The sequence below is a fragment of the Pelagimonas sp. genome (assembly GCF_050633425.1).
Classification (GTDB): Bacteria; Pseudomonadota; Alphaproteobacteria; order Rhodobacterales; family Rhodobacteraceae; genus Pelagimonas.
The window spans coordinates 170,570-226,254 of the sequence record NZ_JBOEGM010000020.1; the positions used below are offsets into that span (position 1 = coordinate 170,570).

Below are 55,685 nucleotides of genomic sequence, written 5' to 3' on the forward strand. Positions count from 1 at the left end.
GGGTTTGATGGTCCGAAACTCGTAGCTGCCGTCTGGCCCTGTGATGTCATGTCCAAACCCTTGAAATGCCGCATCGAAGGGGATGTCCTGGCGGTCACCGGAATGCAGGTATTTGCCGTTCATGTCACATTGCCAGATCTCAATGCGTTTGCCTTCGAGTGGTGCACCGTTAGCATCCAACACCCGCCCTTTTAGATGAAAGACTTCGCCCCCAGCCTCTTGGACTTTGCCCATGATTTTGACCAAATCGTTGTCCACATCGGCGCGCCGCATCCGCTCTGTCGGATAAAACGGACCTTCAGTCGCTGAGGGGGTCAGGCTCGCGGCAATGGCGGGCCGACCAGTTGCAGACAAGCCAAAGGCGGCAAGCGTCCAAGCGAGGATGCCACGGCGGTTGGGGTTTGAATTGGTCATTTCGGCTCACTTTCATACTGCGTTGCAATGCGTTAAACGGGTTGGGGCAGACGTTCCGTCGCGACTTCACGAAACCGTGACCTTCGCGCCAGCAGCCAAGCCATCATCCGCATGCGTCATCTCTCTGCCATTGACGATTTGATGGCCTCGATCTGACGTTCTGAACCACGACGATTGGGTTTTCAACCGCAATGGCATCGCAAGAGTCAGCCGGGCTCCCCCGCCTTTTTTGCATTCGCTCACTGTTTGGGGGCATTTTTCTTGCGTCGAAAATCCAAACCGCGACGTGGTCCGTTCGGTTGCGGCTCAACACAAATCGCCTAAGGTTTTCTTGACCGAACTTATAAGGTGCCCTCTTGCATTCCAAAATTCGGTCTGCTGGGTCACGGGTGAACGCCCGTTTTTCTTTTGGAAACTGCAGATGACCGTTTTCGTGGACATTTGACTGACTGACGGTTGGTCAGTGGCATGTGAAAATCGAGAATCGACTTGGCTCGGATCGTTAAAGCCCCTGAAGAACGACGCGCGGAGATTGTAGAAACGGCGGACCGGCTGTTTCGCAAACACGGCTACGCCAATTGCTCGGTAGAGATGATCATTCGTGAGATCGGTGTCTCAAAAGGAACGTTCTATTACTATTTCAAGTCAAAACCTGACATCCTTCAGGCCATCGTGGACAAGACGCTCGACGCAATCGTCGCCCTTGCCGAAACCGTCGCCGCGGATAACGCACTGACGGCCATGCAAAAAATGGAAGCGCTCTTGGGCAATAGCCACATTGGCGAAGAGGACAGCTTAGACGTCGCCGAGATGCTTCACCTTCCAGAGAACCGAGAACTTCACGAACTGACAAACATCCAGACGGTCCTAAAGCTGTCGCCGATCCTTGCACGGATTGTGGAAATGGGCATCGTCGAAGGTGTCTTCGACGTCGAAAAGCCGCTTGAGACCATACAATTTCTATTTACAGGGGCTCAGTTTTTGACCGACGGGGGCCTGTTCGGGTTCTCAGCGGCGGAGGTTCGGTCGCGCCGTTTAGTGACACAAACCATCATAGAAAAAGCGCTTGGTGCAACACCGGGGAGCTTTGATTTCATGAACCCCGTCCGGGCCGTGGAATAGTGGAAAGAGGCATGAGCAGGGAAACGCAAAGCGCACAATTTTGGCGACAAAGGCGGCATTCCCGCGCAGATCGGTGGCCGAGGTGGCCCTGGTTTACCCTGTTTTAAAATCATTTTGGGGGGATTAACCCACGGCAGATATTATTGCACCAACCCAGTCCTTTCGAATTCCTTCGCAAGCACTCATATTCTTCATCGCTCTGACCTTCACAATCACATGGGGGCTCGTTGGGGGCTATGTTCTCGCCCCGGATTGGGCCAATGCGACGTTCGGCGAAATCAGTGGTTCGCACCCGTTTTTCTTTCTGGCCACTTGGGCACCGGCGATCTCGGCCTTTGCAGTGCTTCTGTTTTTCGGCGGCGCTCACAGCGTTAAAGGGTTTTTGTCTCGGATCTTGATGTGGCAGGGCTCGCTGTTTTGGGCGCTTTTTGTCCTGATTGGAATTCCTGTTGTTTTCATGATTGGATCACTGATGAAAGGCGGGCCGCTCATGGCACCGCTGCCCCCCGAAGGTCTCGGCGCAGTTGCGACCCTAAGCCTGATGATGCTCTTCCTCGGGCCAATCGAAGAGTTTGGCTGGCGGGGAGTAGCGCAACCCATCCTCCAGCGTCATATGGCACCCTTTTGGGCGGGTGCGATCATCGGCACGATCTGGGGCATCAGGCATCTTCCGGCATTCTTCTTGTCGTCAACAGTCTTCGCGGGGTGGAACTTCTTCCCCTTTCTCGTTGGCAACATAACCCTTGCCATCCTCGTTACCCCCCTCTTCAATGCGTCTCGTGGCAGTCTGCTCTGGCCGATGCTCTTTCATTGGCAACTGATCCTTCCTGTCTGGCCGGATGCACAACCATATGACACTTGGATACTGGTGGCGGTTGCTGCCGTCGTGGTGTGGTGGAACCGTGACACCCTGTTGCGTCATGACGGTGCCCCCCCACATGTTGTGACAGATGTCGTACCCGGCGGCGGTCGGATGGAGCAGTGAGAGGGCTTTTAACATGCTCGGTGGCGCTTCTGTTTCTGCTCTTTGCGGTGTCACAGCCAGTGGAGGCTCAGGACACAGCCCTACGCGGCACTCTCCAAGGTCTGCTCAAAGAGTTTCAACAAACCTACGGGTTCCCCGGCGCGACCGCCGCAGTTGTGCTGGCGGACGGTCACAGCGAGAGCGTCGCCATCGGCTTGGCGGATGTCGAAGCAGCCATCGCAATGACACCCGAAAGCCGAATGCTCGGGGCGAGTATCGGCAAGACAATCTGGGGGGCATTGATTCTCTCGCTCGAAACGGACGGAGCGCTCAGCCGCGCTGATCTTGTGTCAAAGCACCTTGGTGATCTGCCGTGGTTTGCGCGCCTGGCCAATGCCGACAGCATGACGGTCGCGCGGCTTGTGACCCATAGCGCAGGTTTACGAGATCACATCCATATGGAAGGTGTCGCGTCTGCACTGATTGCACGCGGACCCAAAGCCCCGTTCGATCCGTCCATGGCGATCTCGTTCATCCTCGACGAACCCGCGATTTTTGAGCCAGGGTCTTCCTGGGCTTACACCGACACAGGCTATCTTTTGCTTGGCATGGTCATCGAAGCGGCAACGGGCGAAAATGTCTTTGATCTCGCGCGCACCTATTTTCTCACGCCATTGCGGCTCGACAGCACCGGACCGTCGAATACGACCAACCTCGCAGGCTTGGCAGTCGGCTACACAGCAAAGAATAACCCTTTCGACCTTTCGGTGCGCACAATGGATGATCACGGAGGCCTTATATGGAACCCGGCGATCGAATGGACCGGCGGAGGATTTGCAACGACATCAGCAGACCTTGCAAGGTGGGGGCACGCCTTGTTCACAGGGGCCGCTCTGGAACATGCTTATCTCGACAGGCTCCTTGATGGCATTCCGGTCCACCCGGACGCCCCCGACATTTACTACGGCTGCGGTGTCGCCATCTATCGCGATACACCATTGGGGCGGGTCTATGGACATGGCGGCTGGATACCTGGATATGTGTCAAGCCTTCGACATTACGCCGATCACGGTGTCACAATTGCATTTCAAATTAATTCTGACGTAGGCGTTGTCGATAATACCTCAGATCTTGTCCCAAAGCTCGAGGCGGCCCTGGCAAAAGCCTTAATCGGTTCCACCACGTTTTAGGGTCTGTACCCATTCATTCTTCGGCCTCAGCAATGAAAATTGTAGCTCTAGCCCTTAGGCCTAAACACGTCACTCGTGTGAGAGAGATCGGAGAATAGTTTCGACAAAATAGATTTCTAAATCGTCCGTGATTGCCGAGCTTGAAGCCATCCACACACGGCAGTGTGCGTCAAACCTACTCGTCAGGGAGCCGGCTTGGGGACCCGCTAGGCCACCTTCGAACATCTTACTCAGCCTTGAGGATGGAAAACCGAATTAGAGTGTCACAGTGCGTGTCCCCAGAAACGAAAAGCGGCCCTTTCCCGCAACCCCTAGCATATTTCGGAATAACGCCAGTACCCCGTTTCCGTTTTTTTGGCCGGAAAGAAGATACCGTTATCGAACGCACTATAGTCGTGCTTACGTAGCAACCGTCCACAGAATTTTTCGGCAAGTTCTGCAGCCAATTCACGGTCTTGTACTGTCAGGCTTTGTCCGCCGGACTTCTTAACAATAATCTCAGTTTGATAAGTGTCCGTGACGTGGATCAACGTACCGGATTCGATCACGGTCCTGTCTTCCGAGGTTTCCCAGATGTAAACCGACGCATGGTTTGAAAAGCTCAATTCAAACGTCTCTCCATCTCGCTCCATTTTCGTCTCTCGGTCAATCCAAATGCCTGAATAGGGCACGCCGGGAATGTATTGCCGATGAACTGGAGCACAAGCGCTTAATGTCAAAAAAATGAGAACTGGCATTAGTCGACCAAGGCGTGATGAGAAATAAGAGTATTTACGCAAAAAATGCCAAACCTTCCGTATAGCTCCTAAACCCAAATGCTTTGAATCTTTGCTCGCATTTGATGCACCAAGACGCCAAGGACATGCACAAAACGGAACACGCGATTAATGCCCAAGTTTCTTCAGCATTGTCAACGTTCATGATTGACGCGGCACCCGAACGACCTGCTAATGGCGGTCTTTATACTATTAGAGATAAAGAAACAGACCCGTGTACTGAGGATCACACCGCGACTTTGCAATGCCTACGCAAAACCACCCACCAGATGTGCGATAGGTTAACCATCCCCTTCCGGGGATGCCTTAAGGTCAGCTGTTAGCCCAAGGCGGACATGGCTGTTTGGCAGATGGGCGGGAAGCGGAAGTTCGCGGCAGTTGCAAAGGTAGCACTTCGCCCAGGTTAAAGCGGCCATTCAAGCCCTATCGGAGCGGATCCCACTTACTGCGCCGTGCTTCAAGGTCTGCCATGCGCAGGTAGCGTAGTTTGCAAAATAACCATGCTTGCTGGTGTATTAGCTTTTCCACGCTGCATGCGCATCGCATAAAGCGGCCCTTTGATTCAGGAACGCGATGACGTGACCAGGGCCGAGGAGTTGGGGCGAGTGCCGGTTTTGGGCACTCTGTTTCGCAGCAAGGATAGCAAGAATGACCGCACGGAGTTGCTGATCATGATCCGGCCCAGGGTCATTCACAACGCCGCGCAGGCGGGGGATGTGACGCAGTATTGGCGGAATAAATTGAACGGTTCGAACTCAATCCTGAGCACAGGATTGGGGACTGCGCGGCATCGGGTTTCAGATGTGGTACGGTGAGGGAGGGCATTTGTTTGGTTTGATAGTAACTGTTCGCTATCTTATTTGCATAGCAGTCCTATCGGTCAATATATTGCGTAAATGAAAACCTAATCTCTTTATCTACCGAAGTACAGGAAGCGTAGACTGTAGGGATAAATCTTGAAACGTCTGAAACCTCTGACCCCTTGACAACAGGCCTCCAATTAGAAGGTTGAAACACAAGGCTAGTGTTCCCAAATGCATCAGATTCACCCCAAACATACAATCTATCGCCAGCATCTTTGCTATTTTCAAGAACAAAACCAATACGTTCTTCGGCGCTTTGTTTTTCTAACAGGACAACACAAAACTCCTCCATAGTGAGCTCAGCGACTGACCAATCGAAATCATCTGGACATTGCCCAACGTGAAGATGCTCTGTCTTACACCCACCCCCTATTGGCAAATAAAACGAAGTTTTTAACATTGCTGTAGTAAGCTTCAGCCAATCTTGATTTGAAAGCTTTCGCAGAAATGTAACTTCAATTGAACCGATATCTCTACTCACTTTATTTCACCACTCAACATAAGAGATGCCTCGCTTATCCAACCAGCCTCGGACGCTTTGCGGGATTGGGGTGTTGGAATGTATCTCAAATCTAGCTCCATGTGCGTTTGCTATTTGCGCCTGTTGGCCAGCGGCAGTCCGAAATTTCTGAATCCTTTTCGCATCACTCCAAAAGTTTCCAGATTTCGATTCTACCCAAGTTACTTTCTGACCATTCAGGTAAGAAACATCGAAGTCTCTCGATTTGGCAACACCTTTCACTTCAGCTTTAACATGCCCCATTGCTTTTCCGCCCTTCAAATTAGCAGCAAGGTAAGCTTCAAAATCTGATCCAATCACCCCCCTTGCCCCCTTACTCGTCGCGCCAGGAGCCATAGCTGTACCAACAACTGGCGAAACGTGTGGTGACTTGTAGGGGGTAGGCCGCAATATTTGCCCACCAGCGCCTGGAGAAATGGCCACTGCTCCTTGAGCGACTAGGCTTTGGACGAACATTTCCGCTCGTCTTGCGGGCTTCAAGTCTGCCCAGTGCTGATAGTGGGCATGATCGCGTCTGAGGCTTTCAATGTTCTGCTCGTACCATGCGTCAGAATGCTGAGGGTCTGTGTCCCATTTATCTTGAAGCCGGTCGATTTCATCTGCTTTATCATCGGCAAATTGATGACAGTCGTCCAGACAACCTACAGTCGCGTTCCCGTTTGGATCCATCAGGTTCACAGGATCATTAAAGCTATATGAGTACCATTAGTCCCGACCCCTGGCTGTGTCACTTCAAACCAATCTGGCTGGATGAACTTGGCGAGTTCGGGGTCGTAGTATCTGGCGTTGAGGTAGCTCAGGCCCGCGTCGCGGTCGAAGCGTTCGCCGATATAGGCTTTGGCCTCGGGGGTGCCGGGGGCGGCGTATTCTTCGACTTCGCCAAAGGGGCGATAGGTGCGTTTGGCCTCGGCCGTGCCATCCTGACGCCAGACCGACAGCACCGAATTCAGCTGATCACGGAAGAAATAGGCCGGGGAGCCGCCATTTGTCAGCCGGATATCAGGATGGGGATAGGCCATGATGACCTCGCCCGCGCCGGTGCCGTAATTCTGGATCTCGACCTCACCAAGGTAGAGCGTCACCTTTTCCTGCGCCGTGCCCGCATCCTGGATCATCTTGAGCCGCGATCCATCGGCCCCATAGACATATTCCGTGCGCTTGCCGTTGAAGGTCACCGAAAGCGGGCGGTTTTCGCCGTCATAGGTCATGACCTTGCCATGCAGCCTGCGGGTCATATTGCCATTGGCGTCATAGGTCAGGCTTTGGCCGCCCACATGGAACGGCGCGTATTTACCCGCCTGATAGCTGTAGCTGCCAATGCAGCTGCGCGAGGGAAACTCGACCGATAACCTGGCATCAGTCTAAACAGCCCCACTGGCGTCGCCCAACTTGATTGTTAGCGCATTGTCGGCCTTTGTTAGTTGAAGTGCGCTTTCCTAACTTCCGATCCTATTGCCGCATGCCTCAAGGCCAGAGGAGGCTCTGAATGTCCGGTCTTGGGAGGCCGACCTTTTTGGTTTCGCTGTAGCAGCACTTCATTCTTGCAACTTAAGCGAATGTCCAATTTGGGCTGACAGCGGTCATCCTGGGGCGAAGTGAGCAGCCCCCTGCGAACCAGGATCGCACCAATGTCAGCGAAGCGCAGATTGCGACCTTTGCAAAGTCAGGGCCTCGGCCAGACAGTTCTGGAAAAAACGCTGCAACGCCGCGAGAAGAGCGGTCATTGGTGAGCCTTGCAGCGAAATTTCGGGTTGGAAGTCGGCTCAGCGGACCTTACGGACATTCGCCGATCAGAGCGAAAGGTCCGCAGTTGCGTGGACAACCGACATTTGCAGCACGCGAGAATGGGCAAGTTGCGGATTCAGTGGAGATCTGAAAATCAGGTTCACAACCCGCCAAAATTTGCTTCCAGTATATACTCTTGCGGATATGCATTACCAGAGGCGTGGCCGAGCTAAACACGCACCGGTGAGCGTAGGGCTGACATTAAATCAGACACGCGCTTGGGTCGATCCTTGCAACGCGCTCTCGGAATGTGAAGGGTTACCAGCAGACGCTATACTGATGTACAGTTTATGTACCAAGCACATCACTGCTTGCGAGCGCTATGGTGATCAATCGACCACTTGTCGTGTATCTAAAATTAGACCATGTCCAAATGACCAAACTGGAGAGAACCCATGGATATTCGGGACGTACTGAACAAGCTGACGTCAGAACTAAGACAAGCCGAAGAAGATCGCATCGCAGCAGGCAACGAAGCGGCTTTGCAACTTACTGGGGCTGAAATTGAGTTTCAATTTACGGTCGAAGAAAGCAGCGGCAACGCTGGCGGTATTGACCTCAAAGTGATTGATGCATCGAAGACAAAGAACATAAATGCATCATCGATTCAAAAGATAACACTGAGCCTAACAGCGTTGACAGATTCCAGTGAAGGTTCTCCAAAACCGCTGGGCACACGATATCTGAAGAAATGAGAAAGTTCTCAAGAGAAGTACTTGGTGATTTTGGTCTGAGAAAAAATGGCGAAAACGTCTTCAATACCCATCTCCAACTACTTTATACTCGCTCGAAAGATCACCGCGCAGATAAGCATTATCAGTATGATACGATGCACGAATTGGTACATGTCTATGCACATTACTCGACTCCATACGGTTTATTGCTTGAGGCGATATCTGTCCGGCTTACAATTTTAGTTCGCCGTCTGATCCGCGAAACAAGCTTCACTTTATCTGATCTGAGCGTACCACTTATTCAGGGCGCGATACTGGAATCTGAATTTGATGAGAGCGACGCCGGAACAGTGCTCTTCCGAATGCTACCTTGGGTCAAATTGAGCCAATTTCGCGAAATTCTCGAGGGAGAAAATGTAAATCTCCGTACATTTTCTTCTGCGGATTGTTTCCATCTTTTGCAGGCGATTGAGGACCTATTGGATGATTCTGAGATAATCACGAGCGATTTTCGCGAGGCGCTAGAGGAATTTAAACCGTCACTCAAAGACGAAGACGTTGACAGTTGCCGCAATAAATCAGCAGTTATGTGGTCGAGGGAGGACGAAGGTGAAATTGCTATTGGTGCAGCGGCGGTCAACGAAGCATTAGCGGTTCTTGCTCCGGGTGGCATTTCGAAAAATTCCATTTATGAGATTCCCGACACGACATATTCAATTCTGTGGCGCATGCTTCAGAGAGCCTATAGAGCGTTGAGTAAAAGAGCCCAAAATGGTGAAAGTGAAAGGCTGGTCAAGTTCGTGGAGAACATGGCACAAGGCACTATTCCCTTTCATGAGAGTGAACGCCGCATCGTATGCCTGATATCAGAGCTCGCACTCTTTACACCAATTGGTTTTCCGTTTCGTCACCTGCGAGACAACAGAGCAGTATTCAAGGATCCAGAGACAGCATGGCACCACCTTGCGCCGGGTTGGAGAGCAGTAAAAGCAATGCAGTTTATTGGCGCGCATCTTCCAGACATTGATTTGGTTGTCCCTAACCGTCGTGTCATACAGGATCAGATCTGTGACTATTATGGGTGGCCAAAGATCGAAGAGTTCGTGATGCACCGAAAGTACACGGGCGCCAAAGATCTTTCGCAACAGCCACCAGCTCCATATGGCGTAGCACGATCAAGACGCATATATGAATTACAGTTTAGATCGTATTACGATGCAGGTGGCAGCTGGTTGAACTGGTTGCTTTGTGACCCGTCTCTGGGAGATAAGCCGCTTGATATCGCTCCCCCCAACCTGGATGTGTTCGGTCTACACACATACTTTGACGATGAGCTCGTTACGATTGGCGGAGACATGCCCTCAAAGGGAATAAGGTTGCAGGGTATGCTGGAGAGGTTTGTTCATGAACAACTGCTAACAAAGTCTCCAGCCGAGACAGCCCGACTTAACCCAAGGCTAGACAAGCGATTAGAGCCTCCATTCGAAGTTTTTGATTTGGCGGTTGACTTACTCTTTATGCAACGGCCGGAACTTGTTAGGTTGTTCAGCTGATGTGCACTTAGAATGTAAGTCCATTTGAAGCTACTAAGCCAAGTACTCCCACGGAGTGTAATTCAGCCAGAGTACAGCACTAACCGTATTTGCGGGCAAGTCTCCTCCTGCCGCTTATTGACCCTTCATGAACTTCGCAGCATCCTGCAAAATGGGCTCACAGCCGTCATCCGACAGGTTTCGTCGGAAAAACAAGGAAAATGAGGGGCCAAAGTCGGCTGAGCGGACAATACTGTCGCTCCAAATCTTGATCTAAGTGTCTGCTTTGCCCTTTTCTGTCTATTTTGGTAGCGGCCATAATTTCGACAAGTGAGTTCCGTAGTTCACAGAAGTCAAAGCGTTTAGGAGGCTTCAATGAGCGATCACTCTCATGAGGTTCATGGGATCATGTGCGGACATGTCCACAATGAAGAAAGACCGCTCAAGCTTATTGAGCATGGCCCAGAAGGCCAATGGGATTTTATGTGTGGGCAAACCGATCATGACACCCAAGAAGCAATTAATGCCGCCGTTGTCGTTTGTAAGGGCTGCGCTATGAAAGGCTTTCTTTTGCCAAGTGGCGTTCAAGAACTGCCAGCTAGCCATACCGCAAAGTTGAACTCAAAAACAGAGCGTTGGGATGTCCGGAAAATGACAGCCGAAGAAATAGCTGAATATTACGAAGATTGAGAGCCCCGCTGCATCATCAATGCAATGCAGCCATTCGTTGATCGCGCAGCATCCAGTAATTTGGGCTCAGGCCTGCCCTCGACCTCTAGAGCTGGTCATTTCCAGTATGAATGTCCGCTCTAGGGAAGTCGAGGCAAACAGTTGGCACCTGCAGCAACGCCGGTCGCAATCGCCCGACATTGGTCATTTTGGGCTGACACTGGTCATCTACTGTGGCAGACGCGAACCGCAATAGGTGTTTTAAGAGAAATCGCGGTCAACAATGCACTAAGTCAGCTAAGGTTCCATTTTGGGCAGCGTCGGATTTTGAAAAACACGTCTCTACTAACCCCCGGTCGACGCCATCAAAGCTTGCCGCGTTTCAGCAATGATCTCTGCAGTACGTTCTCGTCCAACGTAGATAAAATGCTTACACTCTATCAGAGTTCCGTTCGGCTTCCAGTTTTGGAGGTGCTTAACTGCGTCAGCGCCATGCGCGATTATCACCTTCGGCTGACAGGCGCGGAGCACGTGGTCAAACGGACCGGTAACAGGTTTTGGGTACTCGCTTTTCTTCGCTGAGGGACGAGCATCGATGTTAGCTTCTAGCACGTTAACATCAGACAAGGTATTCACGATGTCTTCTATTTTCGCACGTGTTTTACTCATCGCCCCACGTTGAGCGGAGTATTCTCTGAACCACTCGCTTTTTTGGTAGCCATAATCTTCTTTCCAGAACCTCCACCAATCGCCATCCATTTTGGTTGCAGGGTTGTAGCCAACAATAAAAACGTCACTGTCAAGAGGTGATCCTTCACAGACAAAGGGGCGAAGCGTTGTTGGCTGCCCCACCACTTTACCAAGATTTTCTCTAAATCGGGTTAGTTCAGCAAGTGACGCTCCCAACTTTGGGTCTCCTATCCTACTTGTCTGCCAGTGACATCTTAACCCGCTCTGCTGACCTCGACTAACCAAAATGTTGCGCAATGTGTCGAACGGAGAATTTAGGGAAGCTGTAATGCAGTGTTTGGATATTCGGGGGATGTCAGCACCGGGCCGGTAGCCCAAATGCGCAAAGTCAGTTCAGCGCGGTGCTTTCTATGATGCCCGGCGCAGCATTAAAAGCTAGGATTTCAAGCTCTGACAGGCTTTTCTCCTCGTGTTGTCGAGCTTTGTTAAAGGTGCGAGATTTGGAGATGGCTGGTCTCACGCTAAGCAGGACTTTGTCGCCGGTTTGCGGGAGTTAAGTAGGAGGCGTTTGGCAAGTGAAACGCATCGGTGTATCCCGACCGCACCCTCTTCCAAACCTGTTTCAATCTAATAGGGCTTTTTATGGAACTCTTCTTATTGGACAACGCTCTGCGGGGGGCGTCTTCCGGCATCTTTTTACTGTTCGCAATACTGATTTGGACCGCCCGCATCACGAGAGAAGCACAACTTGCCTTTACGGCGACTGCGATCACGATTTCAGCGCGGCTTTGGAGCACGTTGCCGCCAGGCTTTGAACTTCCCGACACGGCCACCCATTTCTTGCGGTTGATTGGCACCGGGGCGAGCTTATAAGGCACCTGGTTTCTGATCATCATCTTTTTGGATGACAGGCGTTATTTCCTTGCCTGGATTCTGTCCGGAGCAGCGGTGTCCATCGGGATCATTTTTGCCATCTCCTTGCCTGTGATTGTTCCTTATCTCAGGAGTTACGCAGTCGCGCATTTTTGTGCCCTGATCGTTTTGATTGCCATTTCAGCGCGTGGAGATCTTATGGATGCCCGGCGACGGGTCAGGCATGTTTTGTGTTTTCTGCTGCTATTGTACAGTATCAATAACGCGCTGACCTCGAACCAGCTCATTGGCGAACCATCGGTGACGGCTGCTCTTGGCAAATCAATTCCACTGTTTGTGTGCCTGTTTTGTCTGGCGCTTTGGTCTCTTAAAGCCAATGCGAACAATTGGTCTGGCGAAATAACCCCACCGCCTTTGACAGCCCCCGGTACCGAACAAATCCCGGCTGTGCAAACGGCGTTGATCACACGAATTGAGAGTGCGATGCAAGCGGGGATCTGGCGAAATGAGGGCTTGACGATCAGTGCCCTGGCTCAAGAGGTGGACGCGCCAGAACACCGGGTGCGCAAAGCCATCAATCAGGGTCTGGGGCATCGGAACTTCTCCAGTTTCATCAACCAATCACGCATCCAAGAGGCCAAACGCCGCCTGCGCGCCCCCGCGGATTTGGAAACCACGGTCCTAGAAATCGCCTATGCGGTTGGGTTCAGTTCGTTGGGCCCTTTCAACCGCGCCTTTCGTGAAGCGACCAAGCAATCCCCAACCGAATACCGCCGCAGCGGGCAACATACCTAATCTCTGATTCTGAAAACGATGCGCCGAAACTGAAAAGCGCATGTCGATTTTAAAACTCAGCGTGTTTGGCGGAGCTGATTGGGCGATCCGAACGGCATCCCCAATGCCACTCAGAGTCATTTGGATATCAGAGTGGTGATTTTACCTGCAGGAGCCCAAGGAAATCACAATGCGACCCACAGCACGCACCCCCTTCATCCTCATCACTTTAGGATGTCTTATGGCCACGGCAGCCTTGTCGGATGATGCCGACGATGGATCACAAACCCCAACCACAGCCCCGAGCCAATGGTATGACTGCGCCGAACAAGGCGGCGATTGTCGCCCGCAATTCGACGATGTCGTCACCATGCGCTACGGCAGCAATGGAAATTACACCTATATCCTGACCAAAGGTGTCGATGCCATTCCCTGTGACGACTACTTTGGCAATCCAAGCAGCAAGAAAAAGGACAACACCTGCGGATACAACACAGCCAACCCTCTGAACGTGCCTGCAGAGTCCGAGTTTGACGCCGAGCACAGTTGGACACCGGGGACCGACGTTTCTTTTAGCGGCACCGGGATGGTCTGGATTCGCTATGGTGGCGACGGTGGCTGGATATATTCTATGGCCGAAGGCGATAATTATGCCCAGAATACGCCTTGCGACGAAGAGTATTATGGGTTCAACCCAATGCCCAATGGCGGCTCGCCCATATGTGAATACGCAGTTTATACGGACGACGAAATCAATCTGGATGACGATCCTGAACATCCAAATCCACGGGTGGATTGTGCCTCAAAGGGGGAAACCTGCGAGATTGACGTGCAAGGCGCGGTGCTTGCTGGATATGGCGACAATGAGAGATTTGATTGGCGTTTTCTGCACTATGCGGACGATCAGTTTGAGTGCGACACCGATACGTTTGGCGTGAGCCCGGGGTCAAGCACCGACAAACACAAGCAATGCTACTATCAAAAACTGAGCACTCCGGCGAATGCCACACTGTCGAATGGCAGCTGGGTATTGTTGGACAGCTGCACTGGACAGGATTGTTCGGTTTCTCATGAAATCGGGTATGGCACGTCGCGAACAAGTACCTGGGGTACCACGGCAGAATGGAGCGTGACCGTGACGCAATCTGTCGAGCTGGGGCTGGAGGTCACCAATCTGGGTGTCAAGGCAGACGGTTCAGTGTCTGGAACCTTTGCCAATTCCATTTCATACCAGAACGCGCTGGACGTGGACTATTCCGTGAGTGACACCGTGACATGCAACGATGGCAGCGCCCAAAGTCGCGGACTTTGGCAGTTCGTGACCTCAACAACCACGCCCTGCCTGGATGACAGCGCCTGCGCGGGCACAACCAATACATACTATTATCAGTGCGTGTCGGATGCTCCGACGGGCTATCCCGGCCCCGCTTGTCTACCCGGCTATTGTGTTGAAGACGATCAAGGCCTGTGCGGTTCTTGCGCCTATAACTAAGGGCAAAGTGGCCCATGTTCAGCAGCATTCCGACGCAACGCAGCCGCTGAGCGAGACAGATACCGGCCTTTGAAAAATCGGGGCCGGTATCCCCTTTAAAGGTTTCCACATATATGGGCACCGCCACCGCCTCCCCCATACTACTGAAAGGGAGCCCGCAACGTCAGATGTTAATGGCGTCGGTCACACTCAATTTGGCCAGTTCAAGCCCCTGACTAAACAAATATGACTGGACTTGAGCGGGGGCTTTGGTCAGACGAGGTGCCCTTTGTTCCAAGAAGGTCGCATCCTGAGGGTCGCCAAAGTCAGGTGCAAACGTCACCAAAGCTGCATCAATGATTAGAGCGATGTCGAGGCGTTCTGACAATCGCCCGACAGTTAAACTTGCACATGCGATTTCCCAGATTTGCCTCAACATATGACCGGCTCTGGGATCACCGTCTTGAAAAAGAGGATGTTCAAACCCATCGCGGTTAGCAACATGCTTGGCGTTTTCCTCCCAAATCGCCGTAGGCCTAGTATCAAGCACAGTAAATCCGTCATTCATCAAAACCGCGGCGCCACCATGTTTTGGCCCGTTCAATATCGCCAGCCTAGAAATCAGCGCGCAGGCAGGCATGTAACGGTCGGAGCACAATCCCGAGCCGAAAAAGTTGTTGGATTGAGGTCAAAATCGCTCAACAAAACCAATGCCGTCTCCCCTCCCCCTACGTGATGTGTCAAGCTTGCAAGCGGTGCCAACACGGATATGGATGTGGGCATGATAGGATCGCCCCGACGGATGGTCGATTTTGCCACATCTGCCCACGCTCTGGAACCGCGGGTTTTGTTGGGCGGGGGTTCGATATAATGCCGCGACAAGAGGCTTTGCCGGGCATCTATAGCATGAACCATTGCCCAGATGTGGTGGCGGCGGATATCGGCGCAAAAAGTTTGGTCTGGGAAACCACTATAGATCAGGCGCGCCCTCAATCCGCGGCTTTAGGTCTTCAAAGGCATCATAGAGGTGATCCATCAAGGCTCGGACTCTTGGGTTTTTTCGCAAATCCTCATGCGTAAGAACCCAGATCTGTAAATCTTCTTTTGGGGCGAGTTCAGGTAAGCGAACCAAGCCAGATTGCGCGTCTCCAAAGAAACAAGGCAACATGCCGATGCCGCGCCCCATTTCGATCAACCGCGCTGCCGCTCCCATCGTGCTGGCGTTTGCAACAGTACGTGCAGACCCGAGCGGTTGTCTGGCTGGTCGCCAATCGAAGGCAATCCAACAATCGCGTTTCGGTCTGTTCTTAAGGTAGGCTGGTGCCGCATAAAGCGCGAGCGGGCTTTCTGCGACCTTCTTACCATAGGCCGTTTCCGGGGGGGAGCGTGTCAGTCGGACAACAACATCCGCGTCCCGCCATGCCAGTTCGCTCAATTCATCGGTCGCAATGATCTTGAGTGAGATCATCGGATATCGCTCCATAAAAGCGTCTATGGGTTTATCCAATACCGACAAATACAGGCTTTCCAGCATGGATATCGTGACCGGACCCGCCAATCCCGTATCGGCCGAAAAGGACATCCTATCAATCTTGGCAACCTTTGCTTCAATGTCCTCAGCGAGAGGCAGAATGCGCTGCCCCAGATCGGTGAGGCACTGACCTTCCTTGCGCCGCTCTAACAGCGGACTACCCAGAACATCATGCAATGACTGCAAGTGTCTTGAGACAGTCGCGTGTGTTTTGTTGAGCGATCTTGCAGCCCCCCTGACAGAGCCCGCTCTCACCACCGCAAGGAAAATCCGCAGGTCGTCCCAATCAGGGGTGGTCATTTTTTCATCCGGTAAGGTTCAATTTTGGTCAATTTATAAGCCGACAGTCTCTTTGTATCAAGAGGAACACCACACATCGGAAATCAACATGACGTATGAAATCAAACTCCTCGAAGCCGACATCCGAAATCCCATGGATGGCAATATGACCTTGGGGCTGCACCACGAAGACACGCTTTGTGGCCGGCTTGAATACACTTGGGACGATAAAATGTTTTCGTCGGTGTTCCAGGGTAACGCGCCAAGCCTCCCGTCACCTGCCCACCCCACACTGATTTTGCATCGCGCTGTTGCGGCGATCTATGCCCTGAAAACTGCTGATCATGCGGTTTTGACGGATGTATTTCGTGACCATGTCGTCACGATCACCATTGAAAACAAGGAATAATATTATGCTTGATCACCTATCTACGACCACAGCCCTAACAATTGCTTTGATGAGTGCAACCGGTGCGCTTGCCGATAGCACCGTCACACCTGTCGGGGTCATGGGGCTGTTTCATTCGGATAGCCCGACGGCTATTACCCTCGATAGGACCGCCTTGGCAGCGCTGGGATGTTCTGTGCGACGATCAGGTATTATCGGTGCCGCACAGGGCGACATCGGCCTTGAGCAACCCAACCAGTTTGCTTTGTTGGCCTGCGACACATCGGTGCTGTCAGACAGGTCGTCGCGTGCTCATCTGGCTGCGCTTGCGCCATCATCAGACACCCTCGCCGTTCTAGAAGGCGACCTGATTGATTTCCCGGTTCAAGCCGCGAAAGGCCCAATTTCGGACCGACAATATGTTTTCAAGATCAGTTATTACAACAACCAAGACGTCAATGCGCGCGATGCGGAATTGGCGCGCATTGACGCCAAGGCTGAAACCCTTGAGGACACGTATGTCACCGAGTCTTTTGTTGGCGTGGATTATGCCCTCGGCATGCCGACCCCTGATGAGGTTGTGATCCTGTACTACGACGATGCCGAAACAGGGGATCGATTTCGGAATGCAAACAGTGATTTCCTGAGCGAAATCGGGGTGTTCAACGCCACGCATCTGATCAGCACAATCTACTATGTCGGACAAGCTGGGCCGAAAACAGATGGGTGAATCTGCCCTAGAATGCAAACCGGAACACCCAGTCATCCGGCCCCTCGACGGCCCGATGGCATGTTAGAGGGCGGGCTGTTCCACCGCCCAAAGCCGGTGCTGTCTCTCAAAGGCAGCTCAAGCGGATCAGGTGGATATCTCCTGCTTTTCGGCCCGCCATGCAGGTCATCACCTCACACGGGCATGAACTTCACGAGAGCCGAAAAGCACAATCCGGGGATTGGTTAGCCGATGCCAACAGCGACCTCTATCGGTTTGCATCTGCTGCGCCTTTTATCAGGGGCGCAGCCCATTTAGGAACCACTTTAGATCGGCCCATACGCGCGTTTTTTGACTTTGCATCCGGCCCAAGCCGCATTTGGGCGCAAAATTTTGAACACAAACCAACACTGCCCGACACACCTCTGAAATTATTTTACAAATCGGCGACGGAACTAGGTGCGGCGCGCGTACTACGTAGGACTTTAACCTCAAATCACGTAAATGGGACCGCCATGTCATTTCGAAAAATCCTGTTCTGGAGCCATTTGGTGGCTGGAATAGCAACAGGGCTTGTCATTTTGCTCCTCGCCATCACCGGTGTTCTTTTGACCTACGAACACCAGCTTATTAACGCCGCCGAAAGCACATACGACGTGACGGTTTCGGACGCATCCGCATTGCCTGCTGACCGGCTTGCCGAAATCGCCCTTGCTGAAACCGACGGAAAAGCATCGGCCCTTGTCTTCCAAAATGACGACAGCGCCGCCGTGGTCGCCACGATTGGCCGGAGCGACAAACTCTTCCTCGATCCTTATTCCGGCGAAGCTTTGGGCTCTGGTCCAACCGCCACCGAAGAGTTTTTTGGCACGGTGACCACACTGCACCGATGGCTTTCGCTCTCAGGGCGCAACGACACCGGGGCGATGGTGACTGGTGCGTCGAACCTCGTCTTTGGCTTTCTTCTCCAGTCGGGGATTTACCTTTGGCTGCCCCGTATCTGGAAATGGGGCATGCTTAAGACAAAAATACTGTTCCGACGTAGTTATCCGAACGCCAAAGCACGTGACTTCTCATGGCATCATGTTTTTGCGTTCTGGGCTGCGATCCCCCTTATCTTGATCATCCTCTCAGGGGCTGTCATCTCCTATTCTTGGGCAAGCGACTTGGTCTACTCAGCCTATGGCGAAGACGCCCCGACAAGACGGCGACCCGGTGGGAGCCAGGCCAGTGGCCCACTTGCGATTGACGCCAATGGTGTCGGGCTTCAGGCCGTTCTCGATCGGGCGATCACTCATGAAAGTGATTGGACCCAAATCAAATTGACCCTGCCCAAAGGCAAAAATGCCGACAGTGTCAGCGCCATGGTGGACACCGGAACGGGGCGGCAGTTGACGCATCAGACAACATTGACGATCGCGCAAGAAACGGGTGAGGTCGTGTCGACAAGTCGCCTGTCTGATCGGTCACCGGGGATGCAGGCGCGCATGTGGATGCGGTTCGTTCATACGGGCGAGCATTACGGCCTCATCGGGCAAACCATTGCGGGGCTTGCCTCTTTGTTCACGGTCTTCATGGTTTATACAGGTCTGGCGCTCAGCTACCGCCGCCTCATCCAGCCGCTGTTTCGGCCTCGGAAATCAGCGGCCTAAGCCGTTTTATCGCCCGGTCGTTGCAAAGACCAACGACCGGGCGGAAACCATAAACATGGAACTGTGAACGCCCAAACGCGTCATAACGGGGGCTGCAGAGAAAGACCCAATCAACGGACTGCCCACTCAATCTCAACAGATGACCGTTTTATGTTCAGTCAACGACGCGGCGGGCGGTTGGAATGTTGGCTTACGTGAGACGTTTTTCTAAGCGGATGTCAGTCTCATGACACGATGTGCCTCCCAGGTTTGAGGAGGCTCCAGTTTTCGAGCCAGATGGGTTATCACGGCCTCAGGTACGGCATCAGGTCGATCTTTGTTTTGACGGAGCAATTGATCGGGGGCGGGTTCAATGTACACGAGGTCAATTCTGGCTCCGTAATCTCGCAAGAGTCGCAGAACCTTTGCCCGATTTTGCCGTGTTACATTCGTGCCGTTCCAGACAAAGTCTTTGCCCGCGCGTAGAAATGTGCGGGCTCTTTCATACGCGGCCTGAATAACCCTGCCCTGATTGCCCCGCGCCGTCACTCCAAGCTCATCGCGGATGAGGTCGAGACTGACAACCGGATGGTCGCTTCGATGTTGGGCAATCCATGTGTCCTTGCCCGCGCCCGGCAGACCCGACATGACCGTGACGGTGCATTTGAACGCCTCATGAGCCTCATAATGAGGATCCCGGCCCTCGGTCTCGAAGAAGGCAACGCGGCTTTCATCATTGGCAAAGTCAAAGGGAGCGTTGAAACATCCGGCGTCTTGAAAAATCACCTCCGTAAGGCTGACATTGTCCAAAACTGCCTGTTGATCCTGACAAATGCGCCCCAAAGCGTCAGCTCGGGCATGGAGGCACAGGTGATCGGGGCGGCATTTCCATGATGTCTCTATCGCCAGTCGGGTTGGATCGGGCCGTTCGATTAGCCAAAAAGGCAGCTGATGATGGGCGATGATCGCGCAAAGTGCCTCGCGCCACGCGAAGGGAGATTGCGCATGCCACAGCAATGTCCGTGCCATGGCAGCCCCGATCCGCGAATGCCCCGGTGATGAAATGCGCCCATCCCCTTGCTGGGTTGTAACGGCTGGTTTGCCAATGTCATGCAGCACAGCCGCCCAAAAGAGATAGCCTTGATCCTCAGGCGGCAGGTCGCGCCAGGTCGGATCGGCAACCATCGCCTCGACAACCATGCGGGTATGAATGCCAACATCACCTTCAGCGTGATAGATCGGATCCTGCGGGCACCTGTCCAGCACCGCCAGCTCAGGCCAAAGCGGCCAGATTGCATCCCAATTAACCCGCCAAAACGGGCCGGTCGGGACCAAGGACATCAGATGCTCATGCGGGACGTGGGGTGTTTTGACCTTACGCATCATATGCACCCGAAATCCCCAAAACAGGGGCAAAGATATCGACCCCGTCGGCCAAGCCGTTCGGTAGGATCGGACGGTCATGCCAATGCCCATCAGACGCTTGGACCGCCTGATGAAAGTCGGCCCGCACAAACTTGAACCGATCCAGGACATGGGTTGTATCTTCGTGTTTCAAATACAAACCTTCTGCTAGATCGCTGTCTTCGGTCTGCTGTTCCACCATGTCCGCCCGGCTGCCGGATTGCTCGGCTGCGCGCGCCAGAATCCGACGCCAATCCTGCGATTTATAAGGTGTCGGGCGGGTCAAGGAGTTGAGCTGATCAACGGATGTCACTTTGCCCTCATGAAGCACAGGAACCGGCATGATCGGCAGTCCGCCTAACAGGGAACGCCGGGCGGCGGTGCTGAGAAAGGCCCCATTGTCCCGGTCCAACACGTCAAATTCCAAAAAAAATGCGGAAGCCGATCATAAAACACGGTGTGTTTGGCATACATCCACTCGCCGTACATGACGAACCTGTGTCCAAGGACAGGCTCCAACACATGGGCATGGGCCGCTGCCCAGGTTTTGAGCAAAGCAAAATGGCGTTCTCGACCTCCGCCGGTCAGGTAATGCCCCCGGCTTTGCAACAGCAGGTTGCCCTGCACGTCAAAGGACACGGCGGAGTTGGCCCCGTCGAGCTTCTCCTCCACGATCAGATTCTGACCCGCGAGGTCCTTGATTGGTTTGTCGTCGGCCATATCGCCAACTTGAAGGCGCGAGCCTTCAACATGCCGCGTGCGCGGGTATTTTCGGATAGTCATAACAGTCTCACGATGTATTGATTGCACACAAATAAGCATCCGACACACGTGGTCGGAGCCTTGTTTGAAGTATGTGCGCTGAGATTACATCGGTCTTCCGTGGGGTTCAGGGTTTGAGACAAGGACGGACCAAAAGCGTTTTGGCGCTAAAATTGCAATAACCGACATTCACTCGTTAAGCGCAAGAACCAGCTTGGTTCGTTCAGTTTTCACTCCCCCAAATGATCAAATATGTTCCTGCAGACCCTAGTAACTTCCTGATTTGGTCCAAAATGACGGGTGGCAGTCAGCGATCCAGTCTGGGTCCAGACTATGCACAAAACTTAACCCGAGGCAGGAATACACTTACAACGCTGGGAGGCCGCCATGAAAACCGCAATTGTTCTTGGGGTTTTAATATCTCTTATGTCCACGTCGGCTTCCGCCGAAAGTATTCGCTGGAAACCCGAAACTCTCAAGCCCGGCGACGACACCAGTCTCAACCAAAGCCAAGGAGGCCTTATCCACCACGTATTTCGTGGAAAGGTCGGGCGCTTATATGCTTTGGAAAGCTATCGTGGGTCTTCACCATCGGGAAAACCCGTTTTCACAACTTACCTAGACAAAGATGGAAATCAGGTTCGGTGGGTGAGACAAGACGGGTTTGAACTGCAATTTCACCCGCATGATTGCACCCCAACACTTGGGCCTTGCCAATGTACCCAAGTCGGTTCTGACGGAAAAAAGGAGGTCCGTTTGAGAATTACCGAAGCTGTAAGGGGCGGGTTTCAGTTCGCTGAATACGGGTCTGATGGTAGGCAGTTGTTTGGTGGCAATCTAACACTGGATGCGCGTGACAATGCAGTGAATGGCCGTTTAGACGGCAACCAAGGAAAGCAGCGGTTTCAAATGGTAAAGCAAGTGTACAAATAAGACACAAAAGCGCTGAAATGGGCCGAATGCCGTGATTGGTCGGCCTCAGTGAACGCGACCTTTGTCTGCCCAGTTGCACTTCAACACCAATGACCAAGGGGGGGGGCGGCCGAACCAGCCAGTTGTTAGTGCCAGGCTCCGACAAATCCATGCAGCTATTTGCATAGAGGCATGCCCAATTCAAAAGAAACACAAAGGCCATATAACTGCCAAATTTTATGGGTATGACCTCGGTGGAAATGGTCAATCTTTAACGTTAAGGTGGAACAACGTGCCCAAACCTCTGAGCTTTGCTGAGCATATTAGCCTGCAGCTTTCTAATGGAAAAACGCGATATCCTGACGAAATTGCGAAGGAAATATTGAAATCTCATCTCTCAAAACCGGCTCTGCATTTGACGCCCGAAGACCTTCGCGCACGCGTAATGAAAACAGAAAAGCCAGCATATGTGCTGGGGCGCAAAACCTATGTCTCAGGACGCAATTGGTTTGGGGGGGGGCCGCTTTTGCCCAGCCACATGCCTTGGCCCAGAACAGATATCCACCGACAGCCCATGCACTTTTGGGCACAGATTGACTGTGCGACGTTGAACGGGCCCCATGACCTGCCCAATAGCGGCTTGCTCCTTTTCTTTTTCGATCTGGATGAATTTGGGCCAGATCAACGGCACAATGGAGCAGGCAAGGTGATCTTCGTGGCTCAGAGCGACATTCCATTGATGGAACGACAGCCGCCATCTGATATGCCGCAGTTCCTACACGCCCCAGGCGAACAAACCTCCAAATTCGACACGCGGGTTACTACCAACAAATTTGCGGCCGAGCCTCATATGTTTGCTTGGTATGATATGCAAAACGTTGATCTGAACTGGGATCTGTTGAGCAATGAAAACGAACTATCTGCGGGTGAGATCGCCACGGAAGTCACGCAGGCCAATAGAAAGGAAACGATCGCCACTGCAGCGCCGGAAACCTACGGGCAGCACGCGTTACTAGGGCCTGAGCAAGAGATCACCAATCCGACCTACGGCGAAGGTGTTCGCCTGATGTGTCTTGGCAGCGATGACGAGATGGATTGGCAATTCGCCGACGACGGTGTCGTTGAATTCTGGATGTCCCATGCCGATTTGCGCGAGCATCGTTTCGATCGTGCCTATGCAATGATGGCTTAGAAAAAGCTAAAGCGCCGACGTTATAACCAATTTTGAAACCCGCCGTCTTTCGTGGCCAGATTTGTTCGAAGACAGTATTGAGCCCTTTTGACACGTGCTGTGGGAGGCTCCAACGTCAGGTTTCCTTGCGTTTCGACGTTGCCTCCTCCCACCCTTTCAACAAGGCGGCTCGACGGCCTGGGTACTTGCTTCCAAGAACTCTGAGGTCCTGAACGCGTTCGGTCTTGAAATGCCGATAGTCGTCTTTCGTCTCGCACCAACCGACGAGGTATCGGGCCCTGTCAAGGAAAGCGATCAACAGCGGCCAGACAATCCTGTCAGTCGTGCTGCCATCGCGATCTGTGTAAATGAGCTGCAACCTGTACCGCTCTCGAATAGCATGTCGCAACAGCGCACTGTCAAAGCGCTCCGATACGCGCACTTGCGTTTGTATGGGTTTGGAACTCCCGTCCAGGACAACCGGACGCAGCTCCTTTGGAATGGCCAGTGAGAGTTTCGACACAAGGTCACGCGCAGCCCGGGCAAGCGAGGGGTCCGCCTCGGACGCCACCCAAGCCGCCCCCAAGGCTGCGGCCTCTAACTCGTCTGCCGTCAGCATCAGCGGGGGCATGTCATAGCCATCATCAAGGACGTATCCAACACCCGCCTCTCCGGTGATCGGGATGCGTTGGGCGTGAAGCTCGGCCATATCGCGATAAAGCGTACTGAGAGAGATTTCCAATTCATCGGCAAGGTCTCGTCCTGTGATCGGCGACCGGGTCGACCGCAAGATCTGGATAATCTGAAACAACCGTTCTGTGCGACGCATTTTTCGACCCTCCTCTCATGCTGCTATCATAACGGTGAGAGCAGCCCACTTCTAGAACCCTCTTAGAAACTGAAATTGCGCAACCTCAGCGCAAACCAAACGGAGCCTAAGAATGATTCATCATGAACGTAGCCTGACCATCGATGCAGCGCCGGACGCAGTGTGGGCAGTGCTCAGCCGCTATATGCAGATCGACGCGTTCGCGCCCCAGATCACTTCGGTTGACGCATTGACCGAAGGAGAGATCGGCATAGGCTCAAAGCGGCGCAATCACTTTGCCAACGGCACGTCTCTTGTCGAAGAGGTGGTCGCGTGGAAACCGGGCACGGGCTACACCGTAGGGCTTTCGGATATGGCGGCAATGCCATTGAACCACGCCAGTTCCGAAATTCGCATCACTCCGACAGGCGGACGTTCCAAAGTGACATGGACCTTCGACTATCGCGTTAAATATGGCGCTTTAGGTTGGGTGCTCGGGCAAACCATTATGAAGATAATGATGGGTAAGGTCATTGATGCGAACCTAAAGGGACTATCAGAAAAAGTGCGCGCCGGATAAGCCGGATTTGGTTCGCAATTATGACGCGGCCATTCGTTCGTTTAGAGCGGATGGCGTTCTCGTCGACGCTTTGGAGAACATGAGCGCATGAACGGCTGCGGAGCAGCTCTCACGGATTGTTCGTCTCCAACTCTTGAAAAACAGGTGTGAATACCGACGGAACTTGTCAGCACCCGCGTGTAACCCTCCAACGACCCAAAGGAGAATGTGACATGCGCAGCCCCATCAATGCCCCCATCCTCGCCACGGCCTGTGTGATTGGCCTTGGCATCGTTGCCCAAGCCGCCGCATCGGGTGCCCCCTATGAAGGCCCTTTCCACAGACTTTGGAAAGCGGCGTTTCAGAGCGAGATAACCGAGCCGGTTCACCAAAACGCCATCCACACCGAAATGCCACAAGGCAACGGATATTGGCTTTAGCACCTTGTGGCTTTGTGATCGGGCACCGACACTGATCGCTACAGTTCAACAGGTAAGTGCCCTATGCCCAGTACCCCAAAAGCAATCAGCAAGTTTTTGTCATATGTGCTCCGCCATGACCCGGCCAGCATTGGGCTTACCTTGGACCGTGGAGGCTGGGCCGAGGTTCAGGCTCTGATCGACCGAGCCACCCTGCCCCTGACCCAAAGCGATATCGAAACCGTTGTCGCCACATCTGACAAACAACGCTTCGCGCTCTCTGAAGATGGTAAGCGCATTCGCGCGAACCAAGGTCACTCTATCGACGTCGATCTTGGCCTTAAACCGATTGCCCCTCCCGATAGGCTCTTTCATGGCACTGCGCAGACGTCTTTAACGGCGATTCTCGCACAGGGGCTGACCGCGCAATCGCGCCATCATGTTCACCTCTCGCCTGATCCTGATACAGCCCGCACCGTTGGGATGCGACACGGCAGCCCTGTTGTCTTGGTCATCGACGCGGCCGCGATGCACGCCGCTGGATATGTGTTTTTCAAATCTCAAAACGGTGTCTGGCTAAGCGATCACGTCCCCCCAACCTTTCTTTCGCCTCGTTAACTGTCATTGGCCGCTCTGCGCGACGAAATGCATCACGGTATACGCTGGTATACTGTAGACGCTGCCGTTCGTTTGCCCTAAGGAATGCGCAGCAAACGAAAGGCAGTTATCCATGTCGAACACCACTCCTGATATCATTTACACCATTGTAGACGAAGCGCCCGAGCTGGCCTCGGCGTCGTTCCTGCCCATCATTCAAAGCTTTGCGGGGGCCGCCGGGGTTTCCGTGGGCACCAAGGACATCTCGCTCGCAGCTCGAATCATCTCGGCTTTCCCTGAGAACCTGACCGACGAGCAGCGCCAGTCCGATGATCTGGCCGAACTTGGCAAACTGGTGAAAACCGCCGAAGCCAACGTCATCAAGCTGCCAAACATCTCGGCCTCTGTGCCCCAGCTGGTTGCCGCCGTCGAAGAGCTCCAGGCCCAGGGTTACAAACTGCCTGACTATCCAGAAGAGCCAAGCACCGACGAAGAAAAAGCTGTACGCGCGCGTTATGATGCCATCAAAGGCTCCGCCGTGAACCCGGTTCTGCGCGAAGGCAACTCGGACCGCCGCTCGGCCAAGGCTGTGAAAAACTACGCCCAGAACAACCCACATTCGATGGGCACATGGGAAAGCACCTCGAAGACCAAAGTGTCGTCGATGCCCGGCAATGATTTCTACGCAAACGAGAAATCCGCCACCATCACCGAGGCCCAAGCCGGTGACGCGAAAATCGAATTTGTCGGCAAAGACGGTTCCGAGACCGTGTTGAAAGACGGCTGGCCGCTGGAAACCGGCACCATTGCTGATGCGACATTCATGTCCGCAAAGGCGCTTGGCACTTTCCTTGCTGGCGCAATCGAAGACACCAAAGCCGACGGCACCATGTTCTCCTTGCACATGAAAGCCACGATGATGAAGGTTTCCGACCCGATCATCTTTGGCCACGCTGTCAAAGCATGGCTGGCCCCTGTGTTCGAAAAATTTGGCGCTGAACTCGACGCGCTGGGTGTGAACCCGAACTCCGGCATGGGTGACCTTCTGGATCGCGTCAAAGACAACGCCGACATCATGGCCGCCATCGACGCCGTGACCGCGGACCGTCCCGGCATGTATATGGTCGATAGCGACAAAGGCATCACCAACCTGCACGTGCCATCCGACGTGATCATCGACGCCTCGATGCCCGCCGTGATCCGCGCTGGCGGCAAAGGTTGGGACGCAGCAGGTGCCAAGGGCGACACCAACTGTGTCATCCCGGATCGCTGCTATGCCACCGTCTATGACGAATCGATCAACTTCTTCAAAGCCAATGGCGCGCTTGACGTGACCACAGCTGGCTCGGTTGCCAACGTTGGTTTGATGGCCCAAAAGGCCGAAGAATATGGCTCGCACCCGACCACATTCGAAGCCCCAGCCGATGGCACCATCCGCATCGTTCTGGCCAATGGCGACACGCTGCATAGCCATGACGTCGAAGCGGGTGACATCTGGCGCTCTTGCACCGTGAAAAAGGCCCCGATCGAAAACTGGATCAGCCTTGCCATGGACCGTCAGCGTCTGACCGGTTCCGAAGCGATCTTCTGGCTTGATGCCAACCGCGCCCATGACGCCGAGCTGATCAAATATGTTCAGCCTGCGCTGGACGCCGCTGGTGTTGCTGACAAATTCCAGACCATGGCCCCACGCGAAGCCACGGCTCAGTCGCTCAAAACCATCACAGCCGGCAACGACAGCATCGCCATCACCGGCAACGTGCTGCGTGACTATCTCACCGACCTGTTCCCAATTCTCGAACTGGGCACATCGGCGAAAATGCTGTCGATTGTGAAACTGATGAACGGTGGCGGCTTGTTCGAAACCGGCGCGGGCGGCTCAGCGCCCAAGCACGTTCAGCAGCTGGTCGAAGAAAACCACCTGCGTTGGGACAGCATGGGCGAATTCTGTGCCCTTGGTGAATCGCTGAACTTCCTCGCCGATAGCCGTGGCAATGCCAAAGCCGGTGTTCTGGGTGTGGCCGCCGAAGCCGCGACCCAAGGTATTCTGGATGACAACCGCTCGCCATCGCGCAAAGTGGGTCAGCCTGACAACCGCGACAGCCACTATTGGTTTGCCCGCTACTGGGCCGACGCCCTGGCCGCGCAATCCGACGACGCCGATCTGGCCGCACATTTCGCCCCCATCGCCAAAGCATTGGCGAGCGGCGAAGAGGCGATCTTGGCCGAACTGGCCGCCGTTCAAGGCCCAGCGGCCGACATCGGTGGTTACTACCGCCCGTCGGTTGAGCTGAAAGCCAAGGTCATGCGCCCAAGCGCAACACTGAACGCGATCTTTAGCTAATCAGCTTTCGGAACAACAACGAAACCCGCCGCAGTCTGTGTGGCGGGTTTTCTTTCGCCTGAAATTAATAACCAAGTAATTCAATCAGGATTGACATTCCTGAGTCTAACAGTCATATTATCATCACCAGCCAGCCCAAAGGGTCAGCCAACATCTGCGAAAACGGAGATTTCCGATGCTGACTCGTAACACGCACAGAGCCGGTCACCCGGTGCCTCTTTCCCAAGACGTCCCCATCAACGTCACTCTCGGTCTTCCTCGCTTTCGCAGCCTCGAAATACTATTGGACCTGATCGAGCACGCCGGAGGTGCTGACAAATGACCCTGAATTTCGCCCCGACCATTCCACATGACCTTGCCAATCAATCGGTGCCCCGCATGCCCCTGCATGACGCGACCGCTCTCACGGATGGTGGTAGCCTCGCAAACATCCAGTTGGGTGACCAAATCTATACGTTGCGTATCACGCGGGCTGGCAAGCTGATCTTGACCAAGTAGATCCCCGAATCAAAGATAAAACAGTAGGTTGCCGGATCAACTCGGCAATCAATCGCAGGGTGTTTGCGCCGGAAAAATCCGCTTTTTCACGTCAAAAAAAACGTCCAAAATCTGAAGTTATTGGCCCAACTCACCAGTTCGGGTGATACCTGAAAAAATCCTAGACAGATAAAGTTAATGGGCAGTGAGGCCGGTTAAAAATTATCTACGACGACCCCTTTCAAAAATACGTTTTTGATACTTATCCCTATCTGATCGGTTTCACTGCACCTGCACCGACTGCGGCGCCGAGTCATTTGCACCAAACGCGATCCCTCGCTACCATTTCCCTATTTACGGGGGAAATTACGATGCTTAGGCGAACATTTTTACTGACCGGGTCTGCATGGCTGAGCGCCTGCGCCGCCGTGCCGCACGATCTGTCACTTGCACCCAATTCCACTTTGATTGTTGTGCGCCACGCCGACCGCGATGGCGAAAACCTCAGCGCGGCGGGTATTGAGCGTTCCAAAGCACTGGTCAAAGCTTTGGATGGCATGCCGCTGGACGCCATCTTTTCACCGGGAATCAAGCGCAACATGGACACGGCCGCACCTTTGGTCGCAGCGCGCGGATTGCCCAACCAACGCCTCCCCCAAGAGGCCCCAACCACGGGGCTGGTGACCCAAGGCGCTGGCAAAACCGTGATCTGGGTGGGCAACAAGGGCAATATCGCCACCATTTGGGAAGACCTACGGCTCAGCGATCCGGCCCCTTTGGAATACGGTGATTTATTCATCGTTCGATCAGATGCATTTGGGGCTGTCACCGTTGAACAGCGCCATTTTGGTGCCTAACACCCAAACCCGCGCTCTGATAATCACCTAATATTGGCACCTAACATCGGCACCTAATACAGGTGCCGAAACCGGTTGCCAAACACGGGCTTTGGCGACGCAATAAGAGCGCGGGCTCAAGCTTTTGCGTCTTCCAGCATAAGCTCGGAAGCTTTTTCACCAATCATAATCGCCGGGGCGTTGGTGTTACCCGATACGATTTCCGGCATGATCGAACAATCCGCGACCCTCAGCCCGGAGATCCCGTGTACCCGCAGCCGATCATCAACAACGGCTTGCGCATCGTTGCCCATTTTGCAGGTGCCCGTTGGGTGATAGATCGAGGCGGTATTGCTGCGCGCCCAGTCCAGCGTCGCCTCGTAGTCATCAATCTGCAGCGACGCGTTGGGGCGAAACTCTTGCGAAATCTTTGAGGTCAGCGGCGCGTGCCGGGCAATATTCCGCGCGATTTTGACGCCTTCAACCACGGTACGACAATCGGTTTCGGTCGACAGGTAGTTCGGGATGATCTTGGGATAAGTCCGCGCTTCGGGCGAAACAATTTGGATTTCACCTTTGCTTTCGGGCCGCAATTGGCAGACCGACATCGTAAAGGCCGAAAACGGATCCGCCCCTTTGCCGGGGTTCTCCGCCGACAAAGGCTGGACATGGAACTGAATATCCGGCGTTTCCAGATCAGGCCGGGTTTTCAAGAACCCCGTCGCCAAGGACGCCGCCATCGTCATCGGCCCGGCCCGGAACATCGCATATTTCAAGGCAATTTTGGCCTGACCAAACAGGCTGCGCACCTCGTCATTCAGGGTTGGTTCATTGCATTTGTAGACCAAACGCGCCTGTAAATGGTCTTGCATATTCTTGCCAACACCAGGCAAATCCTTGCGCACCGCAATGCCGTTGGCCACAAGCTGTTCGGCCTCTCCGATACCGGACAACATCAACAGTTGCGGTGAATTGATCGCGCCGCCAGACAGCACAACTTCCCGCCGCGCTTTGATCGTCTTCACCTGACCGGATTTGTCGCGATAGGTCACCCCAGTGGCACGATTGCCATCCAACTCAATCTTTTCGGCCAAGGCATGGGTAATGATCTGTAGGTTTTCACGCCCGCGGACGGGTTTTAGATAGGCCACCGCCGAACTGCACCGCCGCCCATTCTTGGCCGTCAGCTGGAAAAACCCAACGCCCTCTTGGCTCTCCCCATTGTAATCGGGGTTAAACCTGTGTCCCGCCGCCTGCGCAGCCGCGACCCAAGCATCGGTGATCGGGCGTTGGATGCGCATATTTGACACCGACAATGGCCCCTGATCGCCATGGAACGCATCGGCACCGCGTTCGTTATTCTCCGCCTTTTTGAACAGAGGGAGCACATCCTCCCAGCCCCAGCCGCGATTGCCCATCTGTTGCCAGCGGTCATAATCTTGCGCCTGACCACGCACATATAACAGTCCATTCAGAGACGACGACCCCCCCAAAACCTTGCCTCGCGGCCATTCAATCGAGCGACCATTTAACCCCGGATCGGGCTCTGTTTTGTAACACCAATCGACCGATGGGTTATGAATGGTTTTGAAATATCCGACCGGAATGTGGATCCAAGGGTTCCAATCTCGTCCCCCCGCTTCCAGCAAAACCACCTTGTTTTTCGGGTCAGCGGACAGACGATTCGCCAAAACGCAGCCAGCAGAGCCTGCCCCTACGACGATAAAATCTGCATCAAAATCTGACATTTAACTCCCCTCCCGGTCGGTATTGCGCGGCAATTCGAACTTTTCCCTTGCTCAAACCAGCATAGTCACCCCATTATTGAGACTGCAAGTATCAAAATTGCACAAATGGGAGGAACCACTATGAAAGCATCGAAAGCCCTCAGTGGCATTTCGCGCCGTGATCTTTTCAAACTGACGGGTCAGTTTGGAATTTCGTCGGTTGTCTTGGGCGCGGGCGCTCTGGGCGGCGCTGCAACCCTTGGCTCGGTCGCGCAGGCCGCCGAAAGCACCTACACCAAACGCTTTGCCAAAGAACCCAAACATACGCTGAAGCTCGGCGCGTCCGGCTTTAATGCCCGAAACCTGTTGATCGAACGCGCCGGCGTGTTGGAATTTGCCCGCGATCTGGAAGAGCGCACCGAGGGCGAGATTCGTGTCGAATTCATCGGTGACAACCAAATTTGCGGCCAGCTCAGCTGTGTTGAGAAAACCCAATTGGGTGTCGTCGACATGTATGCCGCCTCCACCCAAAACTCTGCCGGTGGCGCGCCCTATCTGAATGTTCTGGATTACGCCTATATGTTCCCAAGCCGGGCGGCGCAGTATCACTTCCTCTACAGCCCTGAATCGCAGAAACTTTTGCGCGAACCGCTTGAAAAGCGTCATGGCCTCAAATTCCTGTTTAGCCATTGCGAATTGCGCGGCCTGCAGATGGGCTCCAGCTTCCAAGACAAGCCCACCGTGACCAAGCTCGAAGAGCTGTTTGGCACCAAAAACCGCGTCACCGGCACCCAGTTGGGCCGCATCGCGATGCAACTTTTGAACCTGAACCCAGTTCCGGTTGCTTGGGAAGAAACCCTTGATGGCCTGAAACAGGGCCTGATTGATGGCGCGGAAACATGGGCTTCGGCTGTGGCCTATGCCAACATGTCGCCTGTTGTGTCACAATGCGTCGACCTCAAGTTTTTCTGCGGCACGGAACACACTTCGATGTCTGCCAAAGTCTTTGACGCAATGGAGGGCCATTTGCAGGACGCGATCATGGAATCCGCCTATTTGGCACAAGTTCATGTTCAGGCGGCAAACGAAGCCGCACTGGTCAAAACTGTTGGCTTTTCTGATCCTCAGCTGCCGGATACGATTTTTGTCAAAGACAACGTGCGCTGTGCTTTCCTGGCTGATGATCAGATCAAAATGGCCGAGGAAATGTGTTCACCAGAGTTCAACCCAGAACCCTGGGCTCAATGGCGTGACCGTCTCAACAAATGGTCCGGTGGACACGACACCTACAAGGAAATCTACGACGTTGCACGTCAGATTCCCAAAGACACCCTGCCAGAAAACGTCGAACCCCGTCGTTGGTGGCGTTCGGCTTAAGTCGCCACATTTAAGGGATGGGCCAGATATGGCCCATCTTTCACCGCTGCGCGAGTCGGCGGTTTTTATACATACGGCACACCTAAGGAGGAGAGGTTATGACCGGTTGGTTTCAGGGCACAGGAGAAATCCTAGCGGCCCTCGCCGAGGGCGATTCATGGATGTTAAGCGAAGCAATGCGCGCCCCGGCTGTTTGGTCGCTGGGCCTGATTGTGATGCTGGTTGCCTCCACATTGATTGTGATCCTGTACCGGGTCAGCCCGTGGGTCGAACGCAATCTAGAGACGTCGGTTATGGTGGTCTCCTATTTGGCCATTGGCGGCATCATCTTTGTCGAAGTGTTCCGGCGCTTTGCCTTGGGTCTTCAAGCCCCATGGTCCACAACGCTGCCCCCGTTTTTGTTTCTGGTGATGACCTGGTTTGGCTGCGCTTATAACGTCAAATTGCGCACTCATCTGGCCTTTGCCGAATTCCGCACGGCGATGCCCCGCGTGGGACAAATGGCCTGTCTGACTTTGGATGCGGTGCTCTGGATCGCGTTTTCATGGATCGTGGTTGTCACCTCAACCCGCGTGGTTGCCAACTCAGCCGCCAATTTCCAGATCATGTTGGGCACCGACAATGTCATGCAATGGTGGTTCCTACTTTCGGTTCCGCTCGCCTTTGTGCTGTTGGTGGCGCGTGTTTTGGAAAACTATCTGACCGACATCCAGAACTTTCGCTCAGGCGACACCCTGATCCAACAAGCCGTGATCGGAGGCGACTGATATGACGGACGGAACCATAATCACCCTTCTTTCGGTTGGCGTGACCCTCCTCTTTATGCTTGGCGTGCCGGTTTTTCTGGTCATTGGCTATTGGGTTGTTGGCATGTCTTTCATGTTGCAGCTGCCGCTCGATAATATCGGCGCGGCGCTTGGTGACGTGTTCACCGACGGTTTTGCTCTACTCGCCATGCCGCTGTTTATCCTCACCGGAGACCTGATCAACCGCTCGGGCATTGCCCGGCGCCTGTCGGATTTCGCCTATGCCTGTCTTGGTTGGATCAGAGGTGGTCTGGCCATGGCAGCCCTTGGTGCCTGCGGGTTGTTTGCTGCAATTTCCGGCTCAAACTCAGCCACCACCGCGACCATCGGGTCGATGTTGCATCCCGAAATGGTCAAGGGCGGCTATGATCCGCGCTTTTCGGCCGCCACTGCCGCCGCTGGCGGTACGGTGGGTATCATCATCCCCCCGTCCATCATCTTTATTGTCTATGGCTTCCTCCTCAACCTTCCGATTTCGGATCTCTTTGTGGCCGGGATCATCCCCGGAACAATGATGGTCGGTGGTATGATGCTGGCTGCGTTTATCATCAGCTGGCGCAATGGCTGGGGCTATCTGATCGGCCTGAGCCCGATGCGGGTTCTTAAAACGGCCATTGGCGCGTGGCTTGGTTTCTTTGCCATCGGCCTGGTGCTTTGGGGCATCTATACCGGCAAATTCTCCCCCACCGAAGCGGCGGGCGTGACCGTTGGGTTTTGTGTGATTGTCGGTTTTCTGAGCCTGCCTTTGCACAAATTGCTAAGCGGTGGCGAAGAGCGCGAAGTCAACGACAAGAGCATCACGGAAATGCTTGTTGTCCAAGGGTTTGGTCCGCTTGAACTGCCCTCGATCACCATGCGATCTGCGCAGATCACCGGCATTCTCGCCCCGCTGATTGCTGTTTCTGTTGTTATGCAACAAATCCTCTCGGTGCTGGGTGCTCAGCAAATCATCGGTGGCTTTGTGACCTCGATGGGCGGCTATTACGCGGTGTTGTTCACCTCGATGGCCATCGTGTTTGTGGCCGGTATGGTGCTAGAGAGCCTTCCGGTGACGATCATCCTTGCTCCGATTTTGGCACCCATCGCTCATTCTGTCGGCGTCGAACCGGTACAATTTGCGGTAATCTTCCTGGTTGGTGCCTCAATTGGCTTCATCACCCCACCCTATGGGCTCAACCTATATGTCGCGTCGGGCGTAACAGGCGTTCCCTACTTCCGCCTCCTGCGCTATACCGTTCCGTATCTATTTGCACTGATCTCAGTATGGCTGATCGTGGCGCTGGTTCCAGCTCTGTCAACGGCCCTACTACCGACCTAACGACGGAGCCTGCCATGGACGGGGACAAGTCTGACACGATCCCAACTAATCTCAGGCTGCTGCTTGTGATAGAAGAGGTCGCGCGGGCCGGTGTCCCCGTCACGCCAACATCGGTGAATGAACAGATTGGCTTGCCCAAACCGACCATTCACCGGCTCTTTACCACCCTCGAAGAAGAGGGTTTTCTTCAACGAGACATGGACGGGCGGACATATTCGCCCGGACCGCGTTTGCGGGTTATGGCCGGTGGCATCCTGTCGTCCCTGCGTATCCGCACCGCTCGTCAGGCAATCTTGCGCAAGCTGAGCCAGCAAGTCGGAGAAACCTGCAACATTGCCCTCGCTGATCGCCACGCCATGACCTATCTGGAACGGGTCGAAACCGAATGGCCGCTGCGCATTCAGCTCCCGATTGGCACGCGCGTTCCCTTTTATTGCACCGCCTCGGGCAAGATGTATCTCAGCTCGCTGGCACGCGCGCATCTTCAGCGCTACCTCAGCTCCACCGCTCTTGAGGCGCGCACCGACAACACCATCATAGATCCCGATGCGCTTGTCGCCGAAATCTCTAACGTGCGCAAAAACGCATTTGCCCTTGATCGCGAAGAGTTCATGGATGACATGATTGCGCTGGCAGTTCCGATCCCGGATGTGCATGGCCGCCTCATGGCGACCTTGTCTTTCCACGCGCCGACCCAGCGGTTTGATGTCGACCGTGCCCTCACCTTTTTACCTGCTCTCCAAGACGCAGCCTCGGAATTATCAAGCTTGGTTTCTGAAAGCTGAGCGTGCGGACCACGGCGGCATATCGCCAAATTTGATCACATTACCTTACCATCCCTGAAATGCGCTTGATCTTCGGGCCCGCCCTTTGGCTAATGGCCCAGTTCGCATCAAATCGGTGCGGGCTTTAACAGGGGAGCAGGCCAAATGACGGTCTTTGATCAGGTTTACATCGGTGGGTCTTGGCGACAGGCCGATGGCGAAAAACGCCCCCTCATCAATCCCGATACCCAAGCGCAAGATGCCGAGTTGATCTGTGCCTCTGTTGACGCCTGTCATGCCGCAACCGCCAGCGCTCGCCGGGCCTTTGAAGCCGGTTGGGGGCGCTCTGATCTGTTGACCCGTCGCGCCGCGCTGAACCAGGTCATTACGCAAATCGAGGCCCGCGCCGAAGATTTGGCGCAATGCATTAGCCGCGAACTCGGTGCGCCGATTGATTTTGCCCGCTCCGCTCAGGTCTCTGCAGCGCTCGCCCATCTGCGCGCAACGGAGCGCGCCATGACCACCCGGCCTCAGGACCGCCCCCTGACAACCAACCCCGATCACCGCCTGCGCTACGAACCTCTGGGCGTGGCCGGTTTGATAACCCCTTGGAACTGGCCGCTAAATCAGGTCGCGCTTAAACTCGGCGGCGCTTTGGCCGCGGGCTGCACCATGGTTCTAAAGCCCTCGGAGCTCTCGTCGCGGACCGCGTTAATCCTGACCGAGGCCATCCACGCCGCCGATCTGCCCCCCGGCGTGTTCAACCTGATCACCGGGGCCAGTGACATCGGCGCGGCTCTGATCGCCAGCCCGGATATCGACGTGGTTTCCTTTACCGGCTCGACCCAAACAGGGCGTTTCATCGCCGCCGAAGCCGCACAGCGGATGACCCGTACCACTTTGGAATTGGGCGGAAAATCCGCTAACATCCTCTTTGAAGATTGCAATTTGGAGACGGCGCTCACCCAAGGGCTTGCGCATTGCTTCCGCAACGCAGGACAATCCTGCAACGCCGCTTCACGCATGTTGATCGCCCGCGACATCTATGACGACGCGGTTGCTTTGGCCGCACAGATCGCCGACGCAACCCAAGTTGACCGCCCTCACCTGTCGGGTGCCCATATCGGCCCGCAGATCAGTGCCAGCCAATACGCCAAGGTCCAAGCCTTCATCGCGGGCGTAGAAACCCAGGGCATGCGCTTGATTGCAGGTGGCACAGGGCGACCCAACCATTTGGAAACAGGATACTATTCCCGCCCCACCGTCTTTGCCGACGTGCCGCCCGACGCCCCCCTATTCCAAGACGAAATCTTTGGCCCCGTGCTCACCATGACCCCCTTTGACAGCGAAGAGGAGGCCATCGCCCTCGCCAATGCCACGCCATACGGACTTGCCGGATATATCCAAACCGCCGACCCCGCCAGAGCGGACCGCGTTGCGAAATCCCTGCGTGTTGGCATGGTGCAGGTCAACGGCATCAGCCGCGAAGACGGGGCGCCCTTTGGAGGACGAGGCCTATCTGGTTACGGTCGGGAAGCTGGACTCTGGGGCATCCGCGCCTTTCAAGACGTGAAGTCCATCAGCGGCGCGGCCTTGGTCGACCCGGTCTAAAGCCGATCCGAAACATGTCGCGCCACATGTCAGAGTATGCTCACAGCCCATCCATCAGCAGCAAAAGTGGGCCAACACTGGTGCCCGCATTCTGTTGACCCCCTGCGAGCACGTATTGAGCCTGCGCGCCTTCCGACGCCTATGCAGCTTGCACGCCTTCCGGCGCCTATGCAGTTTGCACGCCTTCCGGCGCGACAACCACCCCAGTTTCCCAGTCCGAGCAGCGCTGCGCCAAATCCGCAGACAGCGCTGTATCGGTGAAAAACGTGTCAATCTCGGCGAGCGATGCGATCCGCGCGGGCGCTGTGCGGGTGAATTTTGACCCATCCGCAACCAAAAACGTCTTGCGCGACTGACGTAGAATCGTCTGGCTCACATCAACCTCTTGGATATCAAAGTCCAACAAATCGCCGTCCTGATCCAAAGCCGAACAGCCAATCACCGCCAAATCGACCTTGAATTGCTTGATCGTGTTGGCCGCCAGATTGCCGACCAAACCACCATCGGTGCGCCGCAGACTGCCACCGGTCACCACGATCTCACACCCAGAATGACCCGCCAAGATATTGGCAACATTCATATTGTTCGTCACAACCATCAAGTTGCGATGCCCTTTCAAGGCATGGGCCACAGCCTCGGTGCTGGTGCCAATGTTCAAGAACAGTGAAATATTGTCGGGGATTTGCTCGGCGCAGGCGCGGGCAATCGCCGCCTTGGCATCCGGGTTCAAAACCCTCCGTTCTTCATAACCAATATTGGTGGTGCCCGAAGGTAAAACCGCGCCACCATGCACCCGCTCTAACTGACCGCCATCGGCCAAATCGGTCAAATCACGGCGGATGGTCTGCAGCGTCACGTTAAAATGCGCCGCTAGCCCTTCGACCGTTACTTTGCCTTCGCGCCGCGCAATATCGAGTATTTCGGGGTGTCGGATTGTCTGGGACATGCGGCTCACTCAACTTCACACAGGGTGATCAATGCGTCGATCAAGGCTTCGTGACGCTCCTCCCCCAACCGGTCTCGAACCACATCCATAATCCGCGTTGCTTCCTGTAAATTACGGTCGATAATCTCTTGTCCCGCCACCGTAATAGCCAGATTCTGCCGCCTGCGGTCGTCTTTATCCTGTTCCCGCGTCACAAGACCTTTTTCAGTCATCGCCCGGACAATCCGCGTCAGACTAGGCAATAGCAAACACGCCTGTTCCGAAATTTCGGTCGCATCCATGGAGCCGTTCTCAGCCAAAACCCGAAGCACCCGCCATTGCTGTTCGGTAATGCCTTCTTCAGCCAGCATTTTGCGGATCGGTGCCATGATATGTTCGCGCGCCCGGATCAATGAGATCGGAAGCGACCTGGAGGTCGGAGGAAGCTCGGGTCTACCAGTCATGAAACCTGCCATATTCAATTTGCGCGCAACCTAGAATGCTTTTCATGTTAATGGAAGGGATTGACGAGTTGCAACCAAATTGCTTAACGTGGCAACTGTTAACATGTGAACAACACTGCAGGAGGAAACCGTGCCCTTACCCGAGTTTAATCTATATCCCGATTTCAACACGGTACGCCTTAGCCACGCCTATCTAAATGTCTCTGACCTCGCCGCGTCAAAGGCCTTCTATTGCGACACGCTCGGCTTGCAGATCACAGATGAAAGCGAGACGCATGTCTATCTGCGTGCCATGGAAGAGCGCGGCCATCACTGTCTTGTCCTGCAAAAATCCGATGCACCGGGCACCGTTGATGCAGTCGGGTTCAAAACCTATGACGAAGCCGACCTTGATCGTGCCGAAGCTTGGTTTCAAGCCCAAGGCCGCCCCACCCAATGGGTCATCCGCCCCTACCAGGGCCGCACTTTGCTGACCTCAGACAACCTCGGCATCCCGCTTGAATTCTATCACAAGATGGATCGTTTGCCGTCAATTCATCAGAAATATGCGCTCTATAATGGTGTCAAACCGCTGCGGATTGACCATTTCAATTGCTTTAGCCCCGATGTCGATGCCTCAGTTGCCTTTTACAACAGCATGGGGTTTCGCGTCACCGAATACACCGAGGATGAAGACAGCAAGCGCCTTTGGGCGGCTTGGATGCATCGCAAAGGTGGCGTGCATGACATGGCCTTTACCAACGGCACTGGCCCGCGTCTGCACCATGTTGCCTTTTGGGTGCCAACCCCGCTCAATATTATCGACCTGCTCGATCTGATGGCCACGACCGGCTATGTCGACAATATTGAACGCGGCCCCGGTCGTCACGGAATTTCCAACGCGTTTTTCCTATATGTGCTTGATCCTGATGGCCACCGGATCGAAATCTATTGCTCGGATTATCAAACCGTTGACCCCGATCTTGAGCCGATCAAATGGGATCTCACAGATCCCCAGCGCCAAACTCTCTGGGGGGCTCCGGCTCCAAAATCCTGGTTCGAACATGGCACACGCTTTACAGATGCCGAGACGCGCGATAGCGACATAGCCGCTTCGCCTATCATCGCCCCCTAGGGCAACAAAAGGACAGGTCATGGACCCTCTCGATTTCGAAAAATGGTCAAATCGTGCCGCGCAATGGGGGGTGGATTACCGCAAAACCCTGCGCGACAGACCTGTCCGCGCCCAAACCCCCGCCGGTAGCATTTACAATGCCATCCCCAGCGCCCCGCCCGAAACCAGCGAGGACATGGACGCGATTTTCGATGACTTCGAAAACCTGATCCTGCCCGGCATGACCCATTGGCAGCACCCGCGCTTTTTTGCCTATTTCCCGGCCAATGCCGCCCCGGTTTCCGTCATTGCCGAATATCTCGTCTCGGCGATGGCGGCGCAATGTATGTTGTGGCAGACCTCGCCTGCCGCGACCGAGCTTGAGACACGGATGATGGAATGGCTCGGCACTGCCATTGGCTTGCCAGAAACCTTTACCGGTGTCATCCAAGACAGTGCCTCATCCGCCACGCTTGCCGCCGTGCTGGTCATGCGCGAGCGCGCGTTGAACTGGCAGGGCAACATCGCCGGGCTAAAGTCCGGCCCGCAACTGCGCATCTATTGCTCGGGCGAAGTGCATACCTCTATCGACCGCGCACTCTGGGTGTCTGGTATTGGCTCGGACAATCTCGTGCGCATTCCAACCAAAGGCCCAATGCGTTCCATGGATCCGGCCGCGCTGGATGCTGCAATCAAATCCGACATCGCGGCGGGTTTGACCCCGGCCGGTGTTATCGCCTGCACCGGCGGCACCAGCACCGGCAGCTGCGATGACCTGCGCGCCGTCATCCGTGTCGCCAAATCCCACGATCTGTTCACCCATATCGACGCGGCTTGGGCCGGAGCAGCAATGATTTGTCCCGAATTCCGGCCCCTGTGGGACGGCGTCGAAGCTGCGGATTCGATCGTTTTCAATCCACATAAATGGCTCGGGGCACAGTTTGATTGTTCGGCCCATTTCCTGCGCGATCCTGACCTTCTGGTCAAAACGTTGGCGATCCAACCCGAATATCTCAAAACCCATGGCCAAGATGGGATCATCAATTATTCCGAATGGTCCGTCCCGCTTGGACGCCGGTTCCGCGCGCTGAAACTGTGGTTTCTCATGCGGTTTCATGGCATCGACGGGCTGCGCTCAGTGATCCGCAACCATGTGGACTGGTCCGTTTGGCTGGCTGATCACCTCCGCGAAACCGACGGGTTTGAGATTGTCACCGATCCGATCCTGTCGCTCTTCTCGTTCCGATTGACCTCGGGCGAGGCGCAGACACAGGCGCTTCTTGAGACCATCAACGCCGATGGAGAGATTTACCTCACCCAAACACGGGTTAACGGTACCTATGCCATCCGTTTCCAAGCCGGAGCCTTTGATATGCGCCGGGACGATATCGAAAAGGCGCTGAAGGTGATCACCCAAACCGCGCGGCGGTTATAAGCTCGTCTTCGACACCCCTGTCAGTTTGCCAACAAGACGTTTGGCAGACTGATTTTCCCAACAAAGACCCCAGAATCTTTTTTCAACCACAGCTAAGTTTTCTGCAAAACGGCCGAATTGCGCGCCCTCAAAAAAACTGTGTCCATATTCAAAAAAAACATTTTCCACGCACGTTTCCCGTAGGAGCTTAAATAGTATGCGTTTCCATGATGATATACGAAATTCTATTTTTCGAATATAATCAAATGCTTGTGACACAAAATATACATCCAGAGACATGACATAAGTCAAATCTCCTGATTTTGCACAAGAGTAGAGCTTGTCCCAAGCCAAAATGGGGCAACCAATGCATCATCAGCCAGAACGACGCGCTTTTCTCACCGGACGGATCAACCGACCGCTCGCCATGCGCCCTCCCGGTGCCTTGGACGAAGAGGCCTTTGAAGACGCCTGCACCAAATGCGGTGACTGCGCGGTCTCCTGTCCGCAAGACATCATCAGTTTTGACACAGACGGCCTGCCCACCGTTGATCTGAGCGTCGCGGAATGCACTTTTTGCAATGTCTGTGCTGAAGTCTGCGCCCCCAAGGCCATTGATTACGCCGATGGCTGGGACTGGCGCGCAGGCGTCGATAAGACCTGTCTCTCCGCCAATGGCGTCACCTGCCGCACCTGCGAAGACCAATGTGATGCCCAGGCGATCCGGTTCAAACTGCAAACCGGGGGCCGCTCTGAGGCGCAATTCGACAGCGATGCCTGCACCGGTTGCGGGGCCTGCGCGGCTGCCTGCCCCTCAGGTTCGATCACGTTCTTCACCAAAAAAAGCTCCAACCCAGAAGGAAAGGCGAAATCATGCTGAATGTTTGCGGTTGCCTTGTCCATGTGATGCCCAACATGGCCGACAGTGTCATCAAAGCCATCGAAGCGACAGAAGGCGGCGAAGTTCATGCCCATGAAGAGGGCCGCATTGTCGTCACCGTCGAGGATGTGGGCGAGAAATTCGCCTCTGACCAGATCATGGACATGCACCAGATCCCCGGCGTGCTGACTGTCACGCTTACCTATCACCATTTTGAACCGCTCAACGAAGCGCCCACTGCTGCCCCGCGTGCCAATCAGGCCGCCGCGCCAGTGCTCTGAGGAGGCCTAGCCATGACAACAAAAACTGATCCGCTGACAACCGATCGTCGGAAATTCCTAAAGGCATCGGCCGCCGCCGCCACCGCCTCGGCTGCAGGCATCACCTTGCCCAACACCGCCGCCGCCCAAGTCGGAACCCCTGACATCCGCTGGGACAAAGCCGCCTGCCGTTTTTGTGGCACAGGGTGTTCGGTTTTGGTTGGCACCAAAGAAGGCCGCGTCGTTGCGACCCAAGGTGACCCCCAAGCGCCGGTGAACCGCGGCTTGAACTGCATCAAGGGCTACTTCCTGTCCAAGATTATGTACGGAAAAGACCGCCTGACCACACCGCTTTTGCGCAAATCCAACGGTGTCTTTGACAAAGAAGGCGAATTCGAGCCGGTCAGCTGGGACGAAGCCTTCGACGTCATGGCCGAAAAGTGGAAAGACTCAATCAAGAAAAAAGGCCCAACCGCCGTGTCCATGTTCGGCTCGGGCCAGTGGACCGTTTGGGAGGGCTATGCCGCCGCCAAGTTCATGAAGGCCGGTCTACGTTCCAACAACATCGACCCAAACGCCCGCCACTGTATGGCCTCGGCGGTTGTCGGCTTTATCCGCACCTTTGGCATTGATGAACCGATGGGCTGTTACGATGATCTTGAGCACGCCGATACCTTTGTGCTCTGGGGCTCCAACATGGCCGAGATGCACCCGATCTTGTGGTCACGCCTCACCAACACCCGTCTGACCAAGCCGGGCTCAGAAGTGCATGTTTTGTCGACCTTCGAACATCGCTCCTTTGAGCTTGCCGACAATGGCATGATTTTCACCCCGCAGTCGGATTTGGCGATCCTGAACTACATCGCCAATTACATCATCCAGACGGGTGCCGTGAACAAAGAGTTCGTTGAAAAGAACGTCAATTTCACCAAAACTGCCACCGATATCGGCTATGGCCTGCGCCCAACCCACCAATTGGAGCAAGACGCCGAAAACTCTGGGTCCGGCAAACTGACCCCCATGACCTTTGAAGAATATGCCGAAGCCGTTTCGGAATATACCGTTGAAAAGGCTGAAGAACTCTCAGGCGTTCCTGCTGCTAAACTCGAACGTCTGGCCAAGCAATATGCTGATCCAAATCGCAAGGTTATGTCGCTCTGGACCATGGGCTTTAACCAGCACACACGTGGGTCCTGGGTCAACTCGCTCATGTACAACGTCCACCTTCTGGTCGGTAAAATCTCCGAACCGGGCAACTCGCCCTTCTCGCTCACAGGTCAGCCATCCGCCTGTGGCACAGCGCGTGAGGTCGGCACATTTGCCCACCGTCTGCCCGCCGATATGGTTGTCGCCAAAGAAGCACACCGTGACTTCGCCGAAGACAAATGGATGCTGCCCAAAGGCACCATTCCGCCCAAGCCCGGCTTCCATGCCGTGTTGCAGCACCGCAAACTCAAGGACGGTGATCTGAACTGTCACTGGGTGCAGTGTAACAACAACCTGCAAGCCGCGCCGAATATGAACGAAGAAGGGTTCCCGGGCTACCGGAACCCCGAAAACTTCATCACCGTGTCCGACCCTTACCCAACCGTCACCGCACTGGCCGCTGACCTTATCTTGCCCACTGCCATGTGGGTCGAGAAAGAGGGCGCATATGGTAACGCCGAACGCCGCACCCAGTTCTGGCGCCAACAGGTGGATGCACCGGGTGACGCCAAATCCGACATGTGGCAGGTGATGGAATTCGCCAAACGCTTCAAGGTCGAAGATGTCTGGCCCGAAGAGCTGATCGCGCAGCAGCCGGAATATCGTGGCAAAACCATCTACGAGATCCTCTACGAGAACGGCAAGGTCAACAAATACCCGCTGTCCGAAACCGCCGAAGGCTTTGCCAACGACGAATCCGAACATTTCGGTTACTACGTCCAAAAAGGCCTGTTCGAAGAATATGCCGAATTTGGTCGCGGCAAAGCGCACGATCTGGCCGACTTTGACACCTATCACAAGGCGCGCGGCCTGCGCTGGCCTGTCGTGGATGGCAAGGAAACCCTGTACCGCTTCCGCGAAGGCTATGACCCCTACGTCAAGGAAGGCGAAGGCGTCAAATTCTACGGCAAACCCGATGGCAAGGCGAATATCATCTTCGCCCCATTTGAACCTGCCGCCGAAGAGCCTGATGAAGAGTACAACCTATGGTTCGTCACTGGGCGTGTTCTTGAGCACTGGCATTCAGGGTCGATGACCCGCCGGGTTCCCGAACTGCACCGCTCCTTCCCGTCTGCTGTGGTGTTCATGCACCCCGAAGACGCCAAGGATCGTGGCTTGCGTCGCGGTCAAGAGATCAACGTCTCGACCCGTCGTGGTGAAGTTCTGTCGCGGGTGGAAACCCGTGGCCGTAACAAGATGCCACGCGGCGTTGTCTTCATGCCCTGGTTCGACGAAGGTCAGCTTACCAACAAGCTGACGTTAGATGCCACTTGCCCGCTCTCAAAAGAGACCGACTTCAAGAAATGTGCATGTAAAATCGAACGCGCCTAAGGCCCATCACACAAAGGATCATTCCAGCACGCGATGCGCAAACGCATCCGTTCTGGGCTGGAAACCCTTGCCCCCTCCCTTCCAACCATTTGACTTTTGGAGTAAAGACCATGTCCGCCCCGCAACGCAAAAGGCCAATGGATCGGCGTCGCTTCCTTCAGGATGCGACGCGCGGTGTGGCTGGCTGCGCATTGGCGGGCATGGGTTTGACGCAATTTATTTCGGATGCCCGTGCGCTCCCAGCGCAAGCCATCCGTCCGCCAGGGGCGCTTGAGGAGAGCGACTTCCTGGCGGCCTGTATCCGTTGCGGGCTCTGTGTCCGCGACTGTCCCTATGACACGCTGAGCCTCGCCCAACTTGGGCTTGATGGCACGGCCACAGGGACCCCGTTTTTTACCGCCCGCGATGTGCCCTGCGAGATGTGCGAAGACATCCCATGTGTCGTCGCCTGCCCCACTGGTGCACTGGACAAAGGCCTCACCAACATCGACGATGCCGATATGGGCGTTGCGGTTTTGATCGACCAAGAGGCTTGCCTAAACGCCCTAGGGTTGCGTTGCGACGTCTGCTACCGCGTCTGCCCTGTCATTGACAAGGCCATCACTCTTGAGCTGCGCACCAATCAACGCTCCGGCGCTCATGCGATCTTTATGCCGGTTGTGCATTCCGAGGCCTGCACCGGTTGTGGCAAATGCGAAAAATCTTGTGTGCTGCCCGATGAAAGCGCCATCAAAGTGCTGCCCAAACGCATCGCACAGGCCCATTCCGCCGATCACTACAAGCTCGGTTGGGAAGAAAACGACCCGCTGGTGGATGAACTCATCGACCTGCCCGACCGTCTGCCCGGTTCGGGCACCGACAACCTTGCTGCGCCCGGTGGCTATCTGCCCGGTGATCTCCCTGATCCCTCGATGGAGGGCGGCTTCACCTCGGGCTTCAAACTGCCCGGAACCGGGGGGGCAAGCCAATGAGCGACAAGACAAAACTCCCCGTAGGATATGAGGCGATCCGCGACAAAGGCTGGCTTAACGCCCATAGGTTCCTATTGCTGCGCCGCGCCAGCCAGTTGTTTTTCCTCGCCCTTTTCCTTCTAGGCCCATGGTTCGGCATATGGTGGGTCAAGGGCAATCTCTCCGGCTCTCTGACCTTCAATTTCCTGCCGCTCACCGACCCGTTTATCACCACCCAAGGTATGTTCGCCGGTCATTGGCCCGAACTCACCGCCTTGATCGGCGCGCTGCTCGTTGGCGTTGCCTACGCGCTCATCGGCGGCCGCGTCTATTGTTCTTGGGTCTGCCCGATCAACCCTGTTACCGACGGCGCGCATTGGCTGCATGACAAACTTGGCATGACCAAAGGCTGGCAACCAAAGAAAGAGACCCGTTACTATGTGCTCGGCATGGTTTTGATCGTCTCGATGCTCACCGGCACCATCGCTTGGGAGTTTGTGAACCCAATCAGCATGTTACATCGCGGTTTGATCTTTGGCGTCGGCCTTTCCTGGGCCTTTGTCCTTGCTGTCTTTCTGTTTGATGTCGCGGTATCGCGTCGGGGCTGGTGCGGCCATTTTTGCCCGGTCGGCGCCTTTTACAGCTTGCTTGGCACCGGCTCGGTTCTGCACGTCACCGCCAACAACCGCGAGGCCTGCGACGATTGCATGGATTGCTTTGCCGTCTGTCCCGAAATGCAAGTCATCACCCCGGCCCTGCGCGGCTCCGACAATGACCCCCCCCTGATTTTATCCCCCGACTGCACCAATTGCGGACGCTGCATAGACGTTTGCGCAGTCGATGTCTTCCAATTCACCCACCGTTTCGACGACACGCCCGCCTCCGGGCGCACGCGTCAAAAACCAACCCCTGCGCCAAAGGCCGACAAGGCGGCCTGAGCAAGCCCCAACGGGCACCTAGAGGAGAAATGATATGAAAAAGCATAGCCTTATCAGCGCCCCGATTGTCGCCTTGACTGTCTCAGCCCTGTTGGTTGGTGGCGTCGCCTTCGCCCAGCAATCCAGCGTTCAATCGCTACGCGGTGCCGATATTGACGAACCTGTTGCGGTTGATGATGTCCATCGCCAAGACGATAGCGGTCGCTTCACCCGCAATTATCGTCAACAGCCCCCGCTGATCCCGCATTCAACCGCGCAATACCAGATCGACCTGAACGCCAACCAGTGTTTGACCTGCCACGACTGGACTCGCGCTGGTGATCGCGGTGCGCCGACCCTGTCGATGACCCATTATATGGGCCGCGACGGCGAACAGCTCGACAGTGTTGCCGGCACTCGCTGGTTCTGCACCCAGTGTCACGTGCCGCAGGCCGACGCCCCCGCGCTGGTCGACAACCTCTTTGAACCCTCGAACTAAACCGCGCAGAGGAGCTGACTTATGTCTGACCAAAACGCATCGCGCACCGGCCTCATGGGATTGATCAAGAGGTTCTTTACCCCTTCAGCTGTCTATTCTTTTGGCGGTATTTTGATCGGCGGCTTTGTCGCCGGGGTCATCTTTTGGGGCGGTTTTAACTGGTCTCTTGAGATGACCAACACCGAAGAGTTCTGCGTGTCGTGCCACGAAATGGAAGTGAATGTATACGCGGAATATCAAGGCACCATTCACCAAAACAACGGCTCTGGGGTACGCGCCACCTGCCCCGATTGTCACGTCCCCAAGGACTGGGGGCCCAAGATGATCCGTAAAATCCAAGCCTCAAAGGAGTTGTATGGCCACTTCATCACCAATGTGATCGACACACCCGAAAAGTTTGGCGAACACCGCTCGGTCATGGCATCGCGCGAATGGGCGCGGATGAAAAAGACCGATTCAAAAGAGTGCCGCAACTGTCACAACTTTGACTATATGGACTTTACCCAGCAGGAAAATCGCGCGGCCGAAAATCACCAAAAGGCGCTCGACGAGGGTAAAACCTGTATTGATTGCCACCAGGGTATCGCCCACGATCTTCCGGCCAACTATTTGGAACATTACGAAAACGTTGTCTCCGAACTGGATGCCAAGGGCGAAATCACACCTGCTCAGGGTCGCGCATTTGCTCAAAGTTCAGAGGCGATCAAAAGTCATCTCGCAAATGAGTAACCGATTGACGACAGGCCCAAAGGGCGCCCCTATGGGGGGCCCTTCACTACGAGGTTGCTGATGCCTATCGCTTATCTTAAATCCGAAATTGGCGTCGACGTGAACGCTGTATTGGCTGATCTTGCAGCACGGCTTTTGGCTGATGGTCTCAAAGTTGTGGGGACCACGCAGACGAACACTGCGCGTGTCGACACCCACAAATGCGATATGGATGTGCGGGTTCTGCCGGATGGTGACATAATCCGCATTTCGCAAAACCTCGGGCCCAACTCACGCGGGTGTCAGCTTGATCCCGATGCGTTGGAACATGCCGTCGCCGCGACCCTGTCCAGGCTCGAAGGCGCAGACATTCTTATCGTTAATAAATTTGGCAAACACGAAGCAGATGGGCGCGGCTTTCGCGAGGTCATTGCTGCGGCAATCGAACAGGGGATTACTGTTCTTGTTGGCACAAATGGGCTTAACCTTCAGGCCTTTCTTGACTTCACCGGAGGGGCCGCCTCCCAATTGCCAGCCGATCTAGATCAGCTGGGCGACTGGGTCCATGCCCGACGAAAAGCCGCATAGTCTGTCTTGCAGCGCTGCGCATTGCGGTAGTGTTTGACGATGAAAACCCGCCGGGCGCTGGTTGCAAAAGGGATAAAAACTTCAGCCCCGGTCCGCCTAATTGAGATTTGACGCCAGAACCTCTTTCAATGTGTCCAGCCGAACCGGTTTTGGAATAAATCCAGAAAAGCCCGCGCCATCGCATTCCGCCCGTTGCGCGTTTGAGACATTGGCGGTTACAGCAATCACTTTCGGACCTTCCGGCGCAAGCATTTGTGAAATTTGTTTGGTGGCGGCAACACCGTCCATATTGGGCATATTGATGTCCATGAGAATGACATCATAGTGCCCGGTTTCCGCTTTCTCGATGCATTCCAGACCGTCACGCGCCACCTCACACGACAATCCACAATGCTTCAGCAGTTTTTGCAGAACTTTGACGTTTATTGGTTCGTCATCGGCAACCAGGATGCGTGGCTGAATGTCGCCAATCTGAATCTCACTCATGCTGCATTCCTTTCGTCGTCATTCTTATTATGATCGGCATTGGCGATCTGTGTGGGGATGACCAAGGTAAATGTCGCCCCCTCTCCCAGTTCGCTTTCAACGGTGATGTCGCCTTTGGCCTCGCGGGCAATTCCCTGTGCAATCGCAAGACCAAGCCCGGTCCCCCCCGCTTTTCGACTGGAGGTGCTATCACCTTGTGTAAACCGTTCAAAGATGCGGATGCGATGTTCTCGGGCAATGCCCGGTCCGGTATCTGACACAACAACCCGGAACGTCACATCACCAGACATCTCAGCGGGCTCGATCGTTGCGGCCACACTCACTTTGCCTGTTTCGGTAAACTTGATCGCATTGCCGACGAGATTGACAATCACCTGCCGCAACCGCTTTGCGTCCCCCATAACAATAGGTGAATCCGGGTCAACAGAGACCTCAAGATCAAGCCCTTTATTGTCCGCGGTAAAGGTGGCAAAGCTGGTGGAATCCCGGATGAGCTTCACAACATCAACGGGTTCATTGACCAAACGGACAGCCCCTGCCTCAACTTCGCCAAACGTCAAGATCTCATCGATAAGGGCGATTTGACCGTCGGCACAAGAGCGCAAAATTTCCACCAATTCATAATCTTCTTCTTCCAGCTCGGCATGTTCCAAAAGCTGCGCGGCCCCGATAATCCCATTCATCGGCGTCCGCAATTCATGGCTAATCGTTGCGAGAAATTGTGTTTTGGCCATATCTGCCGCTCTGGCTGCAGCCGCCTCACGTTTCAAGGCCCCTTGAATATGGACAACCTCATTGATCAAAGGTTTGATGACAAAAACCCAGGCACAAACCGCCGCAATGAGCACGGCACCAAGCACGGTGAGCGCTAGAATGATCGGTGCTTGCCCGGCCTGAATTGAATTTCGTCGCAAAACCGCAGTGACACCAGACAATTGTTCATCGGACAGTTTACTCTTGGCTGCCCAATATTGTTCGACTGCTTCGTGGTCACGGGCCCCATCAACCAATACCGTTGCGGCATGTAACAAAATGTCACCAAAGGCCGCTTCAAGCGAGGGGGCATTTCCCAAAGCTGATGTCCAAGCTTCATCTTCTTCCCAAAGTGCTGCCAACTCTTCAGGCATTTCAGTGCCGAGCAAGCCCAGCTCGGCACTTAGGCCAATTGGATCAATCCCGGCTTGGGCCGTTCTTTCAGACAGGGCTGCCCGCACCGACGACACCCCTTCTGACATAATCTCATCGCCGTCCGGATCCGCAGCGCGCAAGGCGCCATAAAACCCGAGAGCGTCTTCAAAACTCGTGGTTGAGATATGGTGAGCGTGTTCATGCTCCGCTTCGATCAATGCGATTTGCCCGTCGATCAGGGCCATACTTTCCAAAAGCTGGCTCAATATAACGGTATAGCGGGCATTGAGCGCGGCGGACCGGTGGAAAACAACCGACCCCACGGTTGCCAACACCAAAGGAACCAACAAAACCGCCAAAGCGAAAAACACCCGCTTGCGCAAATGGTTACCTTTGCCCTCCCCGATGGGAGGCGTATTTTGCATCGTGTCAGTCATCGTTGGGCCTATTGATTAGTTGGTCCACACAATGATTAGTGAATCTTGCTGACCTCTTAACACTGCCCGACGATTTAGTTCCAATGCTGTGGATTAGGCGATGAAAACCCCTTCGTCTGAACGATACATCTCGTCAATCGCCTCGGCATTATGCGTGCGCAACGCCCGTTGGTTCAGGCTGCCTTTTTCGGTGATTTCACCCCGATCCAGACTAGGCTCATGCGCCAAAAGCAGGACCCGACGCACCCGGCTTGCGGATCCTGTTGCTGTTTTAGCAGCGGCGCTGATCCGTTCCGCCAAGGCCTGATTCAACTCATCCGGGGCCATTTGATGCGCCAGGGGCGACAGCCAAAGCAGCGCGCCGAGTTGGGCTTGGTTTTCTCCGACGATCACCGCATCCCGCGCCAATCCCCCCATCGCATCCACAAGTTTGGAACGCACCGCGCCAACTGAGACCCACGTGCCAGTCGATAATTTGAAGTTCTCGGCCACACGCCCATCAAAGAAAAATCCACGCGAATAATCATCTGGATCCACGGGGCGCAATGCGTCGCCCATGCAATAGAACCCTTCTTCGTCAAACACTTCCGCAGTTTTTTCCGGCGACCCTAAATAGCCCGGAGTGATCGACGGCCCCTTAAGCCGCAGCTCCAATTTCCCGTCCGAAGGCACAAGCTTCATCACAAGCCCGCGCGCAGGCACCCCTAGATTCCCAGCGGTTTTTTCCGGTTCGGTCCAAGCCAAAGCAAATGGCGCGGTTTCGGTCGAGCCAAGCCCAGTGGCCAGCAAAACATCCCGTCCGGTGACGTCCTTGCCGATCGCCATCAACTGATCCCAGGTGTGCTGCGCCATGCCCGCGCCCGCGTAAAACAGCATCCGCAATTTGGAATAGAACACCCGAGCAAGCTCTTGATCGGTTTCAAGCTCTTTGACCAGCTTGTCATAACCAATCGGCACGTTGAAATACCAGGTACAAGCGATCTCGCGCAAATTGCGCAGAGTCTCGTCAAATTCGCCGGGAACAGGGCGGCCGTCATCAATGTAATAGGTGCCGCCATTTGTCAGCACCAGATAAGAGATCTTGTTGCCAGCCGCCGTGTGGTTCCACGGGGCCCAGTTCAAGACAACTGGCGGTTCGGTTTCCAAGAAGCGGTAGCTGTCGCGCACCATAGCCTGCATTGCACAGATCATTTTGTTGGTATTGATCACCGCTTTGGGCGATCCGGTCGACCCGGATGTAAAGAGGTATTTCACAACGGTATCTGGCGTCAGCGCCGAGCGGGCGGCCACTGCGGCATCTGGTGCGCATTGGATCAGATCGTCGAAGGCGTGTGCGCCGGCAATGTGATTGCGCGCAGTGATCACCTGACAATCACCGCTGGCCAAAACGCCAAGAGGCTCTGCGAACATCGCCCCATCATCTGCAAAAATCGCGCCGGGGTTCAAGGTATCAACGATCCCTTTGGCCTTTTCGGCGCCTTTCGACACCAAGGAATAGGCCGGGGAAATGGGGGAATAGGGAATACCGACATAGGCGCACGCAATGCCCAACACCGCGTGTTCAAGGCTGTTTTCGGACAATATCAATAGCGGGCGATCCGGCCCTAGTCCCATCCCCAACAGCGCCGCCCCTGCGGCCCGCGCTTGGTCACGCCCTTGGGCATAACTGATACGGGTCCAGCTCCCGTCTTTTGCGCGGCGGGCAATCCAGGCGCGGTCAGGCGTGGTATCAGCCCACTTGTCCAGATAGTCGGCCAAAACCGGTAGGTGATCGGGCAAGTCTTCCACCTGACGCATGTAGACGGTCCCGTCTTCCAACGTGTCATATGTAAATTCCGGTGCCCAAAACTGGCCATCCAAAGGTAAATTTTGCGATGTCATTGCTGAACCCTCCCTAAAATAGGTTGTCAAATTATTAGTTATGCTTCATATCTATTATTGTCTATCCCCTTTTTGCGGGATACTGTAAGAATACCTGTTAGAACACCGGGCAAGAATTCTGAAAGACGCCCAAGATCGAAGACTGATGCAACCGGAGGAGACACCATGCCGATCGACAGCACTGTGGGTCCATTGACAAACATAGACCCCGATCAGATGGCCATGTACGAAAATGCCGACCTGTTCAGCGCCGGGTGGATGCGGGGCTCCCCCTCCTCAAGATATGCAACTGCATCCGCTCTGATCAGATCTGAAACGTGACACCCCATAGACAAGACAGCGCAATCAGCCTGCCGCCCCGCTAAGGAAATATGAATATGACAGACATCGTCCAGGTCGCCATTGACGGCCCGATTGCCACTCTCACCATGAACCGCCCCGGCAAGCGCAATGCCATGTGCGAAAAGCTGCTGGAGGCGATCTCTGCATTCTTCAATGCTCCGCCCGAAGGAGTGCGCGTTGTCATCCTGACCGGAACCGAAGGCCACTTTTGTTCCGGACTGGACCTTGCAGAACACGTAAGCCGCTCTGCCGAAGACAACCTCTATCATTCGCGTAGCTGGCACCAGCTTATGGAAAAAATCCAGTTTGGTGGGCTTGCAGTGGTCTCGGCCATGTTTGGCGCGGTGATTGGCGGCGGGATGGAGCTGGCGTCGGCCACCCATGTGCGCATCGCCGAACCCTCAACCATTTTCCAACTGCCCGAAGGCCGACGCGGCATCTTTGTTGGAGGCGGGGCCACAGCGCGGGTTGGGCGGCTGCTTGGGCCGGATCGGATGACCGAAATGATGCTGACAGGCCGCAAATACAATGCCGATGAAGGCTTGGATCTGGGTCTGGCACATTATTCGGTCGGCGAAGGCGAAGCGCTTGAACTGGCGCAAAAACTGGCTGGCAAAATCGCGCGAAATGCGCCCTTGTCAAACTATCTGATGATCCAGTCCATCGCGCGCATCAACGACATGTCGCAATCGGATGGCCTGTTTACGGAATCGCTGGCCGCCGCCTTGTCCCAGACCACACCGGATGCCGAAGAAGGTCTCAAGGCCTTCCTGGAAAAACGTGCGCCCGTCTTCCGGTAAAGTGATGAAACAGAAAACCGAAAAACCTCAAACCACCGCGCCGAAGGTCAACGATGAAACGTTGCGCCGTTTCGTTGGCTATCATTTGAAACGGACGTTCAACATCATTCAGGCCGACCTGACCCAAACGCTCAAGCCCTTTGGGTTGCGGATGTTGACCTATACGGCGCTGGTTTTGATCGTCGACAACCCCGGTCTCAGCCAGGCGCAACTGGCCGAGGCGATGGGGATTGAGCGCCCCAATCTGGTGGTGATCGTTGACGAGCTGGAAGGCCGAGATTTGATCACACGTGATCGGGTTCCGACCGACCGGCGCGCCTATGCGCTCAAAACGACGTTGGCCGGCAGACGTTTGTATGACCAAGCCCTCGAAGCCGTCATAGCCCATGAAAATCAAATGCTTGCCAACATTGACGACGAGTCTCGGACCCGTCTGATCCAAGCCCTAACTGATATTCGCAAGCCCCAATCGACCTCATAGACACGGACCTGACCCATGGTAGATCTTTCTAAAATCCGCGCGATTGACATTCACACCCATGCCGAAGAACCCTGCGGCTGCCATTCTGACGATGGCTATGACGATTTGCAGGCACGCATGGCCGAATATTTCGGTGCCAAAATCGTGCAGCCCACAATCGATCAAACTGCAGCGCATTTTCGCGAACAGAATGTTGCGGCGGTGATCTTTCCCGTCGATGCCGAACGTGAAACCGGCTATCGGCGTTTTTCCAACGATGAAGTCATCGAACAGGTGGCCCGCAACAGTGACATTCTGATCCCCTTTGCCTCCATCGACCCCTGGAAAGGCAAAATGGCGGTACGCGAAGCCCGTCGCCTAATCGAAGAGCACGGCATCAAAGGGTTCAAATTTCACCCAACCATGCAGGGATTTTTCCCAAATGATCGCATGGCCTATCCCTTCTATGAACTGCTGGCCGAACATAACGCCATTGGCCTGTTTCACACCGGCCAAACCGGTGTCGGCTCGGGCATGCCCGGTGGCAATGGCATGCGGTTGAAATACTCCAACCCCATGTATCTTGACGATGTCGCCGTGGACTTCCCCGACATGAACATCATCATGGCGCACCCGTCATTCCCATGGCAAGAAGAGGCGCTCTCCGTCGCGCAGCACAAGCCAAACGTTTACATTGACCTGTCTGGTTGGTCGCCGAAATACTTCCCGCCAATTCTTGTGCGTTACTGCAATACCATCCTGAAAAAGAAGGTTCTGTTTGGCTCTGACTGGCCGATGATCACCCCGGCGCGCTGGCTCTCGGATTTCGAAGCCATCGACATCAAAGACCACCTGCGCGAAGACATCATCAAAAACAACGCCGCGCGTTTGTTGGGTCTGATGAAATGACGCCGTTTTCAGCGCCCGTTGACGATATTCTGTTTTCGCTCAATCACGTATCGGGTGCTGATGCTCTACCCGATTGGGATGCGGATCTGGCAGGCGAAATACTTGGCCATTTCGCCGCGTTTGCCGAGGGGGTGATCGCCCCCATCGACGAAAGCGGTGATGCGCAGGGATGTCGGTTGGAGAACGGCAAAGTCACGATGCCAGATGGCTTTGCCGCAGCTTACCAAGACTTGGCCGAAGGGGGCTGGCAAGGACTGAGCGCGCCCGAGGCCTTCGGTGGAATGGAGCAAGGCCACCTTATCGCTGCCGCCATTTCCGAAGTGTTCTCTGGTGCCAACCACGCCATGAGCATGGTCTGCAATCTTGTTCCCGGTGCCATCGCCACTTTGATGCGCTTTGGCACCGAGGCGCAAAAGCAAAACTGGATTCCGCGTCTGGCTGCCGGTGAGGCCTTGTCGACAATGGCTTTGACCGAACCGGGCGCGGGTTCTGATCTGTCGGGCATACGCAGCAAGGCCGAACAGACCGACACCGGATGGACCCTGTCGGGCGAGAAAATCTTCATTTCCGGTGGCGATCAGGACATGTCTGACGACATTCTCCACCTCGTTCTGGCCCGGACCGGCAGCCGCGAAGAAGGGGTCAAAGGCCTATCCTTGTTCCTGACATCCAAATCTCAGGCTGCAGAGACGATCACAATCACAAGGATTGAGGAAAAACTAGGTCTGCACGCCTCGCCCACCTGCCAGATGGCCTTTCAGGACACTCCTGCCGAACTTGTCGGTGAGCTGGGGGCCGGGTTGGCGGCCATGTTCACAGTGATGAACCACGCGCGGATTGACGTCTCGCTGCAAGGCGTTGCCCATGCATCGCGTGCCTATGCCATTGCCAAAACCTATGCGGATGAGCGTGTTCAGGGGCGCAAGCCCAATGGCGCGCCGGCGGTTCTGTCGGACCATGCCGATGTCCAACGGATGCTGACCGAACAGCGCAGTCTCGCCCTTGGCGCGCGTGCTATGGCCCATATCACCTTGGTCGAGCTTGAGAAAAAGGACCGACCGGCGTTGGTCGATTTTCTGACACCGCTTTGCAAGGTTTTTTGCACAGAAGCGGGCATACGCTCCGCTGATCTTGGCATTCAAATCCTTGGTGGCTACGGCTATCTGACCGAATACCGCGTCGCCCAGACTTGGCGGGATGCAAGGATCACTTCGATCTACGAAGGGGCCAATGCCATTCACGAACTCGCGACGGCGACA

General features: G+C 54.8%; 57 protein-coding genes and 1 pseudogene (2 of these 58 running past the window's edge). 40 read left to right on the forward strand and 18 right to left on the reverse strand.

Annotated elements, in window-relative coordinates:
* Nucleotides 1-414: the 5' portion of a hypothetical protein gene (locus ACRBB0_RS16550; protein ID WP_431375554.1), read on the reverse strand. Its footprint begins 222 nt before the window's first position; the window shows 414 of its 636 coding nt (coding positions 1-414); its start codon is at nucleotides 412-414; the stop codon falls past the left edge of the window.
* Nucleotides 415-903: 489 nt separating this feature from the next.
* Between ACRBB0_RS16550 and ACRBB0_RS16555 the strand changes: the two genes are divergently transcribed.
* The 3 genes from ACRBB0_RS16555 to ACRBB0_RS16565 all read left to right on the forward strand — a co-directional run bounded on the left by ACRBB0_RS16555 (nucleotide 904) and on the right by ACRBB0_RS16565 (nucleotide 3,690).
* Nucleotides 904-1,536, forward strand: a complete 633-nt coding sequence (locus ACRBB0_RS16555) for a TetR/AcrR family transcriptional regulator (protein ID WP_431375555.1) — start codon at nucleotides 904-906, stop codon at nucleotides 1,534-1,536.
* A 490-nt stretch (nucleotides 1,537-2,026) separates the two neighbouring features.
* Nucleotides 2,027-2,521, forward strand: coding sequence for a CPBP family intramembrane glutamic endopeptidase (locus tag ACRBB0_RS16560; RefSeq protein WP_431375556.1), 495 nt, complete (start codon nucleotides 2,027-2,029; stop codon nucleotides 2,519-2,521).
* Nucleotides 2,518-3,690 (forward strand): serine hydrolase domain-containing protein, encoded by a 1,173-nt coding sequence (locus ACRBB0_RS16565; protein WP_431375557.1) that lies wholly within the window; start codon nucleotides 2,518-2,520, stop codon nucleotides 3,688-3,690. Before ACRBB0_RS16560 ends, ACRBB0_RS16565 begins: the two co-directional genes overlap by 4 nt.
* Nucleotides 3,691-4,001: 311 nt before the next feature.
* Here ACRBB0_RS16565 and ACRBB0_RS16570 read toward each other — a convergent pair whose 3' ends face one another.
* Nucleotides 4,002-4,427, reverse strand: coding sequence for a hypothetical protein (locus ACRBB0_RS16570; protein ID WP_431375558.1), 426 nt, complete (start codon nucleotides 4,425-4,427; stop codon nucleotides 4,002-4,004).
* A gap of 617 nt (nucleotides 4,428-5,044) precedes the next feature.
* Between ACRBB0_RS16570 and ACRBB0_RS16575 the strand changes: the two genes are divergently transcribed.
* Nucleotides 5,045-5,281 (forward strand): hypothetical protein, encoded by a 237-nt coding sequence (locus ACRBB0_RS16575; RefSeq protein ID WP_431375559.1) that lies wholly within the window; start codon nucleotides 5,045-5,047, stop codon nucleotides 5,279-5,281.
* A gap of 58 nt (nucleotides 5,282-5,339) precedes the next feature.
* Here the strand turns inward: ACRBB0_RS16575 and ACRBB0_RS16580 are convergent, their stop codons facing one another.
* The 3 genes from ACRBB0_RS16580 to ACRBB0_RS16590 are packed head-to-tail and all read right to left on the reverse strand — an operon-like array spanning nucleotide 5,340 to nucleotide 7,123.
* A complete protein-coding gene (locus ACRBB0_RS16580) occupies nucleotides 5,340-5,810 on the reverse strand; it encodes a hypothetical protein (RefSeq protein ID WP_431375560.1) in 471 nt (156 codons plus the stop codon).
* A gap of 6 nt (nucleotides 5,811-5,816) precedes the next feature.
* A complete protein-coding gene (locus tag ACRBB0_RS16585; protein ID WP_431375561.1) occupies nucleotides 5,817-6,527 on the reverse strand; it encodes a hypothetical protein in 711 nt (236 codons plus the stop codon).
* Nucleotides 6,524-7,123: an RHS repeat domain-containing protein gene (locus ACRBB0_RS16590; RefSeq protein WP_431375562.1), complete on the reverse strand. Its 600-nt coding sequence runs from the start codon at nucleotides 7,121-7,123 to the stop codon at nucleotides 6,524-6,526. Before ACRBB0_RS16590 ends, ACRBB0_RS16585 begins: the two co-directional genes overlap by 4 nt.
* Nucleotides 7,124-8,029: 906 nt before the next feature.
* On the opposite strand from ACRBB0_RS16590, the gene ACRBB0_RS16595 reads away from it, so the two are divergent.
* The 3 genes from ACRBB0_RS16595 to ACRBB0_RS16605 all read left to right on the forward strand — a co-directional run bounded on the left by ACRBB0_RS16595 (nucleotide 8,030) and on the right by ACRBB0_RS16605 (nucleotide 10,530).
* The gene (locus ACRBB0_RS16595) at nucleotides 8,030-8,329 is read left to right on the forward strand and encodes a trypco2 family protein (RefSeq protein ID WP_431375563.1); all 300 of its coding nucleotides are present in this window, start codon (nucleotides 8,030-8,032) and stop codon (nucleotides 8,327-8,329) included.
* The gene (locus tag ACRBB0_RS16600; protein WP_431375564.1) at nucleotides 8,326-9,861 is read left to right on the forward strand and encodes a hypothetical protein; all 1,536 of its coding nucleotides are present in this window, start codon (nucleotides 8,326-8,328) and stop codon (nucleotides 9,859-9,861) included. Before ACRBB0_RS16595 ends, ACRBB0_RS16600 begins: the two co-directional genes overlap by 4 nt.
* 354 nt (nucleotides 9,862-10,215) lie before the next feature.
* Nucleotides 10,216-10,530, forward strand: a complete 315-nt coding sequence (locus ACRBB0_RS16605) for a hypothetical protein (protein ID WP_431375565.1) — start codon at nucleotides 10,216-10,218, stop codon at nucleotides 10,528-10,530.
* Between the two features lie 324 nt (nucleotides 10,531-10,854).
* Here ACRBB0_RS16605 and ACRBB0_RS16610 read toward each other — a convergent pair whose 3' ends face one another.
* A complete protein-coding gene (locus ACRBB0_RS16610) occupies nucleotides 10,855-11,415 on the reverse strand; it encodes a hypothetical protein (protein ID WP_431375566.1) in 561 nt (186 codons plus the stop codon).
* 426 nt (nucleotides 11,416-11,841) lie between these two features.
* Here ACRBB0_RS16610 and ACRBB0_RS16615 point away from each other — a divergent pair, with 426 nt between their 5' ends.
* From ACRBB0_RS16615 to ACRBB0_RS16625, 3 genes are all read left to right on the forward strand, one after another.
* Nucleotides 11,842-12,072, forward strand: a complete 231-nt coding sequence (locus tag ACRBB0_RS16615) for a hypothetical protein (protein ID WP_431375567.1) — start codon at nucleotides 11,842-11,844, stop codon at nucleotides 12,070-12,072.
* 75 nt (nucleotides 12,073-12,147) lie between these two features.
* A complete protein-coding gene (locus tag ACRBB0_RS16620; protein ID WP_431375568.1) occupies nucleotides 12,148-12,867 on the forward strand; it encodes a helix-turn-helix domain-containing protein in 720 nt (239 codons plus the stop codon).
* Between the two features lie 169 nt (nucleotides 12,868-13,036).
* A complete protein-coding gene (locus tag ACRBB0_RS16625) occupies nucleotides 13,037-14,338 on the forward strand; it encodes a hypothetical protein (protein WP_431375569.1) in 1,302 nt (433 codons plus the stop codon).
* Nucleotides 14,339-14,501: 163 nt separating this feature from the next.
* Here the strand turns inward: ACRBB0_RS16625 and ACRBB0_RS16630 are convergent, their stop codons facing one another.
* Nucleotides 14,502-14,921 carry a hypothetical protein gene (locus ACRBB0_RS16630; protein WP_431375570.1) on the reverse strand — a complete coding sequence of 140 codons (420 nt, stop codon included), beginning with the start codon at nucleotides 14,919-14,921 and terminating at the stop codon, nucleotides 14,502-14,504.
* A gap of 366 nt (nucleotides 14,922-15,287) precedes the next feature.
* Complete coding sequence (locus ACRBB0_RS16635; RefSeq protein ID WP_431375571.1) at nucleotides 15,288-16,148, reverse strand: LysR family transcriptional regulator; 861 nt, start codon at nucleotides 16,146-16,148, stop codon at nucleotides 15,288-15,290.
* 88 nt (nucleotides 16,149-16,236) lie between these two features.
* Between ACRBB0_RS16635 and ACRBB0_RS16640 the strand changes: the two genes are divergently transcribed.
* The 3 genes from ACRBB0_RS16640 (at nucleotide 16,237) to ACRBB0_RS16650 (ending at nucleotide 18,876) form a co-directional block, all read left to right on the forward strand.
* Nucleotides 16,237-16,536, forward strand: coding sequence for a hypothetical protein (locus tag ACRBB0_RS16640; protein ID WP_431375572.1), 300 nt, complete (start codon nucleotides 16,237-16,239; stop codon nucleotides 16,534-16,536).
* Nucleotides 16,537-16,540: 4 nt separating this feature from the next.
* Nucleotides 16,541-17,245 carry a hypothetical protein gene (locus ACRBB0_RS16645; RefSeq protein WP_431375573.1) on the forward strand — a complete coding sequence of 235 codons (705 nt, stop codon included), beginning with the start codon at nucleotides 16,541-16,543 and terminating at the stop codon, nucleotides 17,243-17,245.
* Nucleotides 17,246-17,739: 494 nt separating this feature from the next.
* Nucleotides 17,740-18,876: a PepSY-associated TM helix domain-containing protein gene (locus ACRBB0_RS16650; RefSeq protein WP_431375574.1), complete on the forward strand. Its 1,137-nt coding sequence runs from the start codon at nucleotides 17,740-17,742 to the stop codon at nucleotides 18,874-18,876.
* A 207-nt stretch (nucleotides 18,877-19,083) separates the two neighbouring features.
* Here the strand turns inward: ACRBB0_RS16650 and ACRBB0_RS16655 are convergent, their stop codons facing one another.
* Together ACRBB0_RS16655 and ACRBB0_RS16660 are read right to left on the reverse strand one after the other, a co-directional pair.
* A complete protein-coding gene (locus ACRBB0_RS16655) occupies nucleotides 19,084-20,196 on the reverse strand; it encodes an AAA family ATPase (protein ID WP_431375575.1) in 1,113 nt (370 codons plus the stop codon).
* Nucleotides 20,197-20,230: 34 nt separating this feature from the next.
* Nucleotides 20,231-21,081: pseudogene (locus tag ACRBB0_RS16660) on the reverse strand (RNA ligase family protein).
* A gap of 327 nt (nucleotides 21,082-21,408) precedes the next feature.
* Here ACRBB0_RS16660 and ACRBB0_RS16665 point away from each other — a divergent pair.
* Together ACRBB0_RS16665 and ACRBB0_RS16670 are read left to right on the forward strand one after the other, a co-directional pair.
* Nucleotides 21,409-21,954 (forward strand): hypothetical protein, encoded by a 546-nt coding sequence (locus ACRBB0_RS16665; RefSeq protein WP_431375576.1) that lies wholly within the window; start codon nucleotides 21,409-21,411, stop codon nucleotides 21,952-21,954.
* Nucleotides 21,955-22,225: 271 nt separating this feature from the next.
* The gene (locus ACRBB0_RS16670) at nucleotides 22,226-23,125 is read left to right on the forward strand and encodes a DUF1963 domain-containing protein (protein WP_431375577.1); all 900 of its coding nucleotides are present in this window, start codon (nucleotides 22,226-22,228) and stop codon (nucleotides 23,123-23,125) included.
* Between the two features lie 115 nt (nucleotides 23,126-23,240).
* On the opposite strand, the gene ACRBB0_RS16675 is transcribed toward ACRBB0_RS16670, so the two are convergent.
* Nucleotides 23,241-23,933 carry a helix-turn-helix transcriptional regulator gene (locus ACRBB0_RS16675; protein ID WP_431375578.1) on the reverse strand — a complete coding sequence of 231 codons (693 nt, stop codon included), beginning with the start codon at nucleotides 23,931-23,933 and terminating at the stop codon, nucleotides 23,241-23,243.
* A 112-nt stretch (nucleotides 23,934-24,045) separates the two neighbouring features.
* Here ACRBB0_RS16675 and ACRBB0_RS16680 point away from each other — a divergent pair, with 112 nt between their 5' ends.
* From ACRBB0_RS16680 to ACRBB0_RS16705, 6 genes are all read left to right on the forward strand, one after another.
* Nucleotides 24,046-24,492, forward strand: coding sequence for an SRPBCC family protein (locus ACRBB0_RS16680; protein ID WP_431375579.1), 447 nt, complete (start codon nucleotides 24,046-24,048; stop codon nucleotides 24,490-24,492).
* 212 nt (nucleotides 24,493-24,704) lie between these two features.
* A complete protein-coding gene (locus tag ACRBB0_RS16685) occupies nucleotides 24,705-24,911 on the forward strand; it encodes a hypothetical protein (RefSeq protein WP_431375580.1) in 207 nt (68 codons plus the stop codon).
* 63 nt (nucleotides 24,912-24,974) lie between these two features.
* On the forward strand, nucleotides 24,975-25,508 hold the full coding sequence (locus ACRBB0_RS16690) for an RNA 2'-phosphotransferase (protein ID WP_431375581.1): 534 nt from the start codon (nucleotides 24,975-24,977) through the stop codon (nucleotides 25,506-25,508).
* Between the two features lie 112 nt (nucleotides 25,509-25,620).
* Nucleotides 25,621-27,831: an NADP-dependent isocitrate dehydrogenase gene (locus ACRBB0_RS16695; RefSeq protein WP_431375582.1), complete on the forward strand. Its 2,211-nt coding sequence runs from the start codon at nucleotides 25,621-25,623 to the stop codon at nucleotides 27,829-27,831.
* 318 nt (nucleotides 27,832-28,149) lie between these two features.
* Nucleotides 28,150-28,329, forward strand: a complete 180-nt coding sequence (gene hemP / locus ACRBB0_RS16700; protein WP_431375583.1) for a hemin uptake protein HemP — start codon at nucleotides 28,150-28,152, stop codon at nucleotides 28,327-28,329.
* 350 nt (nucleotides 28,330-28,679) lie between these two features.
* Nucleotides 28,680-29,165 carry a histidine phosphatase family protein gene (locus tag ACRBB0_RS16705; protein ID WP_431375584.1) on the forward strand — a complete coding sequence of 162 codons (486 nt, stop codon included), beginning with the start codon at nucleotides 28,680-28,682 and terminating at the stop codon, nucleotides 29,163-29,165.
* A 116-nt stretch (nucleotides 29,166-29,281) separates the two neighbouring features.
* On the opposite strand, the gene ACRBB0_RS16710 is transcribed toward ACRBB0_RS16705, so the two are convergent.
* Nucleotides 29,282-30,892: a GMC family oxidoreductase gene (locus ACRBB0_RS16710; protein WP_431375585.1), complete on the reverse strand. Its 1,611-nt coding sequence runs from the start codon at nucleotides 30,890-30,892 to the stop codon at nucleotides 29,282-29,284.
* Nucleotides 30,893-31,012: 120 nt separating this feature from the next.
* On the opposite strand from ACRBB0_RS16710, the gene ACRBB0_RS16715 reads away from it, so the two are divergent.
* From ACRBB0_RS16715 to ACRBB0_RS16735, 5 genes are all read left to right on the forward strand, one after another.
* Entirely contained in the window at nucleotides 31,013-32,248 is a 1,236-nt protein-coding gene (locus ACRBB0_RS16715) for a TRAP transporter substrate-binding protein (protein ID WP_431375586.1), read from the forward strand.
* 98 nt (nucleotides 32,249-32,346) lie between these two features.
* Entirely contained in the window at nucleotides 32,347-33,015 is a 669-nt protein-coding gene (locus tag ACRBB0_RS16720) for a TRAP transporter small permease (protein ID WP_431375587.1), read from the forward strand.
* 1 nt (nucleotide 33,016) lies between these two features.
* Nucleotides 33,017-34,372, forward strand: coding sequence for a TRAP transporter large permease (locus ACRBB0_RS16725; protein WP_431375588.1), 1,356 nt, complete (start codon nucleotides 33,017-33,019; stop codon nucleotides 34,370-34,372).
* Nucleotides 34,373-34,386: 14 nt separating this feature from the next.
* Nucleotides 34,387-35,157, forward strand: a complete 771-nt coding sequence (locus ACRBB0_RS16730; RefSeq protein ID WP_431375589.1) for an IclR family transcriptional regulator — start codon at nucleotides 34,387-34,389, stop codon at nucleotides 35,155-35,157.
* Between the two features lie 144 nt (nucleotides 35,158-35,301).
* Nucleotides 35,302-36,747: an aldehyde dehydrogenase family protein gene (locus tag ACRBB0_RS16735; protein ID WP_431375590.1), complete on the forward strand. Its 1,446-nt coding sequence runs from the start codon at nucleotides 35,302-35,304 to the stop codon at nucleotides 36,745-36,747.
* A gap of 166 nt (nucleotides 36,748-36,913) precedes the next feature.
* Here the strand turns inward: ACRBB0_RS16735 and ACRBB0_RS16740 are convergent, their stop codons facing one another.
* Nucleotides 36,914-37,693 carry a DeoR/GlpR family DNA-binding transcription regulator gene (locus tag ACRBB0_RS16740; RefSeq protein ID WP_431375591.1) on the reverse strand — a complete coding sequence of 260 codons (780 nt, stop codon included), beginning with the start codon at nucleotides 37,691-37,693 and terminating at the stop codon, nucleotides 36,914-36,916.
* Between the two features lie 5 nt (nucleotides 37,694-37,698).
* Nucleotides 37,699-38,136, reverse strand: a complete 438-nt coding sequence (hpaR, locus tag ACRBB0_RS16745) for a homoprotocatechuate degradation operon regulator HpaR (protein ID WP_431375592.1) — start codon at nucleotides 38,134-38,136, stop codon at nucleotides 37,699-37,701.
* Between the two features lie 130 nt (nucleotides 38,137-38,266).
* On the opposite strand from hpaR, the gene hpaD reads away from it, so the two are divergent.
* Nucleotides 38,267-39,250: a 3,4-dihydroxyphenylacetate 2,3-dioxygenase gene (gene hpaD / locus ACRBB0_RS16750; protein WP_431375593.1), complete on the forward strand. Its 984-nt coding sequence runs from the start codon at nucleotides 38,267-38,269 to the stop codon at nucleotides 39,248-39,250.
* Nucleotides 39,251-39,269: 19 nt separating this feature from the next.
* A complete protein-coding gene (locus tag ACRBB0_RS16755) occupies nucleotides 39,270-40,664 on the forward strand; it encodes a pyridoxal phosphate-dependent decarboxylase family protein (RefSeq protein WP_431375594.1) in 1,395 nt (464 codons plus the stop codon).
* Here the strand turns inward: ACRBB0_RS16755 and ACRBB0_RS16760 are convergent.
* Nucleotides 40,659-40,832 (reverse strand): hypothetical protein, encoded by a 174-nt coding sequence (locus ACRBB0_RS16760; RefSeq protein ID WP_431375595.1) that lies wholly within the window; start codon nucleotides 40,830-40,832, stop codon nucleotides 40,659-40,661. The genes ACRBB0_RS16755 and ACRBB0_RS16760 overlap by 6 nt on opposite strands.
* A gap of 178 nt (nucleotides 40,833-41,010) precedes the next feature.
* Between ACRBB0_RS16760 and napF the strand changes: the two genes are divergently transcribed.
* From napF to ACRBB0_RS16800, 8 genes are all read left to right on the forward strand, one after another.
* Nucleotides 41,011-41,523: a ferredoxin-type protein NapF gene (gene napF / locus ACRBB0_RS16765; RefSeq protein ID WP_431375596.1), complete on the forward strand. Its 513-nt coding sequence runs from the start codon at nucleotides 41,011-41,013 to the stop codon at nucleotides 41,521-41,523.
* Complete coding sequence (locus ACRBB0_RS16770) at nucleotides 41,517-41,804, forward strand: chaperone NapD (RefSeq protein ID WP_431375597.1); 288 nt, start codon at nucleotides 41,517-41,519, stop codon at nucleotides 41,802-41,804. The genes napF and ACRBB0_RS16770 overlap by 7 nt, the downstream gene beginning before the upstream one ends.
* A gap of 12 nt (nucleotides 41,805-41,816) precedes the next feature.
* A complete protein-coding gene (gene napA, locus ACRBB0_RS16775; RefSeq protein ID WP_431375598.1) occupies nucleotides 41,817-44,321 on the forward strand; it encodes a nitrate reductase catalytic subunit NapA in 2,505 nt (834 codons plus the stop codon).
* Between the two features lie 110 nt (nucleotides 44,322-44,431).
* On the forward strand, nucleotides 44,432-45,292 hold the full coding sequence (gene napG / locus ACRBB0_RS16780) for a ferredoxin-type protein NapG (RefSeq protein WP_431375599.1): 861 nt from the start codon (nucleotides 44,432-44,434) through the stop codon (nucleotides 45,290-45,292).
* Nucleotides 45,289-46,209 (forward strand): quinol dehydrogenase ferredoxin subunit NapH, encoded by a 921-nt coding sequence (napH, locus tag ACRBB0_RS16785; protein ID WP_431375600.1) that lies wholly within the window; start codon nucleotides 45,289-45,291, stop codon nucleotides 46,207-46,209. The genes napG and napH overlap by 4 nt, the downstream gene beginning before the upstream one ends.
* A 34-nt stretch (nucleotides 46,210-46,243) precedes the next feature.
* Complete coding sequence (locus tag ACRBB0_RS16790; RefSeq protein ID WP_431375601.1) at nucleotides 46,244-46,687, forward strand: nitrate reductase cytochrome c-type subunit; 444 nt, start codon at nucleotides 46,244-46,246, stop codon at nucleotides 46,685-46,687.
* A 21-nt stretch (nucleotides 46,688-46,708) separates the two neighbouring features.
* Nucleotides 46,709-47,416 carry a NapC/NirT family cytochrome c gene (locus tag ACRBB0_RS16795; protein WP_431375602.1) on the forward strand — a complete coding sequence of 236 codons (708 nt, stop codon included), beginning with the start codon at nucleotides 46,709-46,711 and terminating at the stop codon, nucleotides 47,414-47,416.
* A 60-nt stretch (nucleotides 47,417-47,476) separates the two neighbouring features.
* Nucleotides 47,477-47,983 (forward strand): DUF2478 domain-containing protein, encoded by a 507-nt coding sequence (locus tag ACRBB0_RS16800; RefSeq protein ID WP_431375603.1) that lies wholly within the window; start codon nucleotides 47,477-47,479, stop codon nucleotides 47,981-47,983.
* A gap of 96 nt (nucleotides 47,984-48,079) precedes the next feature.
* On the opposite strand, the gene ACRBB0_RS16805 is transcribed toward ACRBB0_RS16800, so the two are convergent.
* The 3 genes from ACRBB0_RS16805 to ACRBB0_RS16815 all read right to left on the reverse strand — a co-directional run bounded on the left by ACRBB0_RS16805 (nucleotide 48,080) and on the right by ACRBB0_RS16815 (nucleotide 51,915).
* Nucleotides 48,080-48,469 carry a response regulator gene (locus tag ACRBB0_RS16805; protein WP_431375604.1) on the reverse strand — a complete coding sequence of 130 codons (390 nt, stop codon included), beginning with the start codon at nucleotides 48,467-48,469 and terminating at the stop codon, nucleotides 48,080-48,082.
* The gene (locus tag ACRBB0_RS16810) at nucleotides 48,466-50,034 is read right to left on the reverse strand and encodes a sensor histidine kinase (protein WP_431375605.1); all 1,569 of its coding nucleotides are present in this window, start codon (nucleotides 50,032-50,034) and stop codon (nucleotides 48,466-48,468) included. Before ACRBB0_RS16810 ends, ACRBB0_RS16805 begins: the two co-directional genes overlap by 4 nt.
* Before the next feature lie 93 nt (nucleotides 50,035-50,127).
* Complete coding sequence (locus ACRBB0_RS16815) at nucleotides 50,128-51,915, reverse strand: feruloyl-CoA synthase (RefSeq protein ID WP_431375606.1); 1,788 nt, start codon at nucleotides 51,913-51,915, stop codon at nucleotides 50,128-50,130.
* Between the two features lie 377 nt (nucleotides 51,916-52,292).
* Between ACRBB0_RS16815 and ACRBB0_RS16820 the strand changes: the two genes are divergently transcribed.
* The 4 genes in view from ACRBB0_RS16820 to ACRBB0_RS16835 are tightly spaced (at most 15 nt apart) and all read left to right on the forward strand, a layout consistent with a single transcriptional unit that may run on beyond the window.
* Nucleotides 52,293-53,057 (forward strand): crotonase/enoyl-CoA hydratase family protein, encoded by a 765-nt coding sequence (locus tag ACRBB0_RS16820; protein WP_431375607.1) that lies wholly within the window; start codon nucleotides 52,293-52,295, stop codon nucleotides 53,055-53,057.
* 4 nt (nucleotides 53,058-53,061) lie between these two features.
* A complete protein-coding gene (locus ACRBB0_RS16825) occupies nucleotides 53,062-53,538 on the forward strand; it encodes a MarR family winged helix-turn-helix transcriptional regulator (protein WP_431375608.1) in 477 nt (158 codons plus the stop codon).
* A gap of 15 nt (nucleotides 53,539-53,553) precedes the next feature.
* The gene (locus ACRBB0_RS16830) at nucleotides 53,554-54,426 is read left to right on the forward strand and encodes an amidohydrolase family protein (protein ID WP_431375609.1); all 873 of its coding nucleotides are present in this window, start codon (nucleotides 53,554-53,556) and stop codon (nucleotides 54,424-54,426) included.
* A protein-coding gene (locus tag ACRBB0_RS16835; RefSeq protein ID WP_431375610.1) for an acyl-CoA dehydrogenase family protein crosses the window boundary here: on the forward strand, nucleotides 54,423-55,685 show its 5' portion. Its footprint extends 306 nt past the window's final position; the window shows 1,263 of its 1,569 coding nt (coding positions 1-1,263); the start codon lies at nucleotides 54,423-54,425; its stop codon lies off the right edge, out of view. The genes ACRBB0_RS16830 and ACRBB0_RS16835 overlap by 4 nt, the downstream gene beginning before the upstream one ends.

Excerpts from the sequence above, each read along its gene's own strand:
- ACRBB0_RS16560 (WP_431375556.1), top strand. The coding sequence starts at position 2,027 with ATGGCACCGCTGCCCCCCGAAGGTCTCGGCGCAGTTGCGACCCTAAGC.
- ACRBB0_RS16570 (WP_431375558.1), bottom strand. The coding sequence starts at position 4,427 with ATGCCAGTTCTCATTTTTTTGACATTAAGCGCTTGTGCTCCAGTTCAT.
- ACRBB0_RS16595 (WP_431375563.1), top strand. The coding sequence starts at position 8,030 with ATGGATATTCGGGACGTACTGAACAAGCTGACGTCAGAACTAAGACAA.
- ACRBB0_RS16600 (WP_431375564.1), top strand. The coding sequence starts at position 8,326 with ATGAGAAAGTTCTCAAGAGAAGTACTTGGTGATTTTGGTCTGAGAAAA.
- ACRBB0_RS16605 (WP_431375565.1), top strand. The coding sequence starts at position 10,216 with ATGAGCGATCACTCTCATGAGGTTCATGGGATCATGTGCGGACATGTC.
- ACRBB0_RS16615 (WP_431375567.1), top strand. The coding sequence starts at position 11,842 with ATGGAACTCTTCTTATTGGACAACGCTCTGCGGGGGGCGTCTTCCGGC.
- ACRBB0_RS16625 (WP_431375569.1), top strand. The coding sequence starts at position 13,037 with ATGCGACCCACAGCACGCACCCCCTTCATCCTCATCACTTTAGGATGT.
- ACRBB0_RS16635 (WP_431375571.1), bottom strand. The coding sequence starts at position 16,148 with ATGACCACCCCTGATTGGGACGACCTGCGGATTTTCCTTGCGGTGGTG.
- ACRBB0_RS16640 (WP_431375572.1), top strand. The coding sequence starts at position 16,237 with ATGACGTATGAAATCAAACTCCTCGAAGCCGACATCCGAAATCCCATG.
- ACRBB0_RS16645 (WP_431375573.1), top strand. The coding sequence starts at position 16,541 with ATGCTTGATCACCTATCTACGACCACAGCCCTAACAATTGCTTTGATG.
- ACRBB0_RS16650 (WP_431375574.1), top strand. The coding sequence starts at position 17,740 with ATGTCATTTCGAAAAATCCTGTTCTGGAGCCATTTGGTGGCTGGAATA.
- ACRBB0_RS16655 (WP_431375575.1), bottom strand. The coding sequence starts at position 20,196 with ATGTCCTTGGTCCCGACCGGCCCGTTTTGGCGGGTTAATTGGGATGCA.
- ACRBB0_RS16665 (WP_431375576.1), top strand. The coding sequence starts at position 21,409 with ATGAAAACCGCAATTGTTCTTGGGGTTTTAATATCTCTTATGTCCACG.
- ACRBB0_RS16675 (WP_431375578.1), bottom strand. The coding sequence starts at position 23,933 with ATGCGTCGCACAGAACGGTTGTTTCAGATTATCCAGATCTTGCGGTCG.
- ACRBB0_RS16680 (WP_431375579.1), top strand. The coding sequence starts at position 24,046 with ATGATTCATCATGAACGTAGCCTGACCATCGATGCAGCGCCGGACGCA.
- ACRBB0_RS16685 (WP_431375580.1), top strand. The coding sequence starts at position 24,705 with ATGCGCAGCCCCATCAATGCCCCCATCCTCGCCACGGCCTGTGTGATT.
- ACRBB0_RS16690 (WP_431375581.1), top strand. The coding sequence starts at position 24,975 with ATGCCCAGTACCCCAAAAGCAATCAGCAAGTTTTTGTCATATGTGCTC.
- ACRBB0_RS16695 (WP_431375582.1), top strand. The coding sequence starts at position 25,621 with ATGTCGAACACCACTCCTGATATCATTTACACCATTGTAGACGAAGCG.
- hemP (WP_431375583.1), top strand. The coding sequence starts at position 28,150 with ATGACCCTGAATTTCGCCCCGACCATTCCACATGACCTTGCCAATCAA.
- ACRBB0_RS16705 (WP_431375584.1), top strand. The coding sequence starts at position 28,680 with ATGCTTAGGCGAACATTTTTACTGACCGGGTCTGCATGGCTGAGCGCC.
- ACRBB0_RS16710 (WP_431375585.1), bottom strand. The coding sequence starts at position 30,892 with ATGTCAGATTTTGATGCAGATTTTATCGTCGTAGGGGCAGGCTCTGCT.
- ACRBB0_RS16715 (WP_431375586.1), top strand. The coding sequence starts at position 31,013 with ATGAAAGCATCGAAAGCCCTCAGTGGCATTTCGCGCCGTGATCTTTTC.
- ACRBB0_RS16720 (WP_431375587.1), top strand. The coding sequence starts at position 32,347 with ATGACCGGTTGGTTTCAGGGCACAGGAGAAATCCTAGCGGCCCTCGCC.
- ACRBB0_RS16725 (WP_431375588.1), top strand. The coding sequence starts at position 33,017 with ATGACGGACGGAACCATAATCACCCTTCTTTCGGTTGGCGTGACCCTC.
- ACRBB0_RS16730 (WP_431375589.1), top strand. The coding sequence starts at position 34,387 with ATGGACGGGGACAAGTCTGACACGATCCCAACTAATCTCAGGCTGCTG.
- ACRBB0_RS16735 (WP_431375590.1), top strand. The coding sequence starts at position 35,302 with ATGACGGTCTTTGATCAGGTTTACATCGGTGGGTCTTGGCGACAGGCC.
- ACRBB0_RS16740 (WP_431375591.1), bottom strand. The coding sequence starts at position 37,693 with ATGTCCCAGACAATCCGACACCCCGAAATACTCGATATTGCGCGGCGC.
- hpaR (WP_431375592.1), bottom strand. The coding sequence starts at position 38,136 with ATGACTGGTAGACCCGAGCTTCCTCCGACCTCCAGGTCGCTTCCGATC.
- ACRBB0_RS16755 (WP_431375594.1), top strand. The coding sequence starts at position 39,270 with ATGGACCCTCTCGATTTCGAAAAATGGTCAAATCGTGCCGCGCAATGG.
- napF (WP_431375596.1), top strand. The coding sequence starts at position 41,011 with ATGCATCATCAGCCAGAACGACGCGCTTTTCTCACCGGACGGATCAAC.
- ACRBB0_RS16770 (WP_431375597.1), top strand. The coding sequence starts at position 41,517 with ATGCTGAATGTTTGCGGTTGCCTTGTCCATGTGATGCCCAACATGGCC.
- napA (WP_431375598.1), top strand. The coding sequence starts at position 41,817 with ATGACAACAAAAACTGATCCGCTGACAACCGATCGTCGGAAATTCCTA.
- napG (WP_431375599.1), top strand. The coding sequence starts at position 44,432 with ATGTCCGCCCCGCAACGCAAAAGGCCAATGGATCGGCGTCGCTTCCTT.
- napH (WP_431375600.1), top strand. The coding sequence starts at position 45,289 with ATGAGCGACAAGACAAAACTCCCCGTAGGATATGAGGCGATCCGCGAC.
- ACRBB0_RS16790 (WP_431375601.1), top strand. The coding sequence starts at position 46,244 with ATGAAAAAGCATAGCCTTATCAGCGCCCCGATTGTCGCCTTGACTGTC.
- ACRBB0_RS16795 (WP_431375602.1), top strand. The coding sequence starts at position 46,709 with ATGTCTGACCAAAACGCATCGCGCACCGGCCTCATGGGATTGATCAAG.
- ACRBB0_RS16800 (WP_431375603.1), top strand. The coding sequence starts at position 47,477 with ATGCCTATCGCTTATCTTAAATCCGAAATTGGCGTCGACGTGAACGCT.
- ACRBB0_RS16805 (WP_431375604.1), bottom strand. The coding sequence starts at position 48,469 with ATGAGTGAGATTCAGATTGGCGACATTCAGCCACGCATCCTGGTTGCC.
- ACRBB0_RS16810 (WP_431375605.1), bottom strand. The coding sequence starts at position 50,034 with ATGACTGACACGATGCAAAATACGCCTCCCATCGGGGAGGGCAAAGGT.
- ACRBB0_RS16815 (WP_431375606.1), bottom strand. The coding sequence starts at position 51,915 with ATGACATCGCAAAATTTACCTTTGGATGGCCAGTTTTGGGCACCGGAA.
- ACRBB0_RS16820 (WP_431375607.1), top strand. The coding sequence starts at position 52,293 with ATGACAGACATCGTCCAGGTCGCCATTGACGGCCCGATTGCCACTCTC.
- ACRBB0_RS16825 (WP_431375608.1), top strand. The coding sequence starts at position 53,062 with ATGAAACAGAAAACCGAAAAACCTCAAACCACCGCGCCGAAGGTCAAC.
- ACRBB0_RS16830 (WP_431375609.1), top strand. The coding sequence starts at position 53,554 with ATGGTAGATCTTTCTAAAATCCGCGCGATTGACATTCACACCCATGCC.